Source organism: Paenibacillus typhae (assembly GCF_900099765.1).
In the GTDB taxonomy this organism is placed as follows: domain Bacteria; phylum Bacillota; class Bacilli; order Paenibacillales; family Paenibacillaceae; genus Paenibacillus_AQ; species Paenibacillus_AQ typhae.
In genome coordinates, this window is the sequence record NZ_FNDX01000028.1 from 1 (window position 1) to 57671 (window position 57671).

52 protein-coding genes (1 of these 52 running past the window's edge) are annotated in these 57671 nt (G+C 45.8%); 16 read left to right on the top strand and 36 right to left on the bottom strand.

The features are described from left to right. From BLR64_RS19820 to BLR64_RS19845, 6 genes are all read left to right on the top strand, one after another. Positions 1 to 1587, top strand: a 1587-nt coding sequence (locus tag BLR64_RS19820) for an immunoglobulin-like domain-containing protein (RefSeq protein ID WP_208607204.1), incomplete at its 5' end; no start/stop codon positions are given. A gap of 523 nt (positions 1588 to 2110) precedes the next feature. Continuing rightward, positions 2111 to 3949, top strand: coding sequence for an HSP90 family protein (locus tag BLR64_RS19825; RefSeq protein WP_090716786.1), 1839 nt, complete (start codon positions 2111 to 2113; stop codon positions 3947 to 3949). Next, entirely contained in the window at positions 3950 to 5008 is a 1059-nt protein-coding gene (locus BLR64_RS19830; RefSeq protein ID WP_090716788.1) for a hypothetical protein, read from the top strand. A gap of 383 nt (positions 5009 to 5391) precedes the next feature. Continuing rightward, positions 5392 to 5844, top strand: a complete 453-nt coding sequence (locus BLR64_RS19835) for a MarR family transcriptional regulator (RefSeq protein WP_090716790.1) — start codon at positions 5392 to 5394, stop codon at positions 5842 to 5844. Further along, positions 5837 to 6388 carry a GNAT family N-acetyltransferase gene (locus tag BLR64_RS19840; protein ID WP_090716791.1) on the top strand — a complete coding sequence of 184 codons (552 nt, stop codon included), beginning with the start codon at positions 5837 to 5839 and terminating at the stop codon, positions 6386 to 6388. Before BLR64_RS19835 ends, BLR64_RS19840 begins: the two co-directional genes overlap by 8 nt. A gap of 96 nt (positions 6389 to 6484) precedes the next feature. Then, positions 6485 to 7561 (top strand): acyltransferase family protein, encoded by a 1077-nt coding sequence (locus tag BLR64_RS19845; protein WP_090716793.1) that lies wholly within the window; start codon positions 6485 to 6487, stop codon positions 7559 to 7561. 644 nt (positions 7562 to 8205) lie between these two features. Here BLR64_RS19845 and BLR64_RS19850 read toward each other — a convergent pair. The 5 genes from BLR64_RS19850 to BLR64_RS31130 form a co-directional block, all read right to left on the bottom strand. Continuing rightward, positions 8206 to 9015: a hypothetical protein gene (locus BLR64_RS19850; protein WP_090716794.1), complete on the bottom strand. Its 810-nt coding sequence runs from the start codon at positions 9013 to 9015 to the stop codon at positions 8206 to 8208. A 206-nt stretch (positions 9016 to 9221) separates the two neighbouring features. Next, entirely contained in the window at positions 9222 to 9827 is a 606-nt protein-coding gene (locus BLR64_RS19855; protein WP_090716796.1) for a hypothetical protein, read from the bottom strand. 523 nt (positions 9828 to 10350) lie between these two features. Beyond that, positions 10351 to 11358: a DUF262 domain-containing protein gene (locus BLR64_RS19860; RefSeq protein ID WP_090716797.1), complete on the bottom strand. Its 1008-nt coding sequence runs from the start codon at positions 11356 to 11358 to the stop codon at positions 10351 to 10353. Beyond that, complete coding sequence (locus BLR64_RS19865; RefSeq protein WP_208607206.1) at positions 11358 to 11948, bottom strand: hypothetical protein; 591 nt, start codon at positions 11946 to 11948, stop codon at positions 11358 to 11360. Before BLR64_RS19865 ends, BLR64_RS19860 begins: the two co-directional genes overlap by 1 nt. A gap of 468 nt (positions 11949 to 12416) precedes the next feature. Then, entirely contained in the window at positions 12417 to 12746 is a 330-nt protein-coding gene (locus tag BLR64_RS31130) for an excisionase family DNA-binding protein (RefSeq protein WP_341833392.1), read from the bottom strand. 283 nt (positions 12747 to 13029) lie between these two features. Here BLR64_RS31130 and BLR64_RS19880 point away from each other — a divergent pair, with 283 nt between their 5' ends. The 5 genes from BLR64_RS19880 to BLR64_RS19900 all read left to right on the top strand — a co-directional run bounded on the left by BLR64_RS19880 (position 13030) and on the right by BLR64_RS19900 (position 18781). Continuing rightward, entirely contained in the window at positions 13030 to 13830 is an 801-nt protein-coding gene (locus BLR64_RS19880; protein WP_090716801.1) for a hypothetical protein, read from the top strand. A 114-nt stretch (positions 13831 to 13944) separates the two neighbouring features. After that, positions 13945 to 15438: a tyrosine-type recombinase/integrase gene (locus tag BLR64_RS19885; protein ID WP_167360738.1), complete on the top strand. Its 1494-nt coding sequence runs from the start codon at positions 13945 to 13947 to the stop codon at positions 15436 to 15438. Between the two features lie 16 nt (positions 15439 to 15454). Beyond that, on the top strand, positions 15455 to 16555 hold the full coding sequence (locus BLR64_RS19890; RefSeq protein ID WP_167360739.1) for a tyrosine-type recombinase/integrase: 1101 nt from the start codon (positions 15455 to 15457) through the stop codon (positions 16553 to 16555). Beyond that, positions 16552 to 17502, top strand: coding sequence for a tyrosine-type recombinase/integrase (locus BLR64_RS19895; RefSeq protein ID WP_090716805.1), 951 nt, complete (start codon positions 16552 to 16554; stop codon positions 17500 to 17502). The genes BLR64_RS19890 and BLR64_RS19895 overlap by 4 nt, the downstream gene beginning before the upstream one ends. Positions 17503 to 17602: 100 nt before the next feature. Beyond that, positions 17603 to 18781 carry a tyrosine-type recombinase/integrase gene (locus tag BLR64_RS19900; RefSeq protein ID WP_090716807.1) on the top strand — a complete coding sequence of 393 codons (1179 nt, stop codon included), beginning with the start codon at positions 17603 to 17605 and terminating at the stop codon, positions 18779 to 18781. A gap of 395 nt (positions 18782 to 19176) precedes the next feature. Here the strand turns inward: BLR64_RS19900 and BLR64_RS19905 are convergent, their stop codons facing one another. Both BLR64_RS19905 and BLR64_RS19910 read right to left on the bottom strand, forming a co-directional pair. Beyond that, on the bottom strand, positions 19177 to 20295 hold the full coding sequence (locus tag BLR64_RS19905; RefSeq protein ID WP_090716808.1) for a hypothetical protein: 1119 nt from the start codon (positions 20293 to 20295) through the stop codon (positions 19177 to 19179). A gap of 62 nt (positions 20296 to 20357) precedes the next feature. Then, positions 20358 to 22928 (bottom strand): AAA family ATPase, encoded by a 2571-nt coding sequence (locus tag BLR64_RS19910; RefSeq protein ID WP_090716810.1) that lies wholly within the window; start codon positions 22926 to 22928, stop codon positions 20358 to 20360. Positions 22929 to 23420: 492 nt separating this feature from the next. On the opposite strand from BLR64_RS19910, the gene BLR64_RS19915 reads away from it, so the two are divergent. Together BLR64_RS19915 and BLR64_RS19920 are read left to right on the top strand one after the other, a co-directional pair. Then, positions 23421 to 24440, top strand: a complete 1020-nt coding sequence (locus BLR64_RS19915) for a hypothetical protein (RefSeq protein WP_090716811.1) — start codon at positions 23421 to 23423, stop codon at positions 24438 to 24440. 138 nt (positions 24441 to 24578) lie between these two features. After that, positions 24579 to 25457, top strand: coding sequence for a hypothetical protein (locus BLR64_RS19920; protein ID WP_090716813.1), 879 nt, complete (start codon positions 24579 to 24581; stop codon positions 25455 to 25457). A gap of 240 nt (positions 25458 to 25697) precedes the next feature. On the opposite strand, the gene BLR64_RS19925 is transcribed toward BLR64_RS19920, so the two are convergent. The 7 genes from BLR64_RS19925 to BLR64_RS19955 all read right to left on the bottom strand — a co-directional run bounded on the left by BLR64_RS19925 (position 25698) and on the right by BLR64_RS19955 (position 31040). Next, entirely contained in the window at positions 25698 to 26252 is a 555-nt protein-coding gene (locus BLR64_RS19925; RefSeq protein ID WP_279615476.1) for an IS3 family transposase, read from the bottom strand. Positions 26253 to 26255: 3 nt separating this feature from the next. Further along, a complete protein-coding gene (locus tag BLR64_RS31270) occupies positions 26256 to 26357 on the bottom strand; it encodes a helix-turn-helix domain-containing protein (protein ID WP_090716816.1) in 102 nt (33 codons plus the stop codon). A 169-nt stretch (positions 26358 to 26526) separates the two neighbouring features. Continuing rightward, positions 26527 to 26874 (bottom strand): helix-turn-helix domain-containing protein, encoded by a 348-nt coding sequence (locus tag BLR64_RS19935; RefSeq protein WP_244157779.1) that lies wholly within the window; start codon positions 26872 to 26874, stop codon positions 26527 to 26529. Between the two features lie 212 nt (positions 26875 to 27086). After that, positions 27087 to 28697 carry a 23S rRNA (uracil(1939)-C(5))-methyltransferase RlmD gene (gene rlmD, locus BLR64_RS19940; RefSeq protein WP_090716817.1) on the bottom strand — a complete coding sequence of 537 codons (1611 nt, stop codon included), beginning with the start codon at positions 28695 to 28697 and terminating at the stop codon, positions 27087 to 27089. Between the two features lie 200 nt (positions 28698 to 28897). Further along, positions 28898 to 29791: a diacylglycerol kinase gene (locus BLR64_RS19945; RefSeq protein ID WP_068725980.1), complete on the bottom strand. Its 894-nt coding sequence runs from the start codon at positions 29789 to 29791 to the stop codon at positions 28898 to 28900. Positions 29792 to 29977: 186 nt separating this feature from the next. Continuing rightward, positions 29978 to 30748: a sirohydrochlorin chelatase gene (locus BLR64_RS19950; protein WP_090716819.1), complete on the bottom strand. Its 771-nt coding sequence runs from the start codon at positions 30746 to 30748 to the stop codon at positions 29978 to 29980. Between the two features lies 1 nt (position 30749). Next, entirely contained in the window at positions 30750 to 31040 is a 291-nt protein-coding gene (locus tag BLR64_RS19955) for a YerC/YecD family TrpR-related protein (protein WP_039869680.1), read from the bottom strand. Positions 31041 to 31479: 439 nt separating this feature from the next. On the opposite strand from BLR64_RS19955, the gene BLR64_RS19960 reads away from it, so the two are divergent. Next, on the top strand, positions 31480 to 32028 hold the full coding sequence (locus BLR64_RS19960; RefSeq protein WP_090716820.1) for a hypothetical protein: 549 nt from the start codon (positions 31480 to 31482) through the stop codon (positions 32026 to 32028). A gap of 94 nt (positions 32029 to 32122) precedes the next feature. Here BLR64_RS19960 and corA read toward each other — a convergent pair whose 3' ends face one another. The 13 genes from corA to BLR64_RS20025 form a co-directional block, all read right to left on the bottom strand. Continuing rightward, entirely contained in the window at positions 32123 to 33082 is a 960-nt protein-coding gene (corA, locus tag BLR64_RS19965) for a magnesium/cobalt transporter CorA (protein WP_090716821.1), read from the bottom strand. Between the two features lie 519 nt (positions 33083 to 33601). After that, positions 33602 to 34504, bottom strand: coding sequence for a response regulator (locus tag BLR64_RS19970; protein ID WP_090716823.1), 903 nt, complete (start codon positions 34502 to 34504; stop codon positions 33602 to 33604). Positions 34505 to 34507: 3 nt separating this feature from the next. Next, positions 34508 to 35800 (bottom strand): sensor histidine kinase, encoded by a 1293-nt coding sequence (locus BLR64_RS19975; RefSeq protein WP_244157780.1) that lies wholly within the window; start codon positions 35798 to 35800, stop codon positions 34508 to 34510. An 82-nt stretch (positions 35801 to 35882) separates the two neighbouring features. Continuing rightward, the gene (locus BLR64_RS19980) at positions 35883 to 36533 is read right to left on the bottom strand and encodes an amino acid ABC transporter permease (protein WP_090716826.1); all 651 of its coding nucleotides are present in this window, start codon (positions 36531 to 36533) and stop codon (positions 35883 to 35885) included. Positions 36534 to 36559: 26 nt separating this feature from the next. Next, positions 36560 to 37213: an amino acid ABC transporter permease gene (locus tag BLR64_RS19985; protein ID WP_068726045.1), complete on the bottom strand. Its 654-nt coding sequence runs from the start codon at positions 37211 to 37213 to the stop codon at positions 36560 to 36562. Positions 37214 to 37363: 150 nt separating this feature from the next. Beyond that, entirely contained in the window at positions 37364 to 38218 is an 855-nt protein-coding gene (locus tag BLR64_RS19990) for a glutamate ABC transporter substrate-binding protein (protein WP_090716827.1), read from the bottom strand. Positions 38219 to 38249: 31 nt separating this feature from the next. Further along, on the bottom strand, positions 38250 to 38978 hold the full coding sequence (locus tag BLR64_RS19995) for an amino acid ABC transporter ATP-binding protein (RefSeq protein ID WP_090716829.1): 729 nt from the start codon (positions 38976 to 38978) through the stop codon (positions 38250 to 38252). 350 nt (positions 38979 to 39328) lie between these two features. Continuing rightward, the gene (locus BLR64_RS20000) at positions 39329 to 40318 is read right to left on the bottom strand and encodes an inorganic phosphate transporter (RefSeq protein ID WP_090716830.1); all 990 of its coding nucleotides are present in this window, start codon (positions 40316 to 40318) and stop codon (positions 39329 to 39331) included. Positions 40319 to 40331: 13 nt separating this feature from the next. After that, positions 40332 to 40949, bottom strand: coding sequence for a DUF47 domain-containing protein (locus tag BLR64_RS20005; RefSeq protein WP_068725998.1), 618 nt, complete (start codon positions 40947 to 40949; stop codon positions 40332 to 40334). 207 nt (positions 40950 to 41156) lie between these two features. Continuing rightward, positions 41157 to 42257, bottom strand: coding sequence for a DUF3048 domain-containing protein (locus BLR64_RS20010; RefSeq protein WP_090716832.1), 1101 nt, complete (start codon positions 42255 to 42257; stop codon positions 41157 to 41159). Between the two features lie 194 nt (positions 42258 to 42451). After that, the gene (locus BLR64_RS20015; protein ID WP_090716834.1) at positions 42452 to 43228 is read right to left on the bottom strand and encodes a DODA-type extradiol aromatic ring-opening family dioxygenase; all 777 of its coding nucleotides are present in this window, start codon (positions 43226 to 43228) and stop codon (positions 42452 to 42454) included. A 78-nt stretch (positions 43229 to 43306) separates the two neighbouring features. Next, positions 43307 to 44137, bottom strand: a complete 831-nt coding sequence (locus tag BLR64_RS20020) for an alpha/beta hydrolase family protein (RefSeq protein WP_090716836.1) — start codon at positions 44135 to 44137, stop codon at positions 43307 to 43309. 230 nt (positions 44138 to 44367) lie between these two features. Further along, positions 44368 to 44568, bottom strand: coding sequence for a hypothetical protein (locus BLR64_RS20025; RefSeq protein WP_090716837.1), 201 nt, complete (start codon positions 44566 to 44568; stop codon positions 44368 to 44370). A 186-nt stretch (positions 44569 to 44754) separates the two neighbouring features. On the opposite strand from BLR64_RS20025, the gene BLR64_RS20030 reads away from it, so the two are divergent. Together BLR64_RS20030 and BLR64_RS20035 are read left to right on the top strand one after the other, a co-directional pair. Beyond that, positions 44755 to 45417: a DUF1129 family protein gene (locus tag BLR64_RS20030; RefSeq protein WP_090716839.1), complete on the top strand. Its 663-nt coding sequence runs from the start codon at positions 44755 to 44757 to the stop codon at positions 45415 to 45417. 39 nt (positions 45418 to 45456) lie between these two features. After that, positions 45457 to 46386 (top strand): hypothetical protein, encoded by a 930-nt coding sequence (locus BLR64_RS20035; RefSeq protein WP_090716841.1) that lies wholly within the window; start codon positions 45457 to 45459, stop codon positions 46384 to 46386. 84 nt (positions 46387 to 46470) lie between these two features. Here the strand turns inward: BLR64_RS20035 and ilvA are convergent, their stop codons facing one another. The 9 genes from ilvA to purN all read right to left on the bottom strand — a co-directional run. Continuing rightward, entirely contained in the window at positions 46471 to 47733 is a 1263-nt protein-coding gene (ilvA, locus tag BLR64_RS20040) for a threonine ammonia-lyase IlvA (protein WP_090716842.1), read from the bottom strand. Positions 47734 to 47948: 215 nt separating this feature from the next. Then, positions 47949 to 50129: a methyl-accepting chemotaxis protein gene (locus BLR64_RS20045; RefSeq protein ID WP_090716844.1), complete on the bottom strand. Its 2181-nt coding sequence runs from the start codon at positions 50127 to 50129 to the stop codon at positions 47949 to 47951. 427 nt (positions 50130 to 50556) lie between these two features. Beyond that, positions 50557 to 50778 carry an aspartyl-phosphate phosphatase Spo0E family protein gene (locus tag BLR64_RS31135; protein ID WP_341833393.1) on the bottom strand — a complete coding sequence of 74 codons (222 nt, stop codon included), beginning with the start codon at positions 50776 to 50778 and terminating at the stop codon, positions 50557 to 50559. A 228-nt stretch (positions 50779 to 51006) separates the two neighbouring features. Beyond that, the gene (locus tag BLR64_RS20055) at positions 51007 to 52410 is read right to left on the bottom strand and encodes a helix-turn-helix domain-containing protein (RefSeq protein ID WP_090716847.1); all 1404 of its coding nucleotides are present in this window, start codon (positions 52408 to 52410) and stop codon (positions 51007 to 51009) included. A 113-nt stretch (positions 52411 to 52523) separates the two neighbouring features. Further along, positions 52524 to 52721 (bottom strand): hypothetical protein, encoded by a 198-nt coding sequence (locus tag BLR64_RS30070; protein WP_139172036.1) that lies wholly within the window; start codon positions 52719 to 52721, stop codon positions 52524 to 52526. Continuing rightward, positions 52700 to 53998, bottom strand: coding sequence for an SEC-C metal-binding domain-containing protein (locus tag BLR64_RS20060; RefSeq protein WP_090716848.1), 1299 nt, complete (start codon positions 53996 to 53998; stop codon positions 52700 to 52702). Before BLR64_RS20060 ends, BLR64_RS30070 begins: the two co-directional genes overlap by 22 nt. Before the next feature lie 278 nt (positions 53999 to 54276). Continuing rightward, positions 54277 to 55542, bottom strand: a complete 1266-nt coding sequence (purD, locus tag BLR64_RS20065; RefSeq protein ID WP_090716849.1) for a phosphoribosylamine--glycine ligase — start codon at positions 55540 to 55542, stop codon at positions 54277 to 54279. Between the two features lie 25 nt (positions 55543 to 55567). Then, entirely contained in the window at positions 55568 to 57115 is a 1548-nt protein-coding gene (gene purH / locus BLR64_RS20070; RefSeq protein WP_090716851.1) for a bifunctional phosphoribosylaminoimidazolecarboxamide formyltransferase/IMP cyclohydrolase, read from the bottom strand. A 532-nt stretch (positions 57116 to 57647) separates the two neighbouring features. Further along, positions 57648 to 57671 carry the end of a phosphoribosylglycinamide formyltransferase gene (gene purN / locus BLR64_RS20075; RefSeq protein WP_090716852.1) on the bottom strand. The gene runs 591 nt beyond the window's last position, so only the last 24 of its 615 coding nucleotides appear in the window; its start codon lies off the right edge, out of view; the stop codon is at positions 57648 to 57650.

Here is a 57671-nt window from a genome sequence, read left to right on the forward strand (position 1 = left end):
GTTGGGGATATTTCTAGGTTGACGGATGCGGAGGCAGCTATTGCTGAGCTGGAAGCTCAAGCTGCTCTTGACCTGGCTGCAGCAACCCAGGTGAAGGATCAAATCGCTGCCTTGCCTGCAAAAGCAGAAATTACTTTAGCCGACAAAACAGCTGTAGTTAAAGCACGTACGGACTTTGATGCCTTAACATCCGCCCAGAAGACGCTGGTAGGGGCTATTTCCAGATTGACGGATGCGGAGACAGCTATTGCTGAGCTGGAAGCTCAAGCTGCTCTTGACCTGGCCGCAGCAAACCAGGTGAAGGACCAAATCGCTGCCTTGCCTGCAAAAGCAGAAGTCACTCTAGCCGACAAAACAGCTGTAGTTAAAGCACGTATGGATTTTAATCACTTAACACCCGCCCAGAAGACGCTGGTAGGGGATATTTCTAGATTGACAGATGCGGAGGCAGCTATTGCTGAGCTGGAAGCTCAAGCTGCTCTTGACCTGGCCGCAGCAACCCAGGTGAAGGATCAAATCGCTGCCTTGCCTGCAAAAGCAGAAGTCACTCTAGCCGACAAAACAACTGTAGTTAAAGCACGTATGGATTTTAATCACTTAACACCCGCCCAGAAGACGCTGGTAGGAGATATTTCTAGATTGACAGATGCGGAGGCTGCTATTGCTGAGCTGGAGTTAGTAGCAACTGCTAAACAGAATTTGAATGTAACGTACAATGGAACCGAGGATAAAGTTACATTGCCAAGTGTTCAAGATGGCGCCGCTGTTACTTGGATATTAAAAGATTCAGTGCAATCATCAATTGTAAATATTTCAACGGGAAGTATTAACCGAGCAGGATTACCAGCTAATACTGACGTAGTGCTCATAGCGACAATTACCTCAGGAACTGTTTCTGACACAAAAGAATTTACAATCAATATTCAAGCGGAGAATATTGAACCTGAGAGTATTACAAGTAAAGCCATAACTAATTTTGACTTTTCATTCGAGTATGCTACACAAGCGAGGAAAGAAAGTAAAAAGATAACTTCAACGGATTTCCAAAGTAATCCGAAACATTTCACTATAAGTGATGGAACGGTTACAATTCCCGTCGACCTCACCTGGAATATTCCGTTAAATGGATTTAGCTCAGGACAGGTAGTGGGCTCAGCGGTAGATAGTTTTATCCAGGACTATTATAATGCACATGGAATTAATTTAGGGAACCGGACAGTAGCTGGAATGGGGTTCGGAGACACGTTCTTTATAACCACCTTTAAAACGGGATCAGATGCTTCTATTACATTAGGCGGGAATGACTGGTCATTTTTCTTTGATAATAACCATTACACCGGTACTGACGAAGATCGCTCCAAAAACCGTACGTTTAACGTCAGTGACGGCACCAACACAGCAACTATTTTATTAGAATGGGAGTATATCGATATGGATGACTTGGTTAGTGATCTTAATTATCAACTAGCATCAGTATCCGTCACAACAAAAAAAGTGAATGCTACCCAATTCCAACTTGTCGCAAACTCTGCAGAGATAACAATAACCATTACTGGAACAGATAAAAGCCAGTTCTTCGAAAATTAGGCGTCGAACAGACAGCCCCTCCAATTGCTGCTGTCTCCAAATTTCCGGATTAAACCGCTCAGCGATTGAAATTCGGAGACAGCATATCCTTTCTAAGTAGATTTCTACCTACCTGAAAGTAATGCCCCTGCAACCATTAGTTGCAGGGGCATATTAATTATCAATATAAAAGCACGTTAAAATTTTAAGAAGAGCGATAACTTATGAATCCGAGCATATTTTTCTTCATCTAACAAAGCCCCACCGATATGAAAATAATCATCGATTAGCACTTATCTTCCTTCATCCACTTTTATTTTCACAGATCACCTTTTTAGATAAAATTCTGTAAGGACAAAGCGGTAATTATGGTTTATGTATATATATGGAAGTGCAATGGCAATATTTGTTTCTTATAAAGCAGCTCGGGGGTAATATATAGAGCGGCATCCGCATACATAACGTTCTGTTGTTGGCATAAAGGACAATCCCGTTGTCCTCCTGTGGATGATAAGTGCAATTATTACAGAATAGGAGAACAAAAATGAATAATCAAACCCAGGATACATATCGTTTTCAGGTCAACTTAAGCGGTATGATCAACATTTTGTCTAACCATTTGTATAGCAGCCCGAAGGTATTCTTGAGGGAGCTGCTGCAAAATGGTGTAGACGCGATTACTGCACGGCAGGCTTATTCCCAGGGTGGATACGAGGGCAGAATTCATATCGAGGTAAGCGAAACTTCAACCGGGGCGACCTTATTAGTAGAAGATAACGGGATCGGGTTAGACGAGTCGGAAATTCATGAGTTCCTGGCAATGATCGGACAATCCTCCAAGCGGGGCGAGGACTTTCTCGAGACCAATACCTCTTTTATCGGGCGGTTTGGCATCGGGCTTTTGTCTTGCTTTATGGTGAGTGACGATATCGTCATGGTTACCCAATCCGCCAAGGGCGGACCTGCACTGGAATGGCGCGGGAAGCCGGATGGAACCTATACGATCCGCAAGCTCGAAGGGATACATGCTCCGGGAACCAAAGTTTTTTTGCGTTGCAAAGAAGGCTCCGAACCGTACTTCAAGGAAGGCAATCTGCAAGAATGGCTGCTCCATTATGGAGCCCTGCTGCCTTATCCCATCCAATTGGTGTCCAATCAAACCACTCGCTTGATTAACCCGCCTTCCCCGCCTTGGGTCAAAGATCCGAAGCTGGCCCGGAAGCATCGCAGCGAGGTGCTGGCCTTTGGTAAGCAGGTGCTTGGGGAGACGTTCCGCGATTTCATTCCTCTGCATACCTCCTCCGGCCGGACGGGAGGCATCGCCTTCATCCTGCCGCAGGCAGTGAACCTGGGCGCCAAACGCAATCACCGGGTGTATTTGAAGCACATGCTGGTCTCCGAAGCCGCCGACAATGTCCTGCCGGACTGGGCGTTCTTCGTCAAATGTATGATCTGGACCGATGAGCTGCAGCCGACAGCTTCCCGGGAGCATTTCTATGAGAACGTCCAGCTGGAGCAGGTGCGGGAAGAACTGGGGAGCACCATTCGTCAGGAATTGATGAGGATGGCGGAGTATGATCCGGACCGCCTGCAATCCATCATCTCGCTGCATGCCTTATCCATGAAGGCCCTCGCCGTGGAAGATTCGTCCTTCTACTCCATTATTCACGAGTGGCTCCCGTTTGAGAGCACCTTTGGCACGAAGCCGCTTGGCGAGCTGAAGCAGCAGTCCCCCCTTTACTTTACTGCTACTCTGGACGAGTACCGTCAGATTACCCATGTGGCTTCAGCCCAATCCATGCTGGTGGTGAATGGCGGATATATTTATGATGCCGAGCTGCTGTCCCTGCTGCCCCTAATTGACCCGGACGTGCAGACGGAGCGCCTGCTGCCGGAGGAGGTGTCGTTATCCTTTACCGATATTACGCCCCAAGAGCGGCTTGACTACTATGAATCCGTAAGATTGGCGGACAGTGTGCTGCAGAAATTCCGCTGCCAGGTACAGCTTCGCCGCTTCAAGCCAGAGGAGATTCCTGTTCTCTACACGCTGTCTCAGGAGTCCGCTCAGTGGCGTGTTATGGAGGCGACCAAAGAAGTAAGCACCGATGCTTTGTCCTCCGTTCTGGGCAGTCTGGGCGCTACGTTAAAAGATACAGCATACGCAACGCTTTATTTTAACCTGAACAATCCCGTCATTGAGCGGGCCTTTCATCCGGCACACAAGGCAATGCTGCCTACCATTATCGAAATGCTGTACTGTAATGCGCTGATGATGGGACATTATCCGATGAACCGCCAAGAGACAGCGCTTTTGAACAAAGGCATCATTCAATTTATTGATTGGGGTATGACGGCCAGTCATACGACAGGAGGAGACGAATAGATGAACCTTACCGGGATGAGTTTTGAAGAGCTGATGGACGAAGCCTATGACATGCCGGGCGGAAAAGCTAAGCTGGAGCTGCTGGAGCAGGCGGTACGGGTGGCAGATGCCGCAGGAGATCTCGATCAGGGCTTTGAGGCACGCAGTGAAATCGTAGAGACGGGCAGCTTCCACGGCTATCCGATGAAGGCGCTGGTCGCCTTTTCCTGGCAATTGGGACAGTATGACAAAAATCCGGACCGGTTCGATAGCTTCACCCTGCTGTGGTCCTACAAGTGGGTTCTGGATCGCATCACCTCCTTTCCGGAGATTAGCCGTGTTCAGATCGAGAATCTGCTGGAGGACATGAAAATCCGTTTTGCGGCCGAAGGCTATAGCAGCCGTTCCTATCACTACTACCGGGCCCACATCTTCGCGGAGTTTGGAGAGCTGGACAATTCTCAGGCAGAATGGGATATCGTACAGGCCATGGATCTGGATGAGATGAGCGATTGTCCGGCCTGTGAGCAGAACCGCCTTGTCGAGTTTCTGGCGAAGCGGGGAGATGATGAAGGAACCGTGAAGGCGGCCGAGCCGATTCTCAAAGGTAAAATGAGCTGCGGCGAGGTGCCTCATGTGACCATCTCGAAGGTGCTGTTCCCTCTCCTGCGGCTGGGCCGTCAGCAGGAAGCGGATAAGCTTCAGAAGAAAGGCTTCAAATTGGTAAAGGGTAACCGCGATTTTCTGTATCATCAGGGAGAGCACATCGGTTATCTAACCTTGACGGATCCAATCAAGGCGCTGGAGGTCTTTGAAGAGTATATCGCTTCCTCTCTCGATCATGAGAACCCGGTCGACCGGATGATATTCAACGCCTATACGGCCAAGCTGTTCCGCAAGCTGGCGGGAGAATCCATCCGCTTCCAGGTCAAACTTCCGGCAGGACACCCGTGTGAGCACCAGTCCGGGGAAGTAACGCTGCTTGCGAAGCACTTCCAGCAAGATGCTCTCGCCACAGCGGAAAAACTGGATAAGCGAAACGGTAATGATTACTACACTGCACTCCTGCAACGATTGTAGTATGTGTTCTTGTTCTGTGTTCACAATCTTAATATAGGAACAGTGTTAATGATGCCTTATACTAACCTTTGATGCGCTCATCGTAGCGCTGCTGTCCAATAAAAATAATAGACCGCCCTGCCGGCAAAGGCATGCGGTCTATTTGTTATATTAAAAAACCTTATAAATTAAGGAACAAACAGCCTCCACATAGGATGAGTGCTGACGGTAGCTTAAACTAAGCTGTGACTGTATTCACCCTTTAGATCACTGTCCCATTATATCCGATTCGTTACGCATGGTAAAAACAAATGATTTTTAAACTTAATCAATCTCAACCTATTGAAAAAAATACGATATCGTATTATCATTAATCCGATATCGTACTTACAAGGAGAACAACTATGAATTCTGAACGCATGAAAATATTGGATTTTATGATCGCAATCAATAAACTTGACGGTTTATATTACTCTATTGCTAAACAAATTGGGGTTCATGAGAATGAGTTTGTGCTATTATATGCCCTTTCAGACGGGAAACCACATACACAACGCCAAATCTGTGACGACTGGCAGGTACCTCGCACGACAATCAACTCCGTCACCAAAAAATTTGTAAAGTTAGGCTATATTGATCTCGTCCCTACCGGCCACAAAGAAAAGGAATTGTTCATAACAGAATCTGGAGATGCCTATCTTACAGCAATCTTCTCCGATCTTTTCCAAAAAGAGGCCAATGCTTTTAAACACACTTTAGAGCCATGTGCAGATATCGTGACGGATGCGATTTCTCAATTTGTCTTATCACTTGAAAATTCACTAAAAAACATAAATGGAGAAAGTAAACATGAATGAAATCACATTTGAACCCGTAATTGAATTAGCATTAGATGAATTTAAGAAGAGACTCCAGACCGCTTTTTCTCTAGCGATAATAGCAATGAATGAAAAAGCTTCCGACGAGCCTATTCCATCTGATCAAGACATTGAAAGAAATTATTACAACAAAGAGGCAGAGACCTATAACGTCTACAAAAGTGGCCAGCGTGTCGGCGGCATTATTGTGTCCATTAATCACTTATCAAACCATAATCATTTGGATTTCTTTTTTATCGATCCGGAACATCACAGCAAAGGTATCGGTTTTGAGGTGTGGAGAGCCATCGAAGAGAAATATCCCGAAACCGAAATCTGGCAAACGGGCACACCCTATTTTGAGAAGCGAAACATTCACTTTTACGTGAATAAATGCGGCTTTCAAATCAATGCGTTTTTCTGTGAACACCATCCAGATCCCCATGGACAGCAAGAAGACCTCTCTGATAATAGTGACGGTTTTGATGACGGATTTTTCAATTTTATTAAGATTATGAAAAACAAGACTCATAAAGCAGATTAGCTTTCACAAAAGAAAAAGTAAGGGACAATCTTTGGCAGGCACCATGCCATCCACTTGGGGTTCTATGCATTATGTTTCGTATAATAGGAGGTTTGTATGTCCATAGTCGATTATTTAAAAAGTTTTTTTGGGGAGGAAGCCGTAAACAGTGGGCGGCAGAAGGAATTGGACATCGCAAAAGGGCTAGCAGTTATATTTATGATATGGCAGCATATCCTTGGTTTGTTTAATGTTCCAACGTATGGTGCTTTTGAAGATTTCGCTGTCAGTATTTTAGGTTCTCCTTTTGCTGCTCCTGTATTTATGTTTACTATGGGGATGGGCATAACCTACTCCAGAAATAGCCATCCCTCCAATTTATTCAAAAGAGGTTTACATCTTTTTATCATTGGATTTGCTCTGAATGTCAGCAGGTGGATCATCCCTGAAATCATTCGAACACTCACTTATGGTGACGCCTTCCATATAACTGCACTACATAATTTTCTTATGATGGATATTCTCCAATTCGCAGCTTTGGCATTCGTTTTTATTGGAATCATCAAGCAATTTAACATTCCGGCTAAAGCCGTTATATTCATCGCCCTAATATGTTCATTAATAGGAAATTTTGTGTTTTACAGATCTGCCAACTATGTCATTGCTGATATTATTGGTCTGTTCATACCAACAAATGGTCATGTGACATTCCCATTTGTGAACTGGATCATTTTTGTTGTCGCAGGGTATTACTTTGCTCACTTGTATCGGTATTTAAAAGATAAGCAAGGGTTTTTCCTTATGGTTACACCTGTCGCACTCGTAATTTCCGTAACCTATATTACTTATAGCTATATCGCAAAAAAAGGAATGTTTGGTGATGAAAATTCCTTCTTCTTTATGACATTCATAGGTATGATTTTCAACCTTATCCTGATGATTGGATGGATCGGTCTTTTACATTTACTATTTAACAAAACAGAGGGGCTATTTATTACTTTTATGTCTGGCTTAAGTAAAAATATTAATTCAGTCTATATCATCCAATGGACAATAATCGGGTTTCTATCTACACTATTCTCCATTTCCCTATCCCATATAACAGAAGTCATGCTTCTTATTTCTATTTTATTTGCCTCCTATATACTTAGTAACGTGTGGAAGCAATTAAAAACAAAGCAAAGGCAAATATAGCGCACCACCATCGGTTTCAAACGTAATATTAATCTTGTTCCCATAATGGTGCGTTGACATTTCCACATAGTAAAGCCACTGAATGCTATATACGCGCTCAGTGGCTTTAAATAGTTTATGATCCATGTGTTTTATTGTCTTTCCATCAACACAACGCTCTCCACATGCACCGTATGCGGGAACACCTCGGCTTACGATCTAGTCTGTTGAAATCCGTAGAAACCTTGATTTGACGGGCTTTTTTAGAAATAGCTTCCGTTCTGTTTGGGTACATTCCGATGGTTTCTGTTGATGTTTTACATCAATTTTACATCAATTAAAGTTAATGCCCTCAGCTATAGACAACACACCAGTTGTGTCTAGTAGGTCCTGAAGACTGACGATGCATGCACGATGCATGAATCCGTCCAGTAAAAAATTACTCTTCAAAACATATTTAGCTTTTATTAAGGCGTATAATGAAATGTCTTTAGAAATGTTGTGGAGCGTAGCGAGCGGGTCGTTAGACTTAGGCTCATAGGGTTGTCGCCTGATCCCAATTCCTTGCTGCTGAAATCACTCCACTGTGAATCCGCATCCTCGGCCCCCAGGCGACCACGGAACCCTTGAATTCCGCAGCGCGAATATGATGTTATTTGAAGTGATTACGCTTCTTCGAGCTTGCTTAAAACATATGTTTCAAGTTCTTGATTGAATGTTTCGATAATCAACTCTTTATCTTCATTAATATTCTTCATCTTTATCATTTTTGCACTATTGAGCAATGCTAAGTAAGCCAGAATCAGTGATAGATATGCAACTCCCTCAAATGGTTCAAGTTCTTCTCTTTTTAAGTACATTTTAGTTATATCGTCAGTTGAAAACGGCTTGTTGGCTTTATACACTTTATAAAAGCATACAAGCAAGTTTCTGTGAATGTCACTAACTTCACAAATTGTGATTCCCAAATTTTGTTCAGTTTCTTTTATTTCAGTATCCTTTTTATGTGAATCAAATTGTTGGTATATATTCTTTATCAAATCGTTATTAGTAATATTATAATTTTCAATGGAGTTCAACCTATTTCTCAATTCGTCAATTGTTGTAAGAAGACTATCTTTTAGTACAGTAGTTGATGCTGATAGTTCTCTACCAGCAATTCCAATCTCATAAGTGATTTTTTGTAGTCCTTCATCGAATTCTTCTAAATTATCTAGCGACTTCTCGATTTTGTTAACAGAATCATTTAGACGTTCTGATGAAGACTGCATTGAAAAACTCTGGTAAAACGAGTAAATCATTGCAACTACAGCTAATAGTATTGAAGCTAGGGTTCCGCCAAAACTAAAATAGTCAACTACTTGTGCATTCGGTGTTAACCTTAATGTAGTAGTTAAAAGAATCGTGATTAGTAGAAAAACAATCCAGTAGAATAAATCTTTCTTAGTAATTATTTCTCGAGTTGTGTTTTTCATTTCCTTCTCCTTTTAATCATTTCAGATAAACGTTCCTGCATTCCCGAACTCGTAGGGTTCTCGTAGGGTTGTTAGCCTGAACTCACTCCCCCCAATCTTCTGGCAGGCTCAGGGCCGAAAGGTCCGCAGCGTGAATATATTGTTATACGAAGGTCAGGGCTCCTCTGAAATACTTACTTTTCTCTTTGATATCATTTAAATTAATTCTATAACTGATAATAATCTTTCAATGTATAATTATCACTTGCCTGTAGCAATCTTTTTTTATGCATTTCAATTAAGTCTTTGATGCTTTTTTTCGCTTCTGTTGATATATAGTTCTGAAAAGATCCTTTTAATTTATCTTCCGAATTAATCATTTTTTCAATGATCATGCATGTCTTTAGTGTTCTATCCAATGCGGATTCAGCGAACTTACTATACTCACTTTTCTTAAAGAAATATTTTTCTGAATTAAATAAATACATTAGTTCCGATGTAATATCATTAATCGAACTTGTCGATTGTCTATACAATTCGTCAGGTTTTTTATTCATTTCTACATATTCAATGACACTCATTATGTTTTGTAATAACTTAGAACTAATAACGTAATACTTTTTGTTTAAGTTGTTTTTTTCTTTAAAGTAAGATGTTATTGATATGAATGAAGTAACTATACTACTTGTAAACAATCCAATTGTTATATTGTTAACAAAACTAATCCATTCAGAATCAGTTGATCCGATAAAAAAAACAATAACAATAGAAGATAAAATAGATAACATTGCAATAATAAATGAGATATAAAATACGTTTCTGTTTAAATTCATTCAAAGTCTCCTATTCAACAAAGTTTATCAATCAATATATTACTTGAACTGTGTTGCACTATCCGACTTTCGTATAACGCCTCAGTATTCACGAACCCGAAAGGCCTAAGGCACTTCAGTGCCGGGGCGAAGAAGTACAATGTTATGAGTTGTTCCCCCATGGGATCTTAGAATCCTCTAATTGCTCTTGACTTGTGTAGCTCTTGAACTGTATAGCTCTTGATTTGTATAGCATGTAGCAGATACTTACTCTTTAGATTCATTCTTACATGGGGGATTTCCTATAACGTTCTAGCATGCATGCCCCCCTGGATTAAGGCAACTGTCGATCTAGCGCAGCGGTCGACCTGCCGGGCCGCAGACTTAGCCAGTGCAGGGTTGTTCTCTGAACAGCTTACCTGGCAATAACTTTCCGGAGACCGAGGGGCGTTAGCCACGATATGTGAATACGTTGTTACACAAAGTTCCTCACTACAAAGAAAAAGCCCAAGAATATTTACCTCCTAGGCTTTGAAGCATATTGCTATAGGTTATCTAAATTTTCTTCAAGTAATTCACCACGAGCAATTCTTCCCACCCTACCTGCCGTTCCCTGAAAGATATAGTTATAGAACTTAGCATATTTATTTTCATTCTTACTCTTGCCTTTGTTTTCAATAATCTCTGTTTCAAGTCTTAAGAGCATTGCTTCAAGGTCCTGCTTTGAAGGTAATCTCTCTGTCCGTTTTTTAAAATTAACCGTCTCAACTAATAGTGAGAATAAACTTGAACGACGGTACCAAATAGTGTCGCTTGGAAGTTCCAATGATTTAATTAAACTCATGACACTAGTCAAAGATTCAAGCATGAATGCTTTATTGGGATATTCATCGTCATACTTTTTAATAAAACTTTCAACTTCATTATCACTGGTAAAATATCCACCCGTTTCAATTGTAGCCATTATTAGTGTAATAAACTCCAAATCCTTCATTCTAGAGGACTCACTATCCCCAAAGACTTCTAAATCAGCAAGTAAATTTGTCCCAATAATTTCTTTAGCGGTCTTAATAAACTCCCCTTCGTACAATGCATTATTGATTTCTATTGCATTTAATGCATATTGTACCGAGTTAATTCTATTAAATATAACTTTAATATCTTCCAAACTGAGTCTTCCCAAGTCTCTAACAACTACATTGTAATCAAAGAAGTTTGTCTGAGTACCTTCATCAAGTTCAACAAACCTCGGAATGTTTCTTAAAACTAATTCAGGATCATTAGAGATATACTGATGCAAGGTATGTAATCTTTGTTGACCATCGACAACAAGGGTTTGGGATTTTTGGGTTTTCAAGTCTATCTTACCATCAGCAAAATATACCTCTGGAAAAGGATAGCCTTGTAGAATTGTTTCAATAAACCCTTCCTTATGCTTATTATTCCAAACTAGTTTTCTTTGAAAACTAGGTTGCAATATCAAGGTCCCTTCTTTCATCAAATTAAATAACTCGATTATTTTTTTGTTTGTGGCTGTCCCAATAGTTGGCATTAACGGAACCCTCCTGCCCTTAATTTCCGCAAATTTGCTTCATGATACTGTTTGAAAAAATACTCATTCTTAAAAACTGCTCCTGTTACCTTTCTCTTATCATACTTCTTATACGAAATGCTACCAAAGAAATCAAACCATTCTTGCTTAAATGGATAGCTAAAAGGAAATTTATCCGGTCTAATCCACCCCTTGAAAAAGTAATCAAGGAAATTTCTATACAATTTATCTTCCGTAAACGACCTTGACGTTAAGTTAATATTAAAGGTATGCAGTTGCTTCCAAAAGTGATCGAACAATTCTTCTGAAATAATGACTGCGTCAATATCGGATTCATCATTTACAGTTCTCCAAAGTTTTGTTGGAGCTATGCTGAACCCTAGCTTGGCCGAACCCACAACAACGATCTGCGTTGTGCTCAAAGTAAACTTATTTGCAATTTCCCTCTTTAATTCAAAGTACAACTGTTCATTTGCATTGAAGAGATAAGGAGTACCGAACAATATATGCCTTTCGACTAATTCTGCTTCACTTAGTTCCTGATTTCCTAAATCTTCCTTGAAATTCCCCAGTAATTGTTCTACATCCACTATATTACCTCCACCCTAGGAAAACAATTCCATCTTTGATTATATATCTTTTAAATTGGTTTGTCTCTTGCATTTGAGGAATTTCGTGTAAAGTTTTTGTATTCACGAACCCGAGAACCTTAAGGCAGGTCCAGCCTTCGGACGAGACGCAGTTAGGTTTGCAGGGTTGTTCGCCTGATTCCACTCCCGGCTTCTTCCTCATCAGGCGAACCAAGGCCCAAATGGCCCCCAGCGTTGATAAATGTTTCATCTATTCGTATATCTCTACTGCGGATCTCATAATTTCTTTCGATGTTTAGATAGCCAGGAATTATTTACCGCTTGTTTTGAATGGTTACCCTGCTGTACTGTTAAATTAATCAACCACCACAGTCTATTTCATCCGTATCGGATGGGATATTTTGTGGTGGTTTTTTCTGATTAAACATATTCATAAATTAATTAAGCTAATCAACGTAGAAACGTTATTCAAGAATCTGGGGAGTTAGCGTGAATCCAAGAATTGATGGAGTCTCTATAAAATAAGATCCTTCTTCGTACTCTTACAAAGGGAATTTGATTTTCACGTACCATTGTATAGATACAGTCTGATGAAACCCCAAGATAATCAGACAACTCCAATACAGAAAACACAGCCTTCATTTGAAGTTCAGCTTGTTGTGCGGCTGAATTAGCGTCACTGCTATCAGCAACTGTGTCAGATTGAAACTTTTCTTTCCGGACGCCGACAAGCAGTTGTTCTTCCATTTGTACTAATGTTTTTAATAATTGAATTCTTAATAAGTCGTATTCTCGCATAACGTTCCCCCTTTTATTAAACGTGACTATTAAAAAAGTTCTTTCCAGCAGATCTTTTAAGTTATAAATGAAAGTCCTTTTTTATAGAAGTTCTATTACTTTTCATTTGGAATTACAAATTACATTTAAAGATTTAAAGAGAAATGTGGTGAGAACCCTTGATCCTTCAAATGGCCCTGAATACATTAATCTCCCACTCTTGGTTGTTTAGTCGATTACTCACATATATGAGTATCTCGGTATTCGTTTCTCAACATGGTTATGATAGATGTGGTGAATATAAATGAATATAAAAGATGAATTTTGGGATCAGCCGGTACGTAAAGCACAGGAATTGTTGAATACAACAGATATTAAAAGTAGAGCGCAATGTCGCAGCTATATACTTGATGCGAACTATCGTTTACTTTTCCGTATTCAAATTTATAAATCACTCTGGGAGCAGTTAATTCTGTATCCGGATATCTTCTTTCGAAGACAGCTCTATGCAAAATCATTTGCTTTAAGCCAACAAATGATTAAGGAAGGACTAGGAGTTTCAACGGGATCTGCTCACAACCTATTAAACGCGACTCAGGAGCCACCTCTCAGCGTCATTCATTCCTATGCAGCCATGTGCAACGTTCCTTGGCAAACGATCGTAGAGGAAAACCCTGATCAGAAGTATTTTTCTATTCCAACAGAATATTGGTTTAATGGAGCTTCCGTTGAAAAACGAATCGATGAACTTAATGAAGAGCGAAATCAGGTCCATAGCATACGTGGTTACTGGATCAGTAATCCCATTTCACTTTTTGAGGGGGAGAATAACCCCATTACAGCAAGATGGGTAAGAAGCTATCCAGAAATAGAGTATCTCGAATTCCATTTAAATTACGAAACCTCACTCTATCCTCAAAAAAGAACAACCATTAAGAAAATGTTTCCGTTCGCAACGCATCTGGTGACCACCTACACACCTCTGCAGCCAATGCATAAACGTTCTTTTTGGATTTTAGGACCAAAGCCAAAAAAGCAAACTGCATTTGCAGAAATATTGAAAGTTATCGAGAAGCGCGAATTCACCTCTGTATTGCCCCTTTAGAAAAAGGCTTACATCGCCTCCATTATGTTGGCTTTTCTCACGTTGATGAGTGATTAACTACAAATCATCAACGTGGTTAGGCTAGTGCTAACAAACCTAATGGAGGCTACGCTTATGAAGAAACAATCTTCTGATACACCCCCTCATTTAGAAAATCAAAACAACCTCGAAACCCAAGAATCTTTTCGGCAGAATTTTTCTTTTGCCGAAAAGATTCTTAACGTTCAGGGTATGTTTCCCACCCTCAGTGACGATCATGATATTAGAAAAGTCACGCGGGAGAAGGTGGAACATATGCTGTATGCCAAACAACAGATACCGGAAATTCAAACTATGGAAGACAAGGCCTATTTAGGGGCAAAAGGTATTAATCAATGGATCTGGGAGAACAAAGTACAAGCTGAAATACCTCAAAGCTTATTGCGAGAGTATTTACGTCGCAGTATGCGCAATGCACCCCATGTCTTTTTCAGGAAACTCCAACTTACTCGCAACCTGGTACTTCACACTGCAGAACTTTTTGAGATCGCACCTTCTCAGATTGAAGATGAACACTTGCTTAATCCCAAGACCCTTCATCAGGGGTTCAAACACCTAGCGAAGGATTCGTACACATCAACCCTATTCCAATTTTTAATGCGAAGATCCATTCAACACGGAAGGTTAGAAAAGATCCTCCCGTTCATTAAAGGATCAGACAAGCAGACAAATATGCATCCGAGAATCCTGGGCTTCCAAATGTATATGGAGGAAAAAGGATTTTCTCGTAAACATATTCGAAACACATCTACCCAAGTAAATCAGCTCTTGATTTGGCTTTGTACAAACGTACAGACATTTAAGCAATCAACCCCTGATACAATCTCCGTTTTTCAAATTCAAAATGAACATTTGCTAATGTACCGCACCTACAAACTTAAGCTCGTAAGGGATGGAGAGTGCAGTCAAATCTCATTTACACATAGCATATATGCCATTCGCTCATTCTATCGTTTTTTACATGAAAGATTTGGCTTTGAGTCGCCTTTACAGCGCTTCCGTTCCATTAAGGCCCCCCGATACAGCCCTCGTGAGCTTCCAACGGATCAGCAAATCGAAGCCTTTTTTCATATGGTGGGGCAGTATGCAAGAAATCCTGTCCGTGAACAGATTGGGTATCGTTTGATGTTCCATCTGGGGCTCCGATTATCTGAAGTGGCACATATCAAACTGAGTGATATTAATTTAGGAACACGAACAATTGTTATCCATAGCAAAGGTAACAAGAGTCACGTTTTACCACTGTCCGGAAAACTTTGTTCTCTTTTACAAGAGCTTCAAACCCAACCGAGGACAACCTACCTCTTGGGACAAAGAATCTCTACGATTAAACACGAGGTATATGAATATTTCATTCTTTATGCAATGATTGCCGGCTGGTCGTTTCCAGGCGGCGTTCATATTTTCCGTCATATGTTTATAACGCGTCTTGCCTTTAAAGGCATCCTACCGCAAGCGATAAAGGAATTAGCCCGTGTACGTATGCTGGATACCGTAGGGCTATATATTCATATGGCGCACCGAGACCAGCACATGATTCGTCAAATTAATTTACTTCAGTATGAATAAGAAGGAGGTACCTGTTATGCCTATATTTGATGATACGATAGCCAATGATATTGCTTTTGAAGAAAGCTTAATCCAACTGGCGGATCAATACGGACCGGATACATTTAAACGTATGTTGCAGCGCCTATCTCCTCAAAACCATGCTGAAGCGAAAAAAATGAAGGAATCGGTTCTGCTGGATGTTGCGGTTCTCCATTATTACGAGAGTGATGCGTTTCAGAGCTTAGCAAAAACCTCGCAACAAGCCTATCGATATGAAATGGATTTGTTCTTACGGTATTGCGAGCGCTTAAAAGGAGCAAACCCAAACATCAAGGAGATTTCTTCTGCAGTCTTTTTAAACGACTATTTAGCCCCTGTTCAAAAACTGAATACACGTAGCAAGAAAGCTGCTTTTTTAAGAAGTTTTTTAGGCGAGGTTTTTGCTCATTTTTTCAAGCAGGATATCCGAAAACTCAAACGGACCCTCTCTATGGAAATGGATCAAAACCGTGAGCCACGTGCGTTTACCAAAGAACAGCTGGATGAGCTGCTTTGCCTTGTAAGGCTTGGCCGAGAAGCCCACCGGAATTTCACTATTTTATGGACCTTTTTAGGTTCGGGTATTCGGCTGAGCGAATTGTTACATCTACAGATTGGCGATATTGTTGTATCCCGACAAGAGATCCTTGTACGAGGAAAAGGAAAACGGGGATATAAGCAGCCTAGCAAAATAACCAAATCGTCCCTTGAAATACTAAGCACCTACGTGAACTTTCGTTACCATGGCCTGAAAGATGCGCAAGATTATTTAGAACGATATATTTTTTCGGATGACAGAGGAAAATCCCCTCTACACGAAAGCACAGTTCAAAAGATGTTTGCTTCATTGATTGATCAAGCAACATCGATACCCGAATCCGACAAAAAACCTTATCAGCTATCCGTACACTCTCTACGGCATTCCTTTGCTCTTTATCTGCTTGAGTCCGGCGTAAATCTATATACGATCAAGGAGCTCATGAGGCATTCGTGGCTGAGTTCCACTGAGGTCTATTTAAAATTATTTGATAGTATGCTAGTTAAAGCAATCGACCAGCATCCCCTCGCTCAGCTTAAAGCAAGCGATCTCTTTTGAATCAGGAGGTGATCCATATATCGTTTTTAGTACAGTCCGCTTACGTTCAGTTTTGGAGCAACCAGTCCACGTTAAGAAAATCAACCAAAAAACAATACATAAGCGTACTCAAAAAATTCGAAGCCTTCTTACTGGATAATGGTTTTGAAGGAGACCTTGATTTTGATCAATTTCATGCCAGTCGTGAGCATCCGGGCAGATTTCTCCCCATTCAACGACAGGTCTTTGATCGTTTTTTTATGGACTTAAAACATCATGAACATATGTCGAATATGAATTTAGCAGCAACCATTACCGTGTTACGATGTTTCTTTGAATTCCTGTATGAAGCGGATCTGATTCAACATAACCCACTGCTCGGATATCCTAGGCCAAAATTCGAGTCCCCCATTCAAAACACGGCCTTGTCCAAAGCAGAGTGTCTTGCCCTTCTACAAGCTGCATTGCATAAGAGCCCGTTCTACCGGCAAGAGTTTGTGTTTCTCTGGTTCATGCTGATCACAGGTCTTCGACTCTCAGAGGTCCGTTTCCTAAGGCGGAAACGGGTACACTTGGATACACGGATCGTCCACGTTTTTGATGCACAAAAAACCGAGAAACGACCAGTCGCCCTCCCTCAGGATCTCACAGTAGAACTTGAACGGTATATCCAGCATCCTGAATATCTTAAATATGCGAATCAGGGGGATGAGTACCTATTCCATCAACAAGGAAAAATCATGACCGTTGATAAGATTAAACGGATATTATCTGAATTAACTGATGATGCAGGCCTTACCAGGCATATTAGACCACATGATCTTAGACGAACAGCGGGATATTTGATGCAGACAGGTGGTATGAGTATTATCGATATCCAGCATCAGCTGCGCCATAAAAATGTCGGAACCACATTGCGTTATGTACCACCTTTGAATGATTTGATAAAGATTCTTGAGGATACCTAAAGCGACACCAATAAAATTAATACTATAAATTCAAGTCTCACTTTTTCATGATTGGACATAATGATTAGTATAAAAAATCCAATGTAGAAGGTGTTTTTAGTTGGCCAATATCCAAAAACGTGGAGATAATTCATGGTTCTTAACAGTTAATGCCGGTAAAGACGCTAGAGGAAAATATGTTCGTTTCACAAAAACCGTTCATTGCCGAACAAAAAGAGAAGTGGAAAGCGAATATGCTAAATTTCGGATGGAAGTTGAAGCGGATGAATATGTGTCGCCTCAGAAACTAACATTTGGGGCGTTCGTCGAAGAATGGAGAGATAAGTATGCCGTAAAGCATCTGGCATACAAGACGCTATACACTTATGACTCTAATCTTAAGACTCGAATTCTTCCATACTTTCAACATCTAAAACTGGAGGAAATCAAACCACTTCACATTTTAAACTTTCTGAATCAGCTCGAAAAGGAAGGTAGCCGTGGAGATAAAAAAACAGGAGGCTTAGCCTCTGGAACAATCGAAATTCAACACCGTATCTTAAAAAATATACTCAAACGTGCAGTGGAATGGAGAATTATTAAGCGAAACCCGGTTATCGACGTGCAGAAACCAAAGGTCGATTCAAAAGAGATCGTCCCCTACAATGAATCAGAGGTAGAACAAATGCTTCGAGCGTTGCAACGAGAGCCCTATCACTGGAGGGTCATGGTTACCTTGGCTCTTACAACCGGATTACGGCGGGGCGAATTACTCGGGTTGGAATGGAAGCATCTTGATTTCAACAACGGGATTTTGGATGTATCACAATCTATGATTCATGCTCTTAAAGGTAAGGTCATCGTCAAATCTCCCAAAACAAAAAAATCTATTCGGAAAGTAGCATTACCAAGTTCCATGTTAAAGGAGCTGAAAGAATACTTTGCTTATAGAATCCAAGAACGAAATGACGTTGGTGATTCGTGGTATAACGGAGATTGGTTTTTTATGTTCTCACATCCTGATGGGCAACCTTTCCATCATGAGCGTCCCTACCTTTGGTTTCGACAATTCATAAAGAAGAATGGCTTTCGGTACATCCGGTTTCATGATCTCCGGCATACCTCAGCCACAATTCTGATTAACCAAGGCGTTCACGCTAAGATTATCTCAGAACGACTTGGACATGGGAGCATCGCCACAACTATGAATATTTATGGGCACGCTCTGCAAACTGCTGATCAGGCTGCTGCTGATAAATTTGAATCGTTTTTCGCATCTGATGCTACACACGGACAATAAAGAAGACATACAGGAGTTTGGAGTTTCCTGGCGTCTTCTTTTCTCTCTGGATTTAAGTAAAATCTCCTTCTGTAGTGATTCATATCTTTTTGGCTACGTAATAAAGTTTGAAATTGAAGTGCATAGATGTTCAACGGTTACCTAAAATGGGATCCACAACATCATCCGAGAGAAAGAAGAGCAACCCCCTTTATCATTATGCGGCTGTAAGTAATACTTGTAACAAGGTATTGCTGTCTCGCATTGACACACCATACAACGATTAATCCGGATATTCTACGAGCCACTGTTTCAAATCTTCGTAATTCCATAAGGAAAGACAATACTCTAGCGGTTTAGCAAATTTAACTGCGTCTGATGTAAATGAAGAATTAGTTTCGGTTCTTTTATCTCCATCATGTTCCCTCTTTTTCCATTATAGAACCCGTTAGAAACCCTACAATTATTCCATCATAACCTACTGAGTAAAATTCATCTTTAATGATCGATTGGTTTTTATCTGACTCCAATTTAAAACCATTATCTATTTTTGTATCATTCGTTTCTTTTCCATCAGATGGATTTTCTTTAAACGGTGGATCAACACCTAGACCTTTTGCTACTTGAGTATATAGTAATATATTTTCAAAGTTGGAATCATCACCCTTTATCGTCTCAGTTATGTAGTTATAAACAATGGTACTCATACCAACTACCAGATTAGTAGAAGCTAACGGAGTAATGAAATAATCTCCATTATTAAAGGAAATCTTTCTTGTTCGTGTGCTTTCATCAATGTTATTCAATGCACCATTAAGTATAGAATAGACCGGAGCGTAATAATCTTTAATAAATTGATACGGAGATATATCCAAATTCGGAGCACCTTGTGTAATTTTTTTTGGATCAAGTAGGTGGCTTCTCCATCTATTTTTACTAAAATAAGTTGTCATGCCAAATCGCAGCGCTGGATATTGACCATTTATTGTTTTAAGATTTTCCGTTTGGGTTTTCGCTTTTTCTAGAGCTTCTCTAACAAAATTACTTCTTCCTTTTGCTTCTATCACTACCCAATCTCTTCTTCTATCTAAACCCAACAGGTCAGGTCTCGTCTCTCTATCCTCCCTCCATTTTTTCACTTTTAACATATCAACTTCAGAAGCATATTTAGTATAGACATCTAAATGCATAAGCCAAGGAACATCAAACTTCTTTTCTGCCAATAGTTTCGCGCCAACTAATCCAAAGAAATAAGAAATTGCAGTCTTTTCAGAAGGATCTAACTCTAAAAAAGCTGAACTTCGGCTGATATGATTAGTTGAATCCTCTACCAAGAATGCTTGAATCATATTTACTCTGAATGATAACTCATTCAATGATAATGAACCATGTTTAGTTACCCACTTCCAGTCTTTTCTCCCCACAGAGATGGCGGCTCGGAAGATGTCTTCCCAGCTACAATCCAAGCTATGCCATGTCTCACTCAAACCATAATGACTAGGGAAATCTTCTGTATAAAAATCGAACATCAGCATTATTTTCAACCTCCCTATTTCGTTGAATGCCGATTCTAAAAATACTTAGTATGGGAAACCTATTATTTTGTTTTAAACCTATCTGTAACTGAAATAATGTATTCATAATCAACATTAAAATCTTGTCTTGTAGCTTTTGAATTTTGTGTTTCCGTTGGTTGACTATGTCCTAGCATCCATCTACATGCCTTATCAAATAAACTAGAAACAGCCTCTAACTCATCTACAAATTCAGTGTTTATTTTGTTTATAACTGTGAATCTAATGTTAGGTTCATAACGTTTTATTAAATCTTTAAAAAAGCCCTCTTCGACTATTAATTCGCACCAAGTTCGAATATTAGAATATACTGCCTTTAAACATTCTTCCAATTCATCTCCAGCACATGATTTACTATTTATTTTTTGATGATATTGTTTTATTTTTTTTGTTACCCCATTCAGATTCTCTAGCTTACCGCTAAATGTTTCTGAAACAATTCCTTTATTATCCTTGTCAAACTCATCAACGATAAAGAATTTATTTTCTTTATCGTTTTCGTTTGCACATTTATTGTATAAGTAATAGTAGAACATAATATTATGAGTAAAAACTATTACTTGACGATCTTTAGATAAATTGTATATAAGTCTTGCAAAAAGCTCAGATCGTTTATAATCAAGTGAAGTAACAGGATCATCGAATAAAACAGTATTAAAGTTCCGTCTAATAGTTAAATCCGTTGCAAATTCAGCCATTGCAATTGCTTTTTGCTCACCTTCGCTCATAATATCTGTTACTTTGTATCCTTCATTAATAACATATTTACTTCGGTGCGTCTGTCCACGTTGAGGTGTAAGCTTTATATTCACTTTTTTCACCTTTAGCTCGTCACAATAATTATTAAATGTTGTTGTATATGTTTCTTCTACAATTGACGCAAAGGCTTCCTTTGCTTTTCTTGTAATCGATGTTGTAGAAAATCCAGATTTAATAGCTGTAAGTGTTTGAATGTAATCCTCATGCGAATAATACTTTTCGAACATACTAAGTGAATCACTAATTAGCTTTGCTTTGACCAAATTCTGTTTCCTTGTTTTATGTGTTGTTAATAGTTCTTGCAACTCACTAGTAGATTTGCTTAATGACTGTATTCTCTCCCCAAGATCGAGAGCTTCGGCTTCAATTTCCTTTATAAAATCGGTGAAGTCTACCACCGTATGAAGACCAACGCTTTTACGACTAGTAATACCTCCATTAAACAATTCTATATTTGTTTGTAATAGGCTAATTATCGCTTTGATCTTTTCAACTAATATTTCCTTTTCAAATATTTCATTGTCTTCCTTCTTAAAATCAAGAGCATCAGTAATCTTATACTTATCCAGATATTCCATTAGCGTTGCTTTCTCTGAGTGCAATTCAGAACAGACATGTACAATACTACTATTAATAATATCAACTTCACTTTGCGCTAACTGTTGACTGCATAATACGCAGCATTCCCCAACCTCCGGACCATCTTTTTCAAGAGCCCGGTAGTATTCTTTAGTATTACGAATTATTACGTACCATTCTTCATTCACATGTTGTAAATAAGAAATGCCCTTGGAAAAATCCTCATTTTGCTTTTTTTCCTCTTGAACTTTCCCAGCATATTCATTTATTAAATTATTAACAAACTCTATATTCTCACGACTTAGTTTATTGGATAATTTCGATATTCCTGAAACTAAACTCTCTAGCTTTGCTTTTTGTGAACGAAGTATCTTTAATTTATCACTAATGTTACTGCTCTCTGATTCCTTAATTTTAAAATCTAATTGAGCTATTTCAGTTTCTAGGGTCTCATCAATGGGATATGCTTTACTAATGAATACCTTAACTTTATCAGCTCGCTTTTCATTTCGAATTATATTATTAATTTCAGATCTAATGATTTCAAATGATGAATCCTTAAAAATATCCCCCTGATCTACACGTACTTTAGCAATCATAGAGTCTACTTTTGTTCTTAAAGAGGTTAAAATCTCAACAATCTTATTAAAATATTTAAATCCTTGCGGAAGAACAGAAAAAGTCAAGTTACTATTCAATAAGGGTAATACAGAATCGCTATCAAAAACATTCATTTGCATTAAATGAAAGTGCTCTTCATTAATATCAACTTCATTGATCGGATTAAGGGTACCGTTACAGGTATAGGACACGTCTATAGTTTGTTTTAGCATTGTATCTTTTCCTTGAGACCCAACTAAATAAACATTAGGTAATAATTTCATATCCTTTGCAGATGTATGATAGTTCTTTGCTAGCCTACGAAATACTCTCACATAAGAGGACTTTCCAGAACCATTTTCTCCGTAAAAAACATTTAGTTTTCCTCCCAGATTAAAAGCAGTATCGCTAGATAATGCGTTAATATTTACAGGTCTTTTTATTTCATTAATAACAAGGCGCAGATCATTTTCCTCTTGGGTCTGTTTTAATAATTTCATTCCCGCATCCTCTTTTGAGGTAATAAGATCTATAATCTCTTTAAGAAGAGTCTCATTTTCAGAATTATCAAAGTCCTCTGAAAAGACCTTATTAATTAAGTGCTTTTTCCAATTAGATTCGGACGCCCAATCAACTATATAGTTTATTGCGGTCATAAAGTTCCCTCCCTACATATTCCTGGACCTTACATATTTCGCCAAAATCATACCAATTCCTCCTATAAGTAAAACTATAAGGCATGCTCAGTTTTAAAACATGTATTTCAATGAAGCTAACGTTAGATTGAATTTAATCACTAAGCTATTTTTTTATTTAGACAATAAAATTGGCTACTTTAGATATTATTCACAAAAAAGTCATCGTAAAATCTGAAAGACTTGGCTGAGGGAGCAATAGCACAACGATGAAATCAATGGATGTGATTTTTAAAACTGAATAGGTAGTGAAATATTATCAGAAGAATAAAGTATCTTAATGCATAATAAATTACATACAATTAGAAAATATAGTATTAAAATTAAGAGCCACTATAAGCTACTGGCAGGATAGCTTAATAATTTTGCAAACAGTCAACATATGGAGTTATTTATGTAATTAGTACATAAGAAGTTAGGAGAAATAATCATAACGAAAGCAGGAGTGAGAAAATGAGAAAATATTTTACGGAATTCGGTCTTAATGTTTTTACATCTTATAAAACAATCGTACCAGTTGAACACTTAGAAAAAGTGCAAAGGAATGCTAAATACCATATCTACGGAATTTTATCTATCCCAAGAGTGATTATCGATAAAGAAAGTTTCATTGTAAATAAAGAAGGATTTAAGTGTACTTTAAAAGGAATTAACCCAGAGTATCAAGAGAGTTACGAAATCAGTAACTTCTCTATGCTACCTGGGATTGATCATAGAGAAATTAAGTATGACATCCGGTATCCATTCGACAAATTGGATTATCATATTGATAGAGAAATACTATTGAATTTTTTTAATAACAACAAAGAAAGAATTAACTTCAGTGAGAGCGAATTCTTAAATTTATTTGATACACCTTTAGATATCCAGCTTGTACTTAATAAGCATCTGCAAGAAAATTGGCTTCCGTTGAAGATGGAAGTTTTATATATAGGAAAATCTTTTGGTGCTAATGGTCAAAGATTAGCACAAGATAGATTGTCAGCTCATTCAACATTACAGAAGATTTTAACCGATTTCCACAGTAAATATCCAGATAAAAGGATATACCTGCTTCTCCTTGAAATGACCCCTTTATTAAACACTACATTTGATGGTATTTCTCAGGAATATGGGACCAGTGATGAAGAAGATCAAAAACACTTAGAAAAGGTTCTAAGTAATTTGCCTGTTGAAGAACAAGTTATAAATATTACAGAAGCTGCAATAATAAATTATTTCAAACCCTACTACAATACTAATTTCATCGAAAACTTCCCAAGTACTGAGCATACGGGATATAAGCAGTATTACGATTTGGATTATAATTGTATGTCAGTCGAACTAGATTTGGAATTTGATAGTATGCCTAATATTGAACTGCACACAGATAATAATAATATAAAAAATTGTTGGGAATTCATTCAATATAACTTATCAAATGATCCTAATCGAAGAAACATGTACGAAATATTTACGAGTAAAGCTGAGTAACTGATTAACCAAAATTCATTAATTTTAAAAATAAAATGTTATTTAACTTAAAGGTATTGTTGATGTTGAATCAAATATTAAGAATAATTTTATCATTTCTATGAATACTCATAATAAATATAAGAAGGTGAATTAATTGTGACAAATATGGATAAGTATAATGCACGTACTATATCAAATAAATATGTTGTTTATGATGTTGATAACCAAAAAGTAACCGATCTTGTTGGTTTTGAGGAATATAAAGGTACACCCTACGATATAGTAGGTCCTGATGGAAAATACGCATACAAAATACTAAATTGGCCTATTGTCTGTTACCCTCACTATATGTTTAATATACCTAAAGTAATTCAAATTGGTACTTTGGAGTTTTATCCTTCGAAATATGAATTTGTACGTTCGGGAGTTGTTCATTATCATAGTAGAACGCGAACTAACTCAGGAATAGAATTTAATTATGATACAACTTGGGAATGGGACCAAAAAGAAAAGAAGCATACTTTAAGTTATGAAGAATTGGAAGAGTTTGACAAGGTGCATCTGAGAAAACGGGAGCCATGGGCTAGTACAATAATGGGGGAAAGTGCCAAAGATCATGCTGATAAATTAATAAAAAGTAGTAAGCTAACAGTTAAATCTGGTACTAGCATCGAATGGCACTGGTGTCACTTAATTGCTTTCTCTATGGCGTCTAATCAAGTAGCACAGAGCAAAGATAATCTATTTTGCGGTTCTGCTGCACTAAATTATCAAATGACTAATGTTGAGCTTGCAGTGAAAGAGTTTATCAAAAAGTACAAGCGCACACTTTTATTAGAGGTTAAGGCAGATATAATAACAAATACACATCTTGCTACAGGAATCGGATATTATATAACGGACATTGGTTCAGAGCGCAGACACGCTGAGTACTATAGTCCGACCAATATAACTGAATTTTCTGATGTAAAAGACCAGGACACAATTCTTCAAATTCTAGAAAGTGAGTTTATACATAAACCATTTAGTCATTAGTACTGACTCGAAACTTTGATAAATATATATGCTAAATTGAGTATTAACATACTTGAACTAACGGTATTCTAGGACTTTACTTCCAAGTTCAATAATGCCGTTGACTTTATATTGGAGCCTGTTCTTTTAACATTTTCATTTAAATCAGTATTTATATCTGATTTTGTACAAGCACAAAAAAGAAGACGCACAGGAGTTGAAGTGCCCCCTGTCAAGTAGACATTAAACAAAAGGCAATATTTAAGCAGCCTGAGTTCGGTATTCATAAGGACTCAGGTTGTTTAGTTTCGTTTGGAAACGTGTATGGTTGTAAAAGCGTATGTATTGCTGCACAGCATGCTTCACCTGCTTAGCAGAGTGAAAGAAGTGGAAGTAGAAACACTCGGATTTAAAATGGCCGAAGAAGTTCTCCATAATGGCATTGTCCCAGCAGTTACCCTTTCTGGACATACTCGCATATAGCTCTAGTAGTTTACTGTGTTGGCAGCTAGTGTATTGAAATCCTTGGTCGCTGTGTAAAAGAACACCTTTAGTGTCCCGCCATTTTCTCGCCTTTTTGACCGTATCAAACACCAGCTTCAAATCATTTCTCGGACTAATCTGGTACGCTACAATTTCATTGTTAAACATATCTTTAATCGCAGACAAATACAGACTATGCCCATTAAAGATAAGATAAGTAATATCCGTAACCCACTTTTGGTTGGGCTGGTCTGCTGTAAACTCTCTATTCAGATGGTTGTCAGAGATCATGTAAGCCTCTTTCTTACCGTAATAGGCCCTCTTCCTCCGAATAGCTTAAAGCCCTAGTTCGCCCATGAGTCGCTGTACACGCCTGTGATTCACGTGGATGACGTAGGCACTCTTTAGCCATACCTTCACTCTGCGGTATCCATAAATGCCTTTGAGCTTCTAGTGGCATTCAACAATTTTAAGCTTCAGGGCTTCGTCTTCGCGTTGCTTCGGTGAAACGAACGATTGCCGGTTCAACCACTTGTAAAAACCACTTCTAGATACCAAAGCCAGATTGCATAGCAGGGTAAGGTTGTATTTCTTATGAAGCAATACCTTAATCACTGTAAACTTTTTGCTGCTCGGAACAGCGTCCGTCCATTCCTCCTTTCACATCTGTAAGAGCTTTTTTAGCATATATTTTCTGCCTCGAAGCGCTTAATCTTGGCCTCTGGATCTTAGGGACGTATGAGGGGTCTGCCCAATCCGAGTCCTTTGGCCTTCCCTCTTTTTCTTCAAGGCCTTTTAATGCCTCTACCTCAAAGTGCTTCACCCATCGTCGAACCAAAGTATCGTCGATTCCCATTTCCCGTACCAAACTCTTATATCCCAACCCCTTTTTGAGATAGAGATCAACTTCCTTTTTCTTGTTCTTCTCATCGTATGTTCTTCTCATATCGCCCATAAAAAAATCCCCTCCATAGTAGACAGATTAAACGGCTTGCTTTTTTCTGTCTACTATAGGGGATCATATCAAGTTTTTCTGGTTTCTTCTTTTCATTTAGGCTGTAATTCGGTGAATTTTTACATCAATTTTACATCAAGTCAGTTCTACGACATCTGTACCACCAATATTTTCAATCTGTACCATATTGAAAATGCAAGTAAATAAAGGGTTTATTTCACTGTCCCACTCTTCACCAGCAAAGCCACACTCTCCACATGCACCGTATGCGGGAACATATCCACCGGCGTAACCTCCACCGTCTTATACCCGCCATCCTCCAGCACCCGCAAGTCCCTTGCAAGTGTCGATGGATTACATGACACATACACTACCCGCTCCGGCTGCATTTGCAGGATCGTATCCAGCAACCGCGGATCGCAGCCCTTACGCGGCGGATCGACGACGATTACGTCCGGCGTGACGCCCTGCTCTTTCCAGTTAGGGATGACATCCTCGGAAGCCCCTACCTCGAACACTACATTGTTCATATTGTTAAGCTTCGCGTTTCCGCGCGCATCTTCAATTGCTTCGGGCACAATCTCTACGCCGTATACCTTAGCCGCATGCTGGGCCAGGAACAAAGAGATTGTCCCGATGCCGCAGTAGGCATCGATGACGGTTTCGTTGCCGGTCAGTCCGGCGTATTCTACGGTTTTGCCGTACAGCACCTCGGTCTGTGCCGGGTTCACCTGATAGAAGGAACGCGCTGAGATCGCGAACTGTACATCTCCGATGTAATCGTAGATCACATCTCTGCCCCACAGGACGCGGGTTTCGTTACCGAAGATCACGTTCGTGCGCTGGGTATTCACATTCTGGCAGATGCTGACTACATCCGGCAGCTGCTCGCGGATGCTGCCGAGCCAGGCGTCCAGGTGCGGGATGTCGCGTCCGTTGGTTACGAGGACGAGCATCATCTCGCCGGTGCGGAAGGCCTTCTTCACGACGACGTGGCGGAGCAGGCCGCGGCCGGTTTCTTCACTATAAGCGGAGATGCCGAGCTCTCTGCCGATGCCCTTCACCGCAGCTACGACGCTGTCGTTATGCTCATGCTGAATCAGGCATGTCTCCATATCGACGATCCGGTGGCTGCCGCGGGCATAGAAGCCGCCGACCAGGCCGCCTTCGGTGACGCCGATCGGCACCTGGGCCTTGTTGCGGTAGCGCCAAGGCTCGTCCATGCCCAAGGTTGGGCGGACGATGATGCCGTCAGCCTGCGCTTCCCGGGCACTTGCATCTGCGATTTCGCCCGCATCCGCACTCCCACTCGCATCTGCGCTTCCACCCGCATCCGCACCCGCTCCCTCAGCCAGCCCCGAGGCCTCTGCTGCTCCTTCCGCGCCTCCGCTTCCGGCCATAGCGCCTCTACCCGGCGCCCCCGCAACCTGCAGCTTCCCGATCCGCTGCAGGTTGTCCACCACCAGCTGGCGTTTCCAAGCCAGCTGCGCGGTGTAGTCCATGTGCTGCAGCTGGCAGCCGCCGCACTGGTCGTAGATGTCGCAGGGCGGCGCGATGCGGTCGCTGCTCGCCTGTACGAGCTTCAGCAGCTTGGCATAGCCGTACTGCTTCTTGGTCTTAAGCACCTTGGCCTGCACCTTCTCACCGGGCAGGGCGCCCTGCACAAAGAGGGTAAAGCCCTCCACCCGGCCTACCCCTTCGCCTTCATGGGTCATGCCGATGATGTCGAGCATAACCTCATCATTCTTGTTCACTGGCAGATCGGCGGCAGGCGCCGAAGCTTCCCGGCTGCCACCCCGGCGTCCGCTGCGGTGTTTACTCATTGTTATATACTCACTTCTTTCATGATCTTCACTATTAATGATGCTAATAATTAACCATATATTCATCTATCGTTCTAAGACGTATCATCCACCGGTTCAAACCGTGTTATTCCCATTACAAAAGCTCCAGCTGACCCGGCGGGCCACCGCACGAATCAAGTGGAGCTTTATCTTCTCTCGCTCTTTAATAACCCATTGCCTTAGTGATTCTGGGCAAAGATCCGCAGATGCTGGGGCAGAATCTCGAACCTGCCCGGCAGGGTACCGCCAAGCTCACCATCCAGGTTCAGCTGGACGTAGCCCGGGGAGGTAACCTCCATTGCGTCGGTACGGAAGTACACCACTTTCTTATCCTGCAGATGCTCGCCGCGGATGGCCAGGGTGACCAGGCGGATGAACTCGGCAAGATTACATTTCTTGACTGCAATCACATCGAACAGGCCGTCGTCGATCCGGGCATCCGGAGCGAGCTTCTCGAAGCCGCCGACGGAGTTGGTGTTGGCGATCAGGAACAGCATGAACTCGTCATGGATCAGCTCCTGGCCGTTCGCACGGATGTAGAGCTCCTGCGGCGACAGGCTGGCCATTTTCTCGATACCCTTCAGGTAGTAAGCAAGCTGGCCCATCATCGTCTTCAGTCTGCTCGGAACCTCGTATGTCAGCTCGGTCAGGCGTCCGCCGCCGGCTATATTAATGAAATAACGGTCGTTGGCTTTGCCGAGATCAATCAGGCGCGACTCCTGGCGCAGAATCAGATCGCAGGAATCCTCCCAGTTCTTCGGAATACCCATCGCCCGGGCAAAATCATTGGTCGTACCCAGCGGCATTACACCAAGCGGAGGCCGGTTAGGCTTCTCTGCCATCCCGTTAATGACCTCATTTAAGGTACCGTCGCCGCCGGCCGCTATGATCAGATCATAGGTGCCGCGTTCAACGGCCTCAGCCGCTGCCGCCGTAGCATCGCCTTCCCCGGTTGTGGCATGGCAGGAGGCTTCAATGCCGCCAATATCCAGCCGCTCCAAAATGTCGGCGAGTCGTCTTTTCATTTCTTCCCGTCCAGAAGTGGGATTATAAATCAATCTCGCAGTTTTCATTACCGGAACGCCACCTGTGTATTAGAAATAGATAACCTTACTGATTATACCCAATTCCGCACCCTACAAGCAATGTTGGAGGCGAAGCAGCCAAACTTTTTTGCTATACCAAGCATCCTTCATCAGCAGGCTATCTAAATATATCTATGCGGCAGCACCCGTTTTCATTCCATAAAAAGTGTTACTTTACTGCCCGCGCACCTGCTCCAGCATCACACGTACCTGCTGCTCAATCCAGTGCGGCAGCAGCGGATGCGGCAGCAGCGTCCGGCCGTTATAGGCATACGCAAGTCCTTGAAGCTGCCCGGGAAGAACGACCTTGGTGAAATACCCCTCACTCAAAAAGAGCGGAGCCACCAGCACATCGTAGCCCTGCCCTATCCAGTATTCCGCCCGCTCCCGTACCGTTCCGACGCTCAGCAGGCCGTAATCCGCCGCTGCTACACCGCTGACAGCGCGCACCCGCGCGGCCAGGGAGGAGATGCCCGCTTCCCAGCGCTGGCGGAAGCCGTCGTGCGGGCTGCCGTGTCCGACGAGCAGGATCATCTCCCGCTCCGGACGGACCGACAGCTCACGCAGCTTGTCCCAGAGCATAACGGCAATGTCCGGGTCGTCATCGACCGGATAGCCGAAGTGGATGTTCGCCTGCACGGTGAACGGCTCAAGATCGGTCTCGCGCTCCGGCGCAGGCTTCGCGCCCAGTGCATATGCTATTTCATCTATATGCGTACTGCCCGATGAAACAAACAAGGGGACCACAACAATGTCTGTGACCCCTGCATGTTCAAGCTCATTTATTCCGTCCTGAATCAGGCGGCCTTCCACCAGCTCCAGAAAAGACACTGCCACCGGCAGCGCCTCCTCAAGCGATAACTGGTTCACTGCTTCATCGACAATCTTAACCCAGGCTGTATCCCGGGAGCCGTGACTGATGATTAGAACGCCCGGCTTCATGATGTTAGCGCCCCAGACGTTCCAGCGTCATTTTGTAGCCGTCGTTGCCGTAATTGAGGCAGCGCTTCACGCGGGAGATGGTGGCTGTACTTGCTCCGGTCTCGGCTTCGATCTGATTGTATGTAGAACCCTTGCCCAGCATACGCGCAACCTCAAGACGCTGTGACAGCGACTGAATCTCGTTCACGGTGCACAGATCGTCGAAGAAGACATAGCATTCTTCCATATTTTTAAGTGTCAAAATGGCTTCGAATAATTGGTCAATACTTTTATCGTTTAGCTTCTTAAGCTGCATCGTAAATCATCCCCTAAAAAGTTTGGTCAGCATCATCTTCACGGATTAAGCATTATCCAAAACTGGCTTTAAAGCATTAAAGCTGTAAAATCAACAAGACTATCTTGCCTCTACTATATTGCACTGGGGCAGTTTTTTCAAGCATTAACGATTTCACGCTGTAAAGAACGAAAATGACGGACATTTGTCCACCCCATACGCACATCTTATATTCAATTTGGATTATACTCTATCTGCATCTGATAGGATTTACCGCCTTAACTATAGTACTACATAACCTCTGAAAATCAAGCATGGACACGGTTTCTTCACTTCCGCCCCATCCCTCTGGGCATCCGCCCTTTTCCGCTCTTATCCCGGTTACCCGGGCGTTTGTCTATACCTTATGTTCGCCCATGACATACAGTATAGCAAACCAATAACGAAGGAATGTGATGTTATGCCTCATCATTACTATAATCATTCCCGCCGGGACGGGCGCTCATTAGCCGGTTCATATGCTCCGTCAGGCTATCCCGGCATCGGTTCCTACGTCCAGCCGCCTCCCCCGATTGAAGGCGTAATGCTGCCCGCACTCGGGGCAGAAGCTGCGGATACGGCACTTGCCGTGCCTGTTGCCGCCGCTGAAGCAGCTCCCAAAGCCGGCGGACTGCTGGGCAATCTCGGGAATCTCGGCAACCTGGCCAACATGGAGCAGATCAAGGGAATTATTGACCGGATGGGCGGGATCGACGGGATTGTAAGCTCGATGGGCAAGGTGCAGAAGGTGGTCGAGGGCTTTCAGCAGATGGCACCGATGGTGAAGCTGGTTATGGGCACTTTCGGCAAAAAGAAAGGCTCAGGCTCATTGGCAGCCGAAGAGGATGCCGCCATGTATCAGCCCAAACGCAAAAAAAGACGCCCCGCCAAGCAGCGCCGCAAAGCTCCGGCCAAACCCAAAAACCGCCGGAAGTCCTCCCCATCCTCTGCTAAACGCCGCCGCTCTTAGCGGTGGCGTTTAGCTTTTACATTGTACATACCCTAGTCACCGAAAAGCACCTGAGTCTGCTTTCATGTAAGGGATCACTTTGCAGGGAAGTCCTCTACTTAAACCAGCCGCTCCGCCGGAACCAGAGGAACATGCTTCCCCCGAGTGCCAGCATCACCAGCAGAATGACCGGATACCCGTATGTCCAGTCCAGCTCCGGCATGACCCGGAAGTTCATCCCGTAGATGCCGGCGATCAGCGTCAGCGGCATAAAGACAGTGGTGATAACGGTCAGCGTCTTCATAATCGAATTCATCCGGTTGGAGTTGAGCGAAATGTAGCTGTCCCGCAGATCGGCGGTCATTTCGCGGTCCACCTCGATCATGTCGGTCAGCTTCAGCAGATGGTCATGGATATCGCCGAAGTAGATCCGCTCCTCCCCGTTGCTCTGCACATGCTGGGAGTTGACGATCCGGTACATCAGGTCGCGCATCGGTACAATGGTCCGCCGCAGCTTCAGCAGCCGCCCGCGCACCCGGAAGACCTGGCTCATCAGCTCCTCCACGGATTCTTTTTCACCCATGCCCTCCAAATCTGCCAGCTCGTCCTCCAGATTGTACAGGCTCGGGAAATACCGGTCGACCAGCTTGTCCATCACCGTATAGGCCGCAGCCACCGGGCCTCCCGACCAGCCTTTGCGGCTGTGAATTTCCGCCTGTACCAGCTCCCAGGCTTCGTCCATTTCCGGCTTCTGCTGGTGGTGGTAGGATACGAGAAAGCCTGAACTCAGGAACAGGTCCACCTCCTCCGCCTCCAGCGTCTGCTCATTGAGCGCATGCAGCACAAAAAACTGCACGTCCTCATAATAATCCAGCTTCGGCCGCTGCAGGGTGTGCATACAATCCTCAATCGCCAGGGGATGAAAGTGAAAATAGCTGTCCAGCAGCCTTGTCTCCTCAGGCGTCGGTGCATCAAAATCCGCCCAAATCCAGGCATAATCAGCCATTACAATGCCCTCAAGCGGCAGGCCGGTCAGCACCTCCCCCTGATGGGTTACCGCCAGTGTACGTATCATGAATGAGACCTCCGTTTACTCCTGCTTCCAAGTACTGCAGCGCTCTAATGCTACTATTGTACAGCATGAGACGGCCTGCGCCCAAATTACAGACTGCTATAGACTTTTCTGCACAAAAAAAAGAGCCCCAGAGCGCAGTTCAGCAGTTCAGGAAGCCTTATTTGGGTACATAGAGCCGCTACAACTCTGCACCCGGTGTAAAAGTTAGTTGTATGCGAGAAGTCCTATCAGCTAGTTGGATTTTCGCCACTTAATTTCCCTATTTCACGGCGTTTAGGACAATTAGATGGAAAAACGCCACCTATTTCGGGCCAATTAGAGCTGTGGTTGCGATTTTGGCGAAAATAAGTGGCGTTTTTGCAATTAGTTATCTGATTATGGGCTTGAACGGGAAATTAGATGGCAAATTTCCACTTAGTCTGATGATAGGGTGCACAATACAGCAATGTTACATATACAGCTGATCAAAAGCCTGCTCCTGTACACATCCACCTTATTCGCATACTTACCATCCGCTCCTCAACGCCCCAAGCCCTCCAGCAGCTCCAGGTGCAGCACCTGCAGGAACTTCTTGATGTTGACCTTTACCTTGCCGGAATCCCGGCCCAGCTCGATCTCCTTCATCTTCAGCCGGACCTCCTCGAAATCGAAATAGAGCGGCGCGTAGTGCTCAAACTTCGGATTGCCGTAATCGGTCAGGCCGATCGAAGCCAGGTTGGCCAGCCCCGCGGACAAGGCGCGGCGCAGCCGCTGCTCAATCGCCTTCACTTCCTTGGCAGCCTCTGCGGGTGAGGATTTGTAAGTGGCTGCGGCCATCTCGTACAGCTCTTTGAGCGGCGGAAGCGTGCGGTTATCCTCTCTGGCCGCCACCAGCTCCATCATCAGGATGATGTCACGGCTGCCGCCCTCGGAGATCATGCCCATATTCATCAGAATCGGCTGGACAATCTCCTTCACGGTCCGTTTGTTCACCGCCGTCTGCGCCATGCCAAACTGCAATCCCTCCAGCTTGCCGAGGCTTGACTTGATCTCATCCAGATAGCGGTTGATCGCATAGCGCTCATTCACCTTATGCAGCACCGATTCAACCTCGATTTTGTTGATTGGCTTGCGGATGAAGAATTCGATGCCGCTGCGGTAGGCACGGCCGACCAAATCGCCGTTCTCGATCTGCGAGATCATCACGAACTTGGAGCGGCAGCCCTGGGCCTGCAGGGAATCGATCGTCTCAATGCCGTCCTGATCCGGCATAAGCAGATCCATCAGCACGATGTCGGGACGCTCCTCCAGAATCAGGCGTACACCGTCCTGGCCGCCTTCGGCTGTGCCAACCACTTCTCCAAGCCCGCTGTCTTCGATAATATGCTGCAGCATTCTTCTGGCCGTTGCATCGTCATCCACAATACAAAACGATAATGGCATCCCCTACTCCTCCTTCCGCAGCCCGCTTGCCGGCAATTTAATCTGGAACCTGGCCCCTCCAAGCTCCGAGACTGGCTCAACGGTGATCTGCCCGGCGAATAAATCGACAATATCCTGCACATGCGACAGCCCGATTCCCGTAGCCGCCACGCCCTCCTGATCGAACTTGGTCGTAAAGCCCGGCTCGAACAGCAGCTCACGGTCACGGTCCTTAATGCCGCCGCCGCTGTCAGCCACGGTAAAGACGGTATAATCCCCTTCCTCATGCACATCCAGGGTGATGCTGCCTTTCCCTTTTATCACTTCAACCGCATTAGCTGTAAGATTACCAAGCAGAGTCAACAAGGGAGTATAGCTGGCGGTAGTATAGTCAGAGGTCATATTCAGCGTGAACTCAATCTGTTTGCCCAGCATTTCTGCGTATTTGGCATTGCTCTTCATAGTAAACTTCATAATGACAGACAGCGGAAGATCTCCGGTCACCTCACGGTCCACCAGCTTCACCAGCCCCGCCAGAATGCGCTGTGAATCCTTCTTCACTTCATGAATCTCCTGGGTGATGTCGAGCACCTGCCGGCTGTACGGCTGCAACGCTTCCTCGGCTTTAAAACTGCGGTACAGATCGTAACTGCTTAACGTAACACGCTCCAGGGTACCAATTGATTTTTCAAGATAAAAGACCTCACCGTACAGCCCTGAGCTGAAGCTCAGCATCTGCTCCATCCGCCGGTTCTGCTCGCGCTGCTTGATCCGCAGCTGGCTGACGGAGATACTGCTGTATACTCCGGTTGTAAAATAGGTACGAATGACAGCGATCGCCATCAGAAATGTCCATTCATTCAGCCGGAAGGAGGCCGAGTCCAGCACAATCAGCCTGGTGAGCAGCTCCATTTCGTTCGACAGAAGATCAATTACGGCTGCAGCCCCGCCCAATACGAGCGGGTGGAACGTATCAATCCGGCTTTTGATCAGATTCATCAGCAATGCAAATACCATATAATAGACCATGGCCGAGAAATGGATGGTCAGGCTCTCAATAGCCGAAGCTCCGCCGCTTCCTATAGCATCCATCCCGGTGCGGAACAGCAGGACCACTATTCCCGTGACAATCCCTGTCGTAATATAAGGCAGATGCCTCATTAAAAGCAAAAACAGCAGAAACGCGCTGCTGCCTAAGGCAATCCGGAAAACATCGCCGTCAAACGGATTGATTTTGAATTCTCCGGCTATCGCTGTACCAAAAGCTGCCATGAGTATCTGTACAGCTCTGTTTTTGAGTATAGATTGTCCCATCATCACTACTCCTGCTTATGATGTTGTCAACTATACTACCATAACCTTGATTTCTTTTATATACCTGACATACTTTTTCCGGAAATTATGCTGTTTTATGCTCCAGCCGTTTGGAAATCAGCGACAGCAGGTAATTAACAACGAAATACATCAGAGCCACCATGATCAGAATCGGAATAGTAAAGCTCTCCTTCTGGCCCATAACAATCTTCGCATTATGCATCAGCTCCGGCAGCGCGACGATCGTCGCCAGCGACGTATCCTTGAGCAGCGAGATGAACTGGCTGACCAGCGGCGGTACCATATGCCGCAGCCCCTGCGGAAGCACGATATGCCACAGGGTCTGGAAGCTGCTGAGACCGGACGAGCGTGCGGCTTCAATCTGGCCTTTATCAACTGCGTTTAATCCCCCGCGCACAATCTCGGCAATCATCGCCGCTTCGAACACCGTAAGGGCGGCGATCGCGGCGGCGGTCAGCCCCATTTTGATCCCTACCTCCGGCAGCGCGAAGCGCACGAAGAATATGATCAGCAGCAGCGGCAGGTTACGGATGAGCTCCACCAGAAAGAACATGACCGGTGAGAGCACCGGAACCTCCGCATAGCGGATTACACCGACAACTACCCCGATGACAAAGCTCAGAATAATCGACACAAACGCCACAATCAGCGTGATATACAGGCCGTCCATCAAAAATCCTAAATTAGCGGGCGAAAATGCACCGGCAAAATCCATACTATCCCTCCTCAGGTGCTTTCGTTCTAGTACTTACGCTGCAATCTTCGCTCCCATACCCGCACGCCATAGCTCAGCGGCACAGTGAGCACCAGATAGAATACCGCTACAAAAATATAAGTATCGAATGTGCGGTACGTCTCCGTGGAAATGCTGTCCGCGAAGTACATCAGGTCAAATCCGGCGACAATTGTAAGTACGGACGAGTTTTTAATCAGGTTAATGAACTGGTTGCCCAGCGGCGGTATGACCAGCTTGATGGCCTGAGGCAGAATCACATTCGTCATGGTCTGGATATAGCTCAGGCCGGACGAACGTGCCGCCTCCATCTGGCCCTTGGGGACAGCCATAATACCGGCACGGATGGCTTCGGCAATGAATGCCGAGGTGTATACCGCGAGCCCGATAGTCCCTGCCGTGAAGCCGTCGAGTGTAAAGCCGAGCGCCGATGGCCCGTAATAGAACACATACACTACGAGCAGCAGCGGAATATTGCGCACAAACTCAACATACCCCGTTCCGAACCAGCGCAGCCCCTTGACCGGTGTGATTCGGAAGACGGCGATAATGGCGCCGAGCACAAAGCTGCCGATCAGCGCCAGCACACTGGACAGCACAGTTCCCCAGAAGCCCTCCAGATACAGGCTGAAATAATCCGTTAATATCGAAAAATCCATCACTCTCACCTACCCTTGCCTGCAAAATAATAGTTAGTGCTTATCCGCTTCGTACCTGATCCCTCTCCCTTTTTACAAGAAGAAACGGCAGAGCCGTCCTTGTTCAGGCCGGGTACCGTTTCGCTGATTCCTATAGGCAGAACGCTCTCAGACTTATTTCGCCGGAGCTTTACCGATCCACTTTGTATAAATGGCATCATATTCGCCGTTAGCCTTCAGTTCAGCCAATGTATCATTAATGGCCTGAACAACATCGGAGTTCCCTTTTTGCACGGCAATGCCGTACGGCTCATCGGTGAACGGCTCGCCTACAACCTCGTAGCCGTCATCCTGGGCAGCCATCCCGTAGAGGATCGCATCATCCGTAGTCAGCGCATCTCCCTGGCCGGCTTTCAGGGCTGCGAATGCATCCTGGTAGTTATCGAATTCCAGCACGGTTACGCCCGGAACCTTCTCTTTAATATTCTTGATCGAAGTGGCGCCCTTGGAGCCGAGAATCTTTGTATCCTTCGTTACACTTTCAAGTCCGGTGATCGGGCTTCCCTTTTTAACCAGGAGGGACTGGCCGGCCTGGAAGTATACGTCGGAGAAGTCTACTTCCTTCTTGCGCTCTTCTGTGATGGTCATTGTAGCAACAACCATATCAATCTCGCCGTTGTTCAGCATCGGAATGCGAGTCTTGGACGTTACTTCCTTTAGCTCAATCGCATTTTCGTCACCCAGGATGTGCCTCGCAATCGCCTTGGAAATATCGATATCGAAGCCTTCCACATTGCCGGAAGCAGGGTCTTTAAGCCCGAACAGCCGGGTATCGTACTTCACACCGACCAGCAGCTTGCCGCGTTCCTTGATTTTGGCGATTGCTGCGGAATCTGTGGATTCCCCGGCAGCATTGCCGCCCGCTGCAGCGGAATTTCCGGCGTTGTTGTTATTGCCGCAGCCGGCAATGACGAATAGTGCAGCAACCAGCAGCAGGCTTACCCATTTGATGCTCTTGATCTTAATCATTTCTCTTCCTCCCCGTAATCTGTATATTTGGTTAATGGCTTAACACACGGCTGAGAAACGTGCGTGTCCGTTCTTCCTTGGGACTAGCGAAGAATTCTGCGGGTGCCGCTTCCTCCACAATCTGCCCCTGATCCATAAAGATCACCCGGTCAGCAACCTCTTTGGCAAAGCCCATTTCATGTGTCACGACCACCATCGTCATTCCCTCGCGGGCCAGCGCACGCATAACATCCAGCACCTCGCCGACCATTTCCGGATCAAGCGCCGAGGTTGGCTCATCGAACAGCATAATCTTCGGCTTCATCGCCAGCCCCCGGGCAATAGCGACGCGCTGCTGCTGTCCGCCGGACAGCTGGGACGGATACGATTGTGCCTTATCGGCAATCCCGACCTTCTCCAGATAATACATGGCCGTTTTCTCCGCTTCCGCCTTGGATTGGCCAAGTACCTTTACGGGTGCCAGGGTAATGTTGTCGATCACCTTTTTATGCGGATACAGATTGAAATGCTGGAACACCATCCCGATCTCCTTGCGCAGCTTGTTAATATCCGTCTTACGCTCATTTACCGTTATTCCGTCAACAGTCAGTCCGCCGCTGGTTATCGTCTCCAGCCGGTTGATGCAGCGCAGCATCGTGCTTTTTCCGGACCCGGAAGGGCCGACTACAACGACTACTTCCCCCTCACTGACATGCAGGTCAATATTCTTAAGCACATGGAAATGCCCGTAATGCTTCTCTACCTGATGAAAATCAATCAACGACAGTCCTCCTTTACAGGCTTCTAAAGTTACATGATTCTGCAAGCTGCTAATTGTCAGCTATGGTAACACTTAAAACACACCTTACTGCGAAGACTACCGAATCCTACATTATCCTACGATTTACTGTAAAATTTCATGTCATTTTCTTTTCTGAAAGTGAGATATTTCATTTTCTTTTTGCCCCAATTAATGTTTTTTATCGAAATGATGTGACTTTTTGTGACCTTTTCTCTTGTAAAGCGAAAAAGACACCTCACGGTGTCTTCCCATTTACAAAAATATGTATAACAAAAAAAGATGTCAGCAGCCGTTCGTGGCCTCCATGACATCTTAAGCATCGTTCTATTTTAGAAGAAAAGCTTGCAGATCAATCCGGCCAGCACTGCGCTGATCGGAATGGTAATAAACCAGGTAACGATGATCCGTCCGGCAACTCCCCATTTAACGGCAGAGAAACGCTTGGCCGAACCTACGCCGAGAATCGCCGAGGTAATGGCATGCGTCGAGCTGACGGGCAGGTGCAGTAAAGTAGCGGTAAAAATAACGGATGCAGCAGACATGTCCGCTGCGAAGCCGTTGATCGGCTCGATCTTGAAAATCTTCGTCCCCATCGTCTTGATGATCTTCCATCCGCCGATTGAGGTTCCGAGAGCCATCGAGGTTGCAGCTGCAATTTTTACCCACAGCGGCACTTCCATTGTATCCAGACGTCCCGAGGTGACCAGTGCAAACGTAATAATCCCCATCGCTTTCTGGGCATCATTCGTACCGTGTGTAAAGGATTGCAGGGCAGCTGTAATAACCTGCATCGAGCGGAAGCCTTTATTGACGGTATGCGGGCTGCGCTTGGCAAATACCCATTTCAGGATCGTCATTACAATATAACCGATCACAAAAGCAATCAGCGGGGAGAAAATAAGTCCCTCCACGATTTCAATGAAGCCGTTCCATTTAATATGATCCGAGCCGGCTCCGACATATACCGCACCGGCCAAAGCGCCGATCAGGGCATGGGAGGAGGAGGACGGAATCCCGAACCACCAGGTGACCAGATTCCAGATAATGGCTGCAATCAGGGTCGCAGCTACAATATCTATCCCGTTATCCAGCAGGGTCGGATCGGTAATGCTTCCGCCGATTTTTTTGGCTACTCCTGTAAACATCAGCGCCCCGACAAAGTTCATGAGTGCTGCAAGGATGATAGCGGTACGCGGTTTAAGCGCGCGGGTCGAGACGGATGTGGCGATTGCGTTCGCTGTATCATGGAAGCCGTTGATAAAGTCAAAGGCCAGTGCAAGAAAGATAACAAAACCCAGCATGAATAATGATGTTTCCATATCCTAGAGCCCCTTATGAGTTGCGCATGATGATCGATTCCAGCATGTTGGCTACGTCCTCGCATTTATCCGTAGTCGTCTCCAGCCGCTCATAGAGCTCTTTGCGCTTGATCAGCTCAATAGGGTCCTTGACCGTTTCGAAAAGATGTTTGGTGCAGATCCGCAGTACTTCATCACCCTGGTTCTCCAGGTCGTTCAGGCGGATGGTATATTCGCGAATCGCCAGCAGCTTCTTCTGGGAAAGCAAATGTACCGCTTTTTGAATCTCATAGGCAGACTGGCGGAGAATTTCGGCAAACTGCACGATATATTCATCAGCATCCAGCAGGTTATACATATAGAAACGTGAAGCAGAAGCCTCCAGACCGTCCATCACATCATCCATGCTGGTGATCAAATCCATAATATCGTCACGCTCAAGCGGAGTGATGAACGTCTTGTTCAGCTCCTTGATGACAGTGTGCGTGTAGGAGTCGCACTGGGATTCGTATTTCTTCATCACCGAAGCAAACGTATCGATATTTTCCCGGAGACTGCTGATGTTCTGAGCGAAGTAATCAGCTGACTGAACGATCGTATCCGCCATATTTTCCAATGTCTCAAAGAAAATATCCTTCTTTTTCAACTTCATTTCCCTTAAACCCCTTTACATAAAATTGCCGTGAGAGTCCGGAATGCCATCCAAAATGTAAGCAGCATGAAAATGGATGACAACCCTTGTTATCTTATCATATCCGAACTGGGGATAGAAGAAAAAAAAGCGAACTTTTTTACGCTATATTAACATTTTCCTCGAACTCAGATGACATTTCCTTGAACCGTCATTTTTCGTTCACATTCATTCCGGAGTTGATGCTGCCGTATATTCTACATGACTTGCAAAAGACGGGCTGTTCGGCACGATCAGGACATGGGTGATTCCCGGATACATCAAGGCTTCGGTTCCATCGTTTTTCACAAAACGGATCATATCGTCCGGCTTTCGCGCCCACTTTCCTGAAATGACGGTTCCGCGCTGAAATAGCAGGGCCTCTCCGCCCAGCTCGACATCTATCTGCAGCCGGCCGATATCGTCCAATACCTTATGGTCTGCCCCAATTACCATAATATTAGCCGCTTCCACTGGATTATTATTGTTCAGATCCAGATGCGCCTTACCGTTGACCAGCCGCGCATAGGTTCGGCGCTCTGTGTCGTATTTATACCCTACCGTATAGCTCTGAAGCAGATAATGGACCTTCAGCTCTGCTGCAGCCGCCCCCTCCGTCGGCAGATAGTCCGGATCAGTAAATACATAGGAAGGAACCTCTATGCTGTCCGAATAGCCCAGCTTCTCTGCCCCCTCCAGCAGCTTGGCTGTATTGCTGTACAGATTGTGCGGTGCCTTGCGCTCCTTGTCACGCCAGAAATAAGCGCCGGCGTTGCCGATCTCGTCCATATCCGCCTTCTTCTGCCGCTGAAGAATCGCATACGCCGCGGGACTGCCTCCCGCATGCACCGTTACTGCGCCGTAGCTCTCGCCGAGGTCGATCAGATACGGGCGGATGCTGCGGACCGGGCCGATTTTGACTACGCCCGTGTGGCTCTGAAAAATCGCGATCAGCCGTGTAATTCCGCCCTCCGCCAGCACCTCATAGAGGACATCCGCTTCACTGATGCCCGACTGCGGCCGGGCGGCCGGCGCGTTGTTGATCATTACCGCGAGCGGCCGCGTCAGGCTGCCTTCCTGCACCGGCAGCCCGGTTAATCCGGACAGCTGCCGCACCGGGGGAGCCTTAGTCGGCGAAGGCTCGGGCCGTTCACTCGGCTGCGGCGATGCCGTCGCCACTGCCGACGGAGATGCCTCCGGCGCTGCCTCCCCGCCTCCGCAGGCAGAGAGCAGCATTGAAGCAAGCATAAGCCCGGTGAGCAGCCGGGTTGAGCTGCGGTTTATTTTCATATCCTTTTTACCTCCTAAGATTGGAGCTATATTTTTTTAAACTTATACTAGATAAACAAAGGGATAGGCGAGGCGGGTAATTTTGGATATCTTCTACCATTTAAGCACAGCCCGTCCCCTTTGTCTTGAAGGAGACGCAAAAAAAAGGATACAGCCTCTATATCGGCTGTATCCTAAGCTAATATTATTTAACATTAATCGACCATCCAGCAATTCAGGCTTAAGGTTCCGTACTGATAGGCCTGAATCATCAGCTGCGCCTGCCTGCCGGCATCAGCCGTTCCCATGATATAGAACAGCGGGACGAAATGCTCCTTGCCGTAGGATGGAACGGCGGCCCGCACATGCGGCGCCTTCTTCTCATAGGCAAACAGTGAAGGCAGATCCCAATTCTGCAGCCCTTCAGCCAGCCAGGCGTCAAACTCCAGTGCCCACGGCTCTGGCTGGTCATCCTCCTTCAGCATCCGCAGATTATGGACGAGCCCGCCGCTGCCCAGCAGCAGAATCCCTTCCTCGCGCAGCGGAGCAAGCATTTGTCCAATCTTATATTGCTCCTTGGGTGAACGCAGAGAATCAACGGATAAGGCCACGACCGGAATATCTGCCTGCGGGAACATTTTGCTGAGGATGACCCATACGCCATGGTCGAGCCCCCGGCCCAGAACCGGCTGGTGCGAAAGATTTCCTTTACCGAAAAGCTCGGAAATCCGGCCGCTTAGTGCAGGATCACCAGGGGCCGGATAAGCCAGCGAATACATCTCTTCCGGAAATCCATAGAAATCATGCTGCGCTTCATGCTGTGCATCTACTGTAATCAGTTGTTCGGGACTATCCCAATGTGCAGAGAAAACTACGATGCCCCTGGGCTTCCCCAGATCCTGGCCAAGGCGCTCCAGAAAACGGGTGTATTCGTTATCCTCCAATGCAAGGAGCGGTGAGCCGTGCGCAATGAAAAATGCCGGTAATTTCATAGGAGCCTACCTCCGTAACCCAGTATATGGTCTGCCCCTTTATTCTACCGCTAATCGGCGCGGAATGCGAACAGCATACTAGATCATCCAGTTCTGCCATTCCTGCTGCAAATGCTCCTGCTGGTTCATCCATTCCTTGGTACGCTTCAGCACCTGCTCCTGCGCCGGTCCTGACGAGAAGGTGTGGTCAGCCTGGAAAATAATTTCCTTGTCGCAGCGCCCCTCAGGGCGGGTCCAGAACAGCTTCTGGTACAGGAATGCATAATCCACAGGAATGACATCATCAGAGGTTCCATGGATAACCAGCACATCCCCGCTGAATTTACCCGCTTCCTGGAACGGCTGGAAGGCCGCCAGGGAATTGAAATACACCGGAGTAAAGGAGTAGCCGGCATAATCAGCAGCGCCTTCCTTAACAGAGCGGTCATAGGCATCCCTGCCGACAATCTTCACAATATCATTGAACGGGTAGCCGACCGCGGCCCATAACACCAGATTCTTCACCCGGCGGTCACGGACGGCCGTCAGAAGCGCTACTGCCCCGCCTAGACTGTGGCCGATCAGCGTAACGCGCTGCGGGTCAATATCTGCGGAGCTGATTCCGTAATCCAGCACTGCACGGGTCTGGGCAATCAGCGACTCGATGTCCTGGCTACCGTAATTCCCGCTGCTCTCGCCGCAGCCTGCATAGTCAAAGCGGATGACCATGTAACCGTCCCGGGCCAGCTCGCGCGCTGCCTTAACAAAGATCCGGTCCACACCGATCCGGTTGCCTACGAACCCGTGGCAGATAACGGCCAGCGGTACCCGGTCCTTGCAGCGCCCGGTGGCTCCCTTTTCCCGTGATGGATAATGTATGCTAGCTGTAAGCTCTTCCTGTTCATACCGGATTACAATATTCCGCTCCATTGCTGTATCCTCCTCTTAAAGAAACGCCGTTCCAATGTATAATTATTCCGATTAACTTAGTGTGATTAATATCTTAATTATACTTCCCCTAGTCCTTTTGTCAACAGTATTACACTTATGCGGTCTCCAGACAAGAATATATTCAGTGAAGCGGACAGCGCCGGCCAACACTAAAAAAACCTCTTCCGCTCTATTGAGCACAAAGAGGCTGAAGCATTACGCTGCTATACTCACTCGTAGCTGCTGTGAAACATATCGTGGGTCTCCTGGCGTCCTTCCCAATCCTCGAAGCCTGTCACCGTATCCTGACCTGCTGCATCCCATAAGCTATAGCCGTCAGAGGCTCCCCAATCGCCGACTCCGCTGTTCTCTGCAGGCGCGAAGCCGTCACCGACAAATGTCCCTGCCTGTTTTTTGTCCTCATAACCCATAACGTTACCTGCCCCTTCCTTGTTACCCGATTTGTGAAGCTAATCACAAGTTTAGTGTTTACTCTTCCAAAATAGATTATTCATACCAGCCAGAGGGTTGTCCTTGCACACAACAGCCGGGCAAACGTATACTCTAGGTTGAAGGCTTTTGTGCTTACCCGATACCTGGAGGTTTATAATTCGGCTATGAAAGTTAAAGCTATGATGAAGGAAAATAATGCCTTACGCGAGCAGATGACACCGTTTAACCGTTCTTATTTTGAGGATATGATTCTGGCCATGCGGGCCAGCCGTGTGGAGCGGGTCCGGGCGGAGGAGCTGCTGCTTGAAGCTGCCCGTCTGCTGCTGCAGGGCCAGAGTAAAGGCCGAAACGCCAAACAGATCTTCGGGGAGAGCCCGGAGGAATATTTCAAAGACATTATGGACAGTGTTCCTGCCCGGCCTGAACGCAGCAAACTGAACTATTATCTGATGATTGCCTGGACGGCATTAACCCTGATGTTCTCCGTGCTGGCCGTCGGCGGGCTTATTGCGAAATGGAGCGGAAGCTCTGCGGACCTGTTCAGCAAGATCAGTGTATTCACGCTGATTCTCGTAGGTTTCGGCTCCATTGTGCTGATGGAGCTGCTGGTGCGCTGGATGTCTTCTCTGTCAGAGAATGATGCACCGGGGTTCAGAACCTTTAATATCAAGGCACTTGGCATCTACATTGCTATAGCCGTTGTCGTCATCTTTGCCGGTGCCTTGCTTGATAATCTGTTTCCTGTCATTACAGTCTCGCCTTGGGTTAGCCTGGCTCTAGGGGCAGCCGGAGGGCTTGGGCTAAAATTCATATTTCTCAGATCATAGATTTCTTATTCCACTCCGACCATTACAGGGGGTTCTTCCATGAAGAAGCATAACATTCTACTGACAGCACTTGCTTTCATTATCGGACTCCAGGGAGCCGCCTTATCGGCGTATGCTTCAGGTGCACCGGCTGCTGCCTCTAATACAGCAGCTACAGGCATCAGCCATGCCCAGGCAGTCTACCAGGCTGCCCTGCCGCTGCTGGCAGACTCCGCCAAGCTGCCCCAGGCGATTAAATATTTGAACAGCAGCATCTATGCGGTTACCCCTTATCAGGCAACCGTCCTGGTTCTGAAGCTGGAAAATGTCCACAAGGCCGGGCTGAAGGTATGGGAGAGCCGGTTCAGCAACAGCACCGTACAGCGCAAGCTTGGCACCATATACATAACCGGCGCTAGCATGGCTAAGCTGGCCGAGCGTACGAGTGACAGCACTCTCCGTGCCCTGCTCAAGAGTGCCGGAGAGAGCGGATATAAACTGGAGACAGCAGAGGGCACTTATTTTCCGGTAATCGATTATGCCGCCTACCGCAAGTATAAGCTGTACGTGACAAGCGATATCCGGGAGTATATTACAATTATGGCTACCGAATCCGATCTGCCCTCCTCCAAGGATAACGGACTCGTCATCGGCTGGTCTGAGGTAGCCGGACGGGCGCTGAGCCAGGAGCAATTCATTAGGAACCACCCCAAGTCCAACCGGACAGGCGCGGTCAAACAGCTGTATGCCATGTATGAAACCGACACCTTCTACGGCCAGAATAACACCCCGCTGTTCCACTATGACAATCAGGAGATGGATCTGGAGGCCCAAAAGGCCTACAGCAGTTTCCTCGCCCGGAATACCGGCAGCAGCCCCTTCCTGGAGAAGCTTGAGGGCTTTATGAAGCTGCTGAAGGAGAACGGCTATAAGCTGAATGATGCCGTAGAGAACTACCGCAAGGCGGAGGTTCCGCTGCAGCAGGCGTAGAGCCCATTCAAATCCCAAGCTAAAAAGGCCCGCCCGCGGAGAACTCTCCGCAGGCGGGCCTTTTTAGTTGTTTCGAACTAAATGCTAGATCAGCATATTGAACAGATTCGGCTCCTTGTTGATCTCCGTATAATCGACGCCCTTCTGCTTCATCCGCTCAATCAGAGGCTCATAATCCTCACGCTGGAACAGCTCGATACCGACAAGGGCCGGACCGTTCTCCTTATCATTCTTCTTGGTATATTCGAAGCGGGTGATGTCATCATCCGGACCGAGCACCTCGGCCAGGAATTCCTTCAGTGCACCGGCACGCTGCGGGAAGTTGATCATGAAGTAATGCTTCAGCCCCTCATAGATCAGCGACCGCTCCTTGATCTCCTGCATCCGGTCGATATCGTTGTTACCGCCGCTGACGATGCAAACCACAGTCTTGCCGCGGATCTGATCACGGTACATATCCAGTGCTGCAATCGGCAGTGAACCTGCCGGCTCAACGACAATGGCATTTTCATTATACAGCTCCAGAATCGTCGTACATGCCTTACCTTCCGGCACCTTGACCACATCATCCAGATGGCGGGCACAGATATCATAGGTCAGGCCGCCGACACGCTTGACGGCAGCGCCGTCCACAAATTTGTTGATCTCCTTAAGAGTAACCACTTCACCGCGCTCTATGGCTTCACTCATGGAAGCAGCTCCTGAAGGCTCTACGCCGATAACCTTGGTTGAGGGGCTTACGGTTTTTATATAAGTAGCTACACCAGCAGCCAGACCGCCTCCGCCGATGGTAACGAACACAAAGTCCGCCGGCTTGTCCAGATTCTCCATAACCTCCATGGCTATCGTGCCGTTACCGGCAATAATCCGCGGCTCATCAAATGGGTGAATCAGCGTCATGCTATGATCAATGCAGGCCTGCAACGCTTCGTCATAGGCATCATCAAAGGTGTCCCCTTTGAGAATGACCTCGACAAATTCTCCGCCAAAGCGCCGGACCTGCTTAATCTTCTGATTGGGAGTTGTGCTTGGCATAAAGACCTTGCCCTTGATTCCGAGCGCCTTACAGGAATACGCAACACCCTGTGCATGATTACCTGCACTCGCACAGACAATGCCTTTGGCCCGGTCCTCGGCAGACAGGCTGCGAATCATATTATAGGCTCCACGAATCTTGAAGGAGCGGACAATCTGCAAATCCTCGCGTTTCAAATATACATTGCAGCCATATTTGGCCGACAGCACCGCATCCAGCTGAAGCGGTGTACGGACGATTACCTCCCGCAGCACATGGTGGGCCCGCACAATATCTTCCATTCCTACGATCCGGTCTTCGCCGTCTCTCATCAAGTTCCTCGCCTCACTGTTTCTATCTAAAATTTATACTTCTTGTAACATACTCTTCAAAAGACATTTTATCAAGTACTGTCTCCTCCGGGCAATACTCCTTCTAGCTTCAAGCAGAAACGGCTGCAAAAGTAGCAGAACTAAAGCATACAAGTTTATATTTTTCACAAAAATAACCAGCCTTGCGCCCCGGCAGCAAAGCTGGTTACATATTTCTAAGCCTTAAACCGCGACACGGCTTGCTGCAGCTGTACCGAGCTATTCTTGATATCTTCCATCTCGGCGACGATCCCGCCTGATTTGCTGATAATCTGCTCCGCCTGGACAGCAATGCTGCCTGCTCCCGCAGCTCCCTCATTCGTTGCGATGCTGGTCTCCCCAATGGCCGTCAATATACTTTGGATGGAAGCAAGCAGCTGTTCAGAGGTTGCGCTGAAATCAGTCACCAGCTCCTCAATATACCGGGCATCCTCGCTGTACCGCTGACCTGTCTCCTGCATGGAATCGTAATCCCTAAGCACCTGGTTATCCATGAAGCGCAGCATCCTCTCAGCGCCTTCCACGAGCCCTTCGACAGCCCCGACTACCGATTCTGTAACATTCTGAATCTCTGAAACCGTCTCGCGTGAGGTATCGGCCAGCTTGCGGATTTCCTCGGCGACAACAGCGAATCCGCGTCCTGCCTCTCCGGCCCTTGCTGCCTCAATCGAAGCATTCAGCGACAGAAGATTGGTCTGTGCAGCAATTTCCAGGATAGCTCCCGACAGGAGCCGGATCTGCTGAATGGACGCAGATTGCTCGATTGCACTGCGAAGCTTCTCTTCACTCTCACCGTATATTCTATCTGCCTGCATCCGTGAAGCGACAGCAGCCTGCTTCAGCCTGTCGGCGCGTTCATTTATCCGGCTGGCCGCCTCGGCGCCTTCCTGGGCTTTGCGGGCAATCCCGTTCACCGCGTGCTCGATTTCATTCGTACTGGCATTCATCTCCTGCATGGAAGCGGCTGTCTGCTGCAAACCGGCTGACAATTCCTCCGTAATCGCCGAAACCTCCGAAATACCGCCGTCGAGCGCAAATATATTTTTCTCTGTATTGTCGAGAGCCTTGGAGATACTTCCGGAGCTCACCTTTATATCCTGAATCAGCTTCTGCTGGGATGAAATCATCTCATTAAAGCCATCCGCCAGCACACCAATCTCACCTCTTGCCGTTACTCTGGCCCGTACCGACATATCACCGGTCATCGCCGTCCTGAACGCCGCAGTCAGAACAGGAATCTGCTTCAGAATACTATTGGAGACAAAATAGAGCAGGGCGGACATTACCGCAATCGCAGCTATAACCGAGATAAAAAAGATCAGCTTGAACGTCTTAAGAATCTTTTCCGCATCCGCCCGGGGAACAATCAGTGCGACCGACCACTGGTTCTGAACGGCAGGGGCATAAGAGACATAGCTGTCCGTACCTTCAATCTCGGTTGTAATCACGTTAGCGCCCCATTGGATCATTTTGTCGCCGACGGTTTTCCAATCCGGACCCAGATCACTCATTTTCTTCAGCAGAATATTGTCAGCATCCGGGTGATAGATGAACGTTCCTGTCTTATCAATCAGAATGGCAAACCCGCTGCCCTTGTAATTAAAAGCGCTCAGCGCCTGTGTGATTTGCTCTGTCGAAATATCTACGCCTGCAACCCCGATGAGCTGGCCGGAGTCGTTCTGAATCGGCGCTGTCACACTAACCACCATTTTGCCGGAGCCTGCATCAATATAAGGATCGGTTACCGTCACCCGGTTATTGCGGGCTGTAGAGGTATACCAGGTGCGCTCCTTCATATTAAAGTCCGCCGGAGGCTCAAACTCAGCCTGTGTAATGACCTTGTTCACCGCATCCAGCCCGATATATACGTTAAGCAAATTCTTGTTGCTGTCCTTAATGAGGTTAAGAGTTTCGATGAGCTCAGTATAGCCCTCGGTAGTTTTAACCGTGTCAGCGGACTTCACCATACCGATAAAATTCCGGATGTAGCTGTTGGCATTCAGCAGCTCAACACTGGCGGACGCTGGCTGGAGGAGATCATTAACCTTAACATTGATCTCCTCCTTCTCGTACGACAGCGCACTGCTCAAATCCTCTACGATAATCTGCTTGGCATTGCTATAGATAACCAGGGCGACAGCAACAATAATAGTAACAACAGACACGATAACGGACAAAAACAGCTTGCCCCGGATGCCCATATTGCGGACCGGTTCCATCCATGCCTGAAGCACGGAGAGCGGCTCCGCTGCCTTCCTCAAACCTTCTGCGGTGAACTCCCCCTGTCCCTCCACAGTCATCAGTGCCGGCTTCTGCCCGTCCTTGTTCTTTTCTTCTTTCTTCTTTCTTAGTGCCATAGGGCTCCCCACCTTTGATCAATATGAGCCGACAGTACTCTCTTCTGAATAAACCAGCTGTTTTCGACTTATTTCAGCTTATTTCTGCAAAAAAACTCTTTATCCCTTTACCGTTTAACATTGAGCTGTGAAATTACTGTGTCCATGTCAGGTTTTTTCAGGAAAATGCAGCATTAAACAAACATTTTCATGTAGAAAATGTCCAGTATTAGCTAAATTATCGAATGAAGAGATCTTTCAATAGATATCATGTTAGATTTCTTGTCAAAAGTGGATTGCTGTATAGTACTGTGGAGGATCTTAGGGTAATCGGATTGGGGAGTGAAACGCAGAGAAGGAGGATGCAGCTGCGGCAGCGGCTAATCTAAAGGTTGTTCATGACATTGTGCCGCAACTAACCAAAAAATTTAATTCCCGGGAATTCCGCTTAGCTGTAGCTCAACTGCCGCGGCTGTTCCGTCCAGTTGCCTTCGCCGGTATGGGACTTGCTGCGCAAAGCCTCCATCGCCCGTCTGAAGCAATAGCGGTTATATTCATTTATAAGTTCATCGAGTACCATCGACTGATGGAGCACCACGGGATGTAAGAGATCAAATTGCTGTTCCAGCTTATTCAGCTTATAGCGGGCTTGCTCAATGCTGTGTTTCATACACTCTGAATCCTTCACCTTTTATCCCTCCTTTTGATAGTATTGTAAAATAATATGCGTTACTCTATGTGAAACTTTTTTCAGATAAATAATAAAATTTTCAGACAAAAAAAAGGACCAGCCAGCGGCTGGTCCTTTGGCGACTTCAATTACAAACAGCCATGGATATTGTTCGGAGTTATTGGGCTTGCCTGAGACAGACCGGGAACGACTACTGCCAACAACAAACTACTTACTACTAATAATCCTGCTAATTTTCTTTTCATCCTGAACAAACCCCTTTGTCATCGAATTTTGGTATTGCCGCTGTATGTCAAATGATGCGTAATCCCGGTATTGTTCAAATAAGCGCACAAATGATAGTATGCGGGCTTCGTTATTGATAAACTTCGCCTTCTCCAAACCAGTCAGCACATATCGGAAACCCTCAGAATATAGCTTATTCCATAGATAGTAATAGGCTAGCTGATAGCAACACTCCGTAGATTCTTCATCTATAATCTGTGGGGTATATATGCACGCAGAGTTCGACTGCAGCGAAAAATAGGGCATGAGCCGGAACTTAAACTTCTCCAGAATGATATCGATATTAAAAGCAAATCTATTTGCAGCCTTTGTAATATTCAGAATTCCTATCAGTATTTCTTCTTCATCACTCTCAATTAATTCTGCGTATTCATATAGGACACTCTCATTACCGATCATAAGCTTACATACGAGTATATTAGCTTTAGCCCATCCCTCGAATAGCTGGACCCACTTCCCGGTTTCTTCATCACTGTCTTCCACCCAGCTCAAATCGGCATATCTATAGGCGTATTCAAGCGCCTCCTCATAAGCTCCCCTTGCATCACAGACACCGCCGCGCAGCAGGTCTGAGAACGCCAAATATGCAAACAGGGGCCGCTTGAGCTTATTATAAGCCTCTCTCCCAGCCTCTGGCTGAGAGGCTAATCTAAGCTGTATCTTAGCCTTAGCGCCAAGCTCTGCAGCTATTTCATCAACCTTATCCCAGCGTTGTAAGGACTTGTATGTATTAGCCAATTCCCTGAGGGCATCCAGCTGATCCAGCTCATCGAGCCTTTCTACAAATGGCTCAAATTGAATCGCCGCCTGAAGATTGTTCTCCTGATTATCTCCCAGCCGCAGCAGATACAGCCGGTACTGGCAGAAGGCCAGACGTTCCGAATGCTGCCTCCGTTCACTTGCGGCAACACTCTCATAGAGAATAGCGGCCGCCTTCCACTTACCGGCATTAAAGAATTCTTCTGCAACCTCAAACAAAAGCGGTGAATAGGTCAGATTGTCCAACAGCAGCTGTACTGACTGGCGAATGCAATTCAGGCAGTCCAGCTCTGCACACCGGAACAGAAACGGCCTGATCCGTCGCCAGTTCGGCACGGTCTCTACGATGCATTCCTGAATGTAATGCTCGTAGTAATAACCCTCCGGCAAGCCCAGTACCCTGGTTATCCTGTCCAGCTGGTCAACCGCTAGCACCCTGCTCCCCTTCATTAAGGAGCTGACCGTCCCTGCATTAAGGCCGGCTCTCCTTCCCAGCTGGCTGAGATTCAAACCCTCACGTTCAATATAGTCTTCCAGCTCGCTGCGAATCGTGGTTGTATAGATCAAATAACCACCTCCTGAAGGAACATCGGCAATGCCTGAAAACCCCTCTACTTCTCCGCTGAAAACTGATAACTTTTTCTAATATATTACAAATATAGCCAATTGCTTATCATTGGTCAACCCTTTTTTTCCTTGATTTCTACATTTTTTTGCAGGAGATTATATAATGAAATTTTTGTGTTATTTTCGCCATCAAATCCGGTACTTTTCATTCTTCTGCAATGGCCAGTTACAAAAAAAAGCCGCCGGAATCGTTCCGGCAGCCCTATTAATACAGCAATCATATTCTTTTCTATTGTTGCTTCAGCATCCATTTCAGCAAGTCCGGCAGGCTAGCCCATAAACGGGAATGCATAATGACGTATTCAACTGCTTCATTGGAATCGCCCATGCCGACGAAATCCGGAAGATTATGCGGCAGACGCTTCATACCCAGCAGATAATCAGGCACATGCTTGTTCACACCGCGCGCTACACGGTACAGCATTTTTAACTGGGAGGTAATGCCGTTCTTCTTATATTCCAGGACGATCCGGTCATAGGCAAAAGCAGCAGCCGCATCATCCTCGCCGTATTTCTTCAAGAACTGCTCCGCTTCTTTCAGCTGGTTGCTGTACAGGTAGACCGCGGCCAGCAGATACCGGGAACCCGTATTGTCGTCCGGATTAAGCTCCAGAATGTGCTCCAGAATCTCAGCAGCTTCTTCCGCTTTGCCGCCAAACCAGCAGGACTCCGCATAGCTCTTGCAGATCCGGATATACGGACGGGTCTCCGTCAGCCCCCAGAAGTGGCCTTTATGCTCGGCAAAAAACGCTTCTCCCAGCTCCCGTTCGCCGGCAGCGATACCCGCCTTTAGAAAGGCACGCGCTTCTTGCTCATTCTCCGACTCCTCGGCAAGCACCAGGTAAGCATCAGAGCTGTCCGGATAGATCTCCAGAGCAGCCTCTGCCAGCTGAATACGGCGCTTTCCGGAAGTGGACTCCATAGCTTTATGTAGCAGCAGCTGTGCCTTCTCTCTGGCAGTTCCGCCACCGTTCAGCACAAGCAGCTCGTCTGAGTCGCCTTCTCTCCCGTATTCCTCTATATAATTCAGCATTTCCTTCACTTTGCGTGAAATCGTTGCCGTGGTAACCTCATATTTATCGGCCAGCTCAGCCTGGGATAGATTGAACCCGTATTCTTCAGACAAAATATACTCGATTGCCGCGCAGAATGACCCTGCTTTCTTGACTGCAGGCTTGGTCTGGCCGGAGAAGCCGTTCCATAGCACCACTGCTTCGAAAATCAGCTCCCGCTCATACTGGCTCCGCATACTCTCGATCAGCTGCATGGCCAGCTGCTCATGAGCCGGATGCTCCCATCTCAGTTCACGGGTCACCATTTTCTTCAGCTTGGTCAGTGTAAGCTTGCCTTCAGGTCGGACACCCGTTTCAGGAGAAGCAGCGGCTTGTGCTGCAGCTGCATCTGCCTCCTCAGTTGTAACGAGCCGCAGAATCGACTCTACTGCAGAGGTTTCTTTTCCCAGACAGCATTTTTTATATTTTTTACCGCTTCCGCATGGACACAAGTCATTTCTTCCAACCTTACTCAAAGCTAATTCCTCCTATACTTAAAAAACAAATTTCAAATACCCCACAAAGTGAGGCCTTTACATGGATGCTGACTCAGATACTTTGCGGGGACCCCGAAAACTTATAAATTCTTTATGATTAAAAAAGGCCTTTCCATGAAAGGAAAGACCTTTTATCTGTATATATCCGAACATTTTCCCCCGTACGAGTTGTATTATAGCACTTCTTCTATCACTTGTCAGTCCTTTTTTGGGACTTTCTACGAGAAAATTAGGAATAAAGTAGCTGTTTCTTACCTTTAGACCAGCGCCTTCATGGCTATGTCCCTGCGGTTTTGCTTGCCTTCAAAATGAATTTTCTCCGCACTGGCATAGGCTGCTGCACGCGCTTCGGCAATATCCGCTCCTCTACCTACTACCCCCAGCACACGTCCGCCGTTGGTAAGCCAGCTTCCGTCCTCTCCCCGCGCAGTTCCCGCATGGAAGACCAGTCCGTCCCCTGCTTCCTCCAGCCCGGTTATCGTCACGCCTTTTGGATAATTACCCGGATAGCCCTGAGACGCCAGCACTACACATACAGCCGCCTCATCGCTCCACTCAATAGAGGTATCAGCCAGTCTGCCCTCTGCCACAGCCAGGAAAATTTCCAAGAGATCACTCTTCAGCCGCGGCAGCACCACCTGGGTCTCCGGATCGCCGAACCGGGCATTGAATTCAATCGTCTTAGGTTTGCCGTCCGGTGAAATCATGAGACCCGCGAACAGCACGCCGCTGAAGGAACGGCCTTCAGATACCATAGCTTTGGCAGTTGGCTCAATAATGGTCTTAACCGCCTCATGGATAATAGACTCGTCAATATGCGGCAGAGGGGAATATGTGCCCATCCCGCCGGTATTAGGCCCCTTGTCTCCGTCGAATACCGGCTTGTGATCCTGTGCAGCCGCCATAGGACGTACGGTCTCCCCATCCACAAAAGCGAGGATCGACATCTCCTGCCCGGCCAGGAACTCCTCAATAACAACCTGGGCGCCGGCTTCACCGAACACCTTGGTGACCATGATGTCACGCAGTGCCAGCTCGGCTTCCTCGCGCGAATACGCAACCGTTACCCCTTTGCCTGCCGCCAGACCATCTGCCTTAATTACAATCGGCAGCTCCTGCCCGCGCAAATACGAAAGTGCAGCTTCATAATCGCTGAACTTCTCATAGGCTGCTGTCGGAATATTGTACTTATGCAGCAGGTCCTTCATAAAGGTTTTGCTGCCTTCGATTTCCGCTGCATTTTTACGAGGTCCGAATACCGGAATGTCCTGTGCTTCAAAAGCATCAACAATGCCTGCCGCCAGCGGATCATCGGGACCGATAACGACAAGCCCTACCTCTTTCTCCTTGGCGAATGCCGTTAGCTTATCGAACTCAAACACGCCGATCGGCACACACTCGGCCAGCTGGGCAATCCCGGCGTTGCCGGGTGCACAGTAGATTTTACCGGCTGACGGGCTTTGGGACAGCTTCCAGATAATCGCATGCTCCCGGCCCCCGCCGCCGACCACTAAAATATCCATTGAACTGAAATCCTCCCCAGGTAGTTTAGTGTTTGAAATGGCGGACGCCCGTGAAGACCATAGCGATTCCATATTCATTGGCAACCTTGATCGATTCCTCGTCCTTAATCGAGCCGCCCGGCTGGATAACCGCGGTGATGCCTGCCTTTGCTGCAAGTTCAAGCGTATCGCCCATCGGGAAGAACGCGTCAGATGCGAGAATAGCACCCTTGGCTTTGTCTGCCGCCTGCTCGATAGCAATCTTCGCTGCGCCGACACGGTTCATTTGGCCTGCACCGACGCCGACTGTCATATCATCCGCTGCCAGCACGATCGCATTGGACTTCACATGCTTAACCACTTTCCAGCCAAACAACAGCTGCTTCAGTTCTTCCTCGGTAGGCTTGCGATCGGTAACCACCTGCAGCTCATCCGCATTTACGGAGTGCACATCGCTCTCCTGCACAACCATGCCGCCCTCAATTGAAGTCACAACAAAGCTGCTCTTACGTGCAGCTGCAGCACTAAGATTGCCGATCTTGAGCAGACGGATATTTTTCTTCTTGGTCAGAATGTCCAGCGCTTCCTCAGTGAAGCCCGGAGCCAGGATGATTTCCAGGAAGATATCCTTCAGCAGATTCGCAGTATCCGCATCAATAATCCGGTTAGCAGCGACGATTCCGCCGAAGATAGAGGTCGGATCAGCGTTGTACGCTTTCTGATAGGCTTCATACACACTGGTTCCCACGCCTACTCCGCAAGGATTCATATGCTTAACAGCCACCACAGCCGGCTCCTCGAACTCCTTAACGATCTGCAGCGCCGCGTTGGCATCGTTGATGTTGTTGTAGGACAATTCCTTGCCGTGCAGCTGCTCGGCCGCAGTCAGTGTGTCCTGCGCTGCCAGCGGCTTGCGGTAGAATGCCGCCTTCTGGTGCGGGTTCTCCCCGTAGCGGAGATCCTGGATTTTCTCATAAGTAACAGTATAGCGCTCCGGCAGCGGTTCACCGGTCACACCCGCCAGATAATCGGCAATCAGGGCGTCGTAAGCCGCCGTATGGCGGAACACTTTTGCCGCAAGACGTTTGCGGGTTTCAAGGGTGGTATCTCCCCCTGCACGCACCTCTTCAAGCACATTGGCATAATCGGCCGCATCCACAACCACACTGACAAAAGCATGGTTCTTCGCCGCAGAACGCAGCATCGTCGGTCCGCCGATATCGATGTTCTCGATCGCTTCCTCGTAGGACACATCCGGCTTGGCAATTGTCTGCGCGAACGGATACAGATTCACTACCACCAGGTCGATATAGCCGAGGCCCAGCTCCGTCATCTGACGCGTATGCTCCTCGTTGTCACGAACGGCCAGCAGGCCGCTGTGTACAGCCGGATGCAGGGTTTTGACCCGTCCGTCCATAATTTCCGGGAAGCCCGTTACATCGGAGATGCCGATAACCGGTACGCCTTCTTTAGCCAAAAGTGTGCTAGTGCCGCCTGTGGAGATAATTTCTACGCCCAATGCAGACAACTCGCGGCAAAAATCCACGATGCCCTGTTTGTCCGATACGCTGACCAGCGCTCTTTTGATACTCACTTGAATAGTCCTCCTCCGGATGATGCAAGATTAGTGTTGTTAACTTACTAGTTACGGCGAAGCTTCGCTAAGGATTGCTGCAATCTAGGTAAAAGAGGATCTATTGTACTTTGTACAACAGATAACAGGCATATCCGTCTGAAAACAGAATCTGTTGCATTTTGTGCAGCAGATTATCTGCTTTTGCTGTTTTGGCCTCATTTTCTTAAAATCAATTGTACGGAATACAATAGAACCTGCTTTCGGGTGGTTCTACAAAAAAATCAATTGTATAAAATACAACCAGGCCTTCCCCGTGAACCCTGTCACTTTATGGGGCTTCATTCGTCAAGGAAAGCAGCGGTACAGCCGCAAGACGACACCCTCTAAACTTTGTGCAATATTTCCCGAGAAATATCAGAATCCGCGGATTCTGCGCAAACTGTCGATATAAAAGACTGCCCCCGTATTCGGAGCTTTATGCTGAATTATGACAGCGGGTCAGCAGGGCAATACAAGTATGAACTCTTGGCCGTCTAAACTGACGGTTAAACTACTCGCGGACAACAACATGCCT

What these genes read in the sequence shown, in the direction of transcription:
- BLR64_RS19915 (WP_090716811.1), top strand. Translation starts at nt 23,421, where the DNA reads ATGAGAAAATATTTTACGGAATTCGGTCTTAATGTTTTTACATCTTAT.
- BLR64_RS19905 (WP_090716808.1), bottom strand. Translation starts at nt 20,295, where the DNA reads ATGCTGATGTTCGATTTTTATACAGAAGATTTCCCTAGTCATTATGGT.
- BLR64_RS31135 (WP_341833393.1), bottom strand. Translation starts at nt 50,778, where the DNA reads ATGAAACACAGCATTGAGCAAGCCCGCTATAAGCTGAATAAGCTGGAA.
- BLR64_RS19910 (WP_090716810.1), bottom strand. Translation starts at nt 22,928, where the DNA reads ATGACCGCAATAAACTATATAGTTGATTGGGCGTCCGAATCTAATTGG.
- BLR64_RS19945 (WP_068725980.1), bottom strand. Translation starts at nt 29,791, where the DNA reads ATGAAAACTGCGAGATTGATTTATAATCCCACTTCTGGACGGGAAGAA.
- BLR64_RS19935 (WP_244157779.1), bottom strand. Translation starts at nt 26,874, where the DNA reads ATGGGCGATATGAGAAGAACATACGATGAGAAGAACAAGAAAAAGGAA.
- BLR64_RS19855 (WP_090716796.1), bottom strand. Translation starts at nt 9,827, where the DNA reads ATGAATTTAAACAGAAACGTATTTTATATCTCATTTATTATTGCAATG.
- BLR64_RS20005 (WP_068725998.1), bottom strand. Translation starts at nt 40,949, where the DNA reads ATGAAGTTGAAAAAGAAGGATATTTTCTTTGAGACATTGGAAAATATG.
- BLR64_RS19990 (WP_090716827.1), bottom strand. Translation starts at nt 38,218, where the DNA reads ATGATTAAGATCAAGAGCATCAAATGGGTAAGCCTGCTGCTGGTTGCT.
- BLR64_RS20000 (WP_090716830.1), bottom strand. Translation starts at nt 40,318, where the DNA reads ATGGAAACATCATTATTCATGCTGGGTTTTGTTATCTTTCTTGCACTG.
- BLR64_RS30070 (WP_139172036.1), bottom strand. Translation starts at nt 52,721, where the DNA reads ATGGATGCTGAAGCAACAATAGAAAAGAATATGATTGCTGTATTAATA.
- BLR64_RS19885 (WP_167360738.1), top strand. Translation starts at nt 13,945, where the DNA reads ATGAAGAAACAATCTTCTGATACACCCCCTCATTTAGAAAATCAAAAC.
- BLR64_RS20030 (WP_090716839.1), top strand. Translation starts at nt 44,755, where the DNA reads ATGAAAGTTAAAGCTATGATGAAGGAAAATAATGCCTTACGCGAGCAG.
- BLR64_RS19845 (WP_090716793.1), top strand. Translation starts at nt 6,485, where the DNA reads ATGTCCATAGTCGATTATTTAAAAAGTTTTTTTGGGGAGGAAGCCGTA.
- purD (WP_090716849.1), bottom strand. Translation starts at nt 55,542, where the DNA reads ATGGATATTTTAGTGGTCGGCGGCGGGGGCCGGGAGCATGCGATTATC.
- BLR64_RS19890 (WP_167360739.1), top strand. Translation starts at nt 15,455, where the DNA reads ATGCCTATATTTGATGATACGATAGCCAATGATATTGCTTTTGAAGAA.
- BLR64_RS19860 (WP_090716797.1), bottom strand. Translation starts at nt 11,358, where the DNA reads ATGCCAACTATTGGGACAGCCACAAACAAAAAAATAATCGAGTTATTT.
- BLR64_RS19880 (WP_090716801.1), top strand. Translation starts at nt 13,030, where the DNA reads ATGAATATAAAAGATGAATTTTGGGATCAGCCGGTACGTAAAGCACAG.
- BLR64_RS20045 (WP_090716844.1), bottom strand. Translation starts at nt 50,129, where the DNA reads ATGGCACTAAGAAAGAAGAAAGAAGAAAAGAACAAGGACGGGCAGAAG.
- BLR64_RS20025 (WP_090716837.1), bottom strand. Translation starts at nt 44,568, where the DNA reads ATGGGTTATGAGGACAAAAAACAGGCAGGGACATTTGTCGGTGACGGC.
- rlmD (WP_090716817.1), bottom strand. Translation starts at nt 28,697, where the DNA reads ATGAGTAAACACCGCAGCGGACGCCGGGGTGGCAGCCGGGAAGCTTCG.
- BLR64_RS20020 (WP_090716836.1), bottom strand. Translation starts at nt 44,137, where the DNA reads ATGGAGCGGAATATTGTAATCCGGTATGAACAGGAAGAGCTTACAGCT.
- BLR64_RS31130 (WP_341833392.1), bottom strand. Translation starts at nt 12,746, where the DNA reads ATGCGAGAATACGACTTATTAAGAATTCAATTATTAAAAACATTAGTA.
- BLR64_RS19830 (WP_090716788.1), top strand. Translation starts at nt 3,950, where the DNA reads ATGAACCTTACCGGGATGAGTTTTGAAGAGCTGATGGACGAAGCCTAT.
- BLR64_RS19835 (WP_090716790.1), top strand. Translation starts at nt 5,392, where the DNA reads ATGAATTCTGAACGCATGAAAATATTGGATTTTATGATCGCAATCAAT.
- BLR64_RS19825 (WP_090716786.1), top strand. Translation starts at nt 2,111, where the DNA reads ATGAATAATCAAACCCAGGATACATATCGTTTTCAGGTCAACTTAAGC.
- BLR64_RS19955 (WP_039869680.1), bottom strand. Translation starts at nt 31,040, where the DNA reads ATGCAGCTTAAGAAGCTAAACGATAAAAGTATTGACCAATTATTCGAA.
- BLR64_RS20035 (WP_090716841.1), top strand. Translation starts at nt 45,457, where the DNA reads ATGAAGAAGCATAACATTCTACTGACAGCACTTGCTTTCATTATCGGA.
- BLR64_RS19960 (WP_090716820.1), top strand. Translation starts at nt 31,480, where the DNA reads ATGCCTCATCATTACTATAATCATTCCCGCCGGGACGGGCGCTCATTA.
- BLR64_RS19980 (WP_090716826.1), bottom strand. Translation starts at nt 36,533, where the DNA reads ATGGATTTTGCCGGTGCATTTTCGCCCGCTAATTTAGGATTTTTGATG.
- BLR64_RS19970 (WP_090716823.1), bottom strand. Translation starts at nt 34,504, where the DNA reads ATGCCATTATCGTTTTGTATTGTGGATGACGATGCAACGGCCAGAAGA.
- BLR64_RS19850 (WP_090716794.1), bottom strand. Translation starts at nt 9,015, where the DNA reads ATGAAAAACACAACTCGAGAAATAATTACTAAGAAAGATTTATTCTAC.
- BLR64_RS19975 (WP_244157780.1), bottom strand. Translation starts at nt 35,800, where the DNA reads ATGATGGGACAATCTATACTCAAAAACAGAGCTGTACAGATACTCATG.
- BLR64_RS19840 (WP_090716791.1), top strand. Translation starts at nt 5,837, where the DNA reads ATGAATGAAATCACATTTGAACCCGTAATTGAATTAGCATTAGATGAA.
- BLR64_RS20015 (WP_090716834.1), bottom strand. Translation starts at nt 43,228, where the DNA reads ATGAAATTACCGGCATTTTTCATTGCGCACGGCTCACCGCTCCTTGCA.
- ilvA (WP_090716842.1), bottom strand. Translation starts at nt 47,733, where the DNA reads ATGAGAGACGGCGAAGACCGGATCGTAGGAATGGAAGATATTGTGCGG.
- corA (WP_090716821.1), bottom strand. Translation starts at nt 33,082, where the DNA reads ATGATACGTACACTGGCGGTAACCCATCAGGGGGAGGTGCTGACCGGC.
- BLR64_RS20010 (WP_090716832.1), bottom strand. Translation starts at nt 42,257, where the DNA reads ATGAAAATAAACCGCAGCTCAACCCGGCTGCTCACCGGGCTTATGCTT.